Consider the following 54,188-nt stretch of genomic DNA (forward strand, 5'->3'; position numbering starts at 1 on the left):
GGCGGCACATCCTGCTGAACGGGCATTACACCTTCCAGACTGACGGCAAGTTCATCGACCTGGATGCGCTCGTGGCGGGACTGGAGCTGGGCTGACGGAAATTTCTGGGATTCCGGCGTACAACCCCATACAGCAATCGCCCCCAACCAGGTATGGTCCTGGGACTGCACCTGGCTTCCTGGGCCAGCCAAGGGTACCTACTACTATCTGGTGATGATCCTCGACATCTTCAGCCGTAAAGTCGTGGGCTGGGAAGCCTTTCTGGGGGAGTCTGCAGCTAACTCACGCCGTGTCATTGAACGAGCCGTGCTGGCCGAAAACATGGTAGGCCAGCCTCTGGTGCTGCACGCTGATAACGGCAGCCCCTTCAAAGGCGTCACCTTGCTTGAGAAGCTGAGAGATCTGCAGATCCAGCCTTCGTTCAGTCGACCGCGTGTGAGCAACGATAACGCCTTCTCCGAGGCTCTGTTCCGCACCTGCAAGTATGTGCCGAACTACCCCGTCAGTGGCTTCGCTGACCTATCAGCTGCCCAGCGTTGGGTGCACGGCTTCGTCCAGTGGTACAACTATGAGCACCGCCACAGTGCTATCCGCTTCGTGACGCCGATGCAGCGCCACACAGGAGAAGACAAAGCCATATTAGCCAAGAGACATGCGCTCAACCTTGCAGCCAGAGCTGCGCATCCTGAGCGCTGGAGTGGTGACACCCGCAACTGGCATCCTGTGACATTAGTATCGCTAAACCCAGAGCGCCGAGTAGTTAGGGAGGTAGAGAAAATAGCTGCATAAAAATCAAACAGGGCGACAGATACCTTGACAGTTACCGTAAGAGACATCTATTTTTACACCTGTCATTCATCCAACACAGTCATGGTAGCTAAGCTAGCACCCCACTAACAATATCGCTATCAGCACATACCGCACCCTGTTCGAACTAATGGATTGTGATGGACACACCAAATAACTCACTGCATGAGGCAACCCATGAAAAAGCAATTAAAAATAATTCTGCTCGCGTCCCACCTGGCTCTGTTTGGCGCGGGAGTTGGGCTAGGGATCTATATACTTCCGATTTTGACAGCACAAGAAAACGCCACCATCGCCGAAATTGAAGAAGTGCAAAAGGTGGCAAAGTATAGCGGAGAGTTCAAGAAAGATCAGAAAGGCAGCGACGCCCTTCACTGGGCGAATGGACAACTTTTTGTTACGGATAACGAAATTGTATTTAAAGGTGATGTAGCACCTGGTCCAGACTACAAAATTTACCTGACAAAGAAACAAGCCACCGACAAAGAATCGTTTTTGGACATAAAGAAAGAAGCAATTCTGATTGGCGAATTGAAAAACTTCGGGAATTTCAAGAAAACCATTCCTGCAAGCGTCAACGTCAACGAGTTTACAACGGTCCAAATATGGTGCGAGCATTTCTCTAAGTTCATCGGCTCCGCAAAATATCAGTAAACAAGCTTAAACTTGGATCTTGCCTGTTCACGAATAACATGCGCCTCATGCCAATGGAAATTAAAGTCTTGCCGGGCATGAGGCCTCCCCTCCACGTCTAGATTCTTGAAGTCAAAATTGACCTCAACCGACCCTCAGACACTGACTACGATGCCTGCATACCCTGAAGCGGTTCACCAGATGGGCTTGCGACAGAGATAAGTACGCGCCAACCTCAGATGCCGCTAAGGCTCTATACGCCGCCTTATCGGAATGGGTGGAATTTTGCGCGCGAGCGTCTAATGTTATCCAAGAGCGAGGGCTCTGATTAGTCCCGTCTCCCATGAAGATTCGCAGACTAAGACCCCTATTAAATCTGTAACATTTCGCTAGTTAAACGTTCATAGTGGAGATAAATAAAATGATTTCTTTACTGTGGGGTGAAATTAACCATATCGACAATGTTAGACCCATAGACGATGAGGACCTGCCATGTCTAAATGAAATATTTGAAATATTGAAAAAGCACAACTGCATAGACAGATTTGGCGTGGCACTACTGCACAAACACTTTGATCTACAAGAAGATGAGGTGGGGGTTTGGGGAGCAATGGAACCAAAAACCAACGTAAGCCTTACCACCTCCGCTCAGAGCCTTCTTCCTAGGCAATTCCCTCGATTGATCTTCCGTACTTTTCGAAAGTATTGCTTACGGCAATGTGCATCCGAGTTAATGTGGCCCAACACCACAATCTAGGAGCTGAACAATGAGCCAATCTGACCCGCAACACCCATCCCGCCGCATGCTGCTCAAGCGCGGAGCTGCCCTTTCCACATTGGCGATTACTGGAGTGGCCGGGTTAACTGTGCCTTCAGTGTCTTTTGCCGCAGCGCTTAGCAAAGAAGAGCGAGATAAAATGACGCCGGATGAGGTCATTGAAAGCCTGAAATCTGGCAATCTGCGTTTCCGTGAAGGCAAAATGCAGCAGCATGACTATTTGGCGCAAAAGCGCGCCAGTCAAAAGGGGCAGTATCCGTCAGCGGTAATTTTAAGCTGTATTGATTCGCGCGCTCCGGCGGAAATCCTGCTGGATGCCGGTATTGGTGAAACGTTTAACTGCCGTGTGGCTGGCAATGTGGAAAACGAAGACATTCTCGGCAGCATGGAATTTGCCTGTGCTCTGGCAGGGGCCAAGGTAATAGTGGTGATGGGGCATACCTCCTGTGGTGCGGTGAAGGGTGCCATTGCCAACGCCGAACTGGGAAACCTGACTGGATTGCTGAGCAAAATTAAACCGGCAATTACTGAAACGGCATACGCAGGTGAGCGTACGGCTGACAACTATGACTTTGTCGATTCCGTTGCCCGCACCAACATCAAGATGACGCTGGCCGATATCCGTCAACACAGCCCCACCCTGAATAAGCTCGAGCAGGATGGGAAAATAAAAATTGTAGGCGCTATCTATAAGCTTGTGGGTGGAGAGGTTGAGTTCTTTACCTGAGAATAAATAACCGTCAGCCTGGGCATGGCCGCTTTCGATCACAAACAGCTACAGGTCTTCCTCTGGATTACGCAGTGGCCGTAGCTCACCTCGGGCGACTTCTTCCGGTACCGCGAAGGAGTACCGTCCCAACATATTGATATGCTCGAAGATCAGCGGCGACAGCCGAACCAGATCCTCTTCCTGCACCGGGTAGCCGTGCTGCTTTAGCCGTTCCACAGCTGCCGTCATGTAGAGGGTGTTCCACAGCACGATGATGTTCACCACCAGGCCCAAAGCACCGAGTTGATCCTCTTGACCTTCGCGATAGCGCTGGCGAAGCTCGCCGCGTTTGCCATGGAACACGGCACGGGCCAGGCTGTGCCGACCTTCGCCTCGGTTCAGTTGGGTCAGGGTGGCGCGGCGCTTGGACTCATCATCGATGTAGGTCAGTGTGTGCAGGGTTTTCTCGATCCGCCCAAACTCTGCCAGCGCTTGGGCCAGGCGGGTCGGACGATCTCCCGTTTGCAGCGTGCGCATGATGCCGGTCGCCGGCACTCGACCGAGCTTGAGTGAACCAGCTAGGCGTAGTAGGTCATCCCAGTGTTCCGCGATCAGGTCGAGCTTGACCGACTGCCGGGCGAGTCCGTTGAGCTTGCCGTAATCCGCTTCTGGGCGTGTGCGCCAGAAGCGGGTGCCGCCGACATCGGCCAAGCGCGGGCAGAAGTGATAACCGAGCAAACGGAACAACCCGAACACCACATCGCTGTAGGCACCGGTATCGGTCATGATTTGTGTGGGCTGCAATTCGGTCTGTTGTTCCAGCACAACCGCAAGCAGTACCAGGCTGTCGCGCAAGGTGCCGGGTACTGTGATGGCGTTCAGGCCGGAGAACTGGTCGGAAATCAGGTTGTACCAGGTGACGCCCCGGCCGGTACCGAAGTATTTCGGGTTGGGCCCAGCATGCACGGTGCGCACTGGTACGACGAAACGCATGCCATCGGCGGAGGCCACTTCGCCGCCGCCCCAGATCTGAGCCAGCTCCAGTTGGCTTTGCGCCGACACCAGAATGGCGTTGGCTGCTGACAGGGTGTCGTCACGGAGATAGTTCTGGCTGACCCACGACAGCCGATCACGGCGCAGCGCTTGGTTATCGTTGCGGATCAATGGCTCCAGGCCGGTGTTACAGGCGCCTCCCAGCAGCACGGCGCACAGACTTGTCACCAGGTTGTCGGCCCGCGTATTGCGTTCGGATACATGGGTGAAGGCCTCAGCGAAGCCGGTACGGGCCGCGATTTCCAATAGGATTTCCGGCAGATCGACACGCGGCATCAAGTCGGCCACTGCTGCACGCAGTTGCAATAGCGAGTTTGGCTCCTCCAACTTGTCCAGCGCCCCGAGGGACAGCTCGGTTTTACCCTCTGCGCTCTCACTTAGCTGGATGGCCGGGTTGTCGGGAAGTCGGGCGGCAACCGCCTGCCACGTTGAATCCAGCTCAGCAGACAAAGCGTCCAAAGTGGTTTTGGCGTCGATGGTCAAGCCCAGTGAGCGGCAGATGATCGGTCGCGCCGACAGCCATTCTGCGCCATCGAGCAGACCGATACGCGGGTCGGCATAGCGCCAACTGGGTGCAACAAAGACATCGCGGCGGCGTAGGGCCGTGCGTAGTGCATCGAGCGTGCAGAAGACATAGGCGCCCATGTCGAGGGAGCCATCTTCGCGGGTGATGTGGTTCTGCCAGGCCTTGGCAACAATCTCCTGCGGCGCGTCATCCTCGGGCTTCCTGCGAGGTAGATTCAGTTGCAACCAGTCCAGACTAGCCGCCACCCTCTTGCCGGCGGGACTGAAGCCGAAGCGAATATGTTTCAGAAGATCGGGAAGGAAGCGGCGCACACTGCGGTAGCGCTCCTCCAGGGCGAGGTAAAATACATCGTTGGCCGGACGGATCAACGCAGTGACCTCTTCCAGGGCTTTCTCCAGCCTGACACGTGGCAGGTCGTTGAACAGCTGGGAACGGACGTTGTCATCGCTGATCGAGCTATCCAGCACGACCTTGCACGCAGCAGCGAGTGTTGCCGCCGAGCGATCCAGGTCTTTTAGGCTACGCAACCGGGCTTTCTTGTCAGCCTTCTCCGCATTGTTGAAAATATCACGTAGTAGCGCCTCCAGAACTTCCAGCGCATCGTCGTGCGCACTGGCTTCAAGGGAAACCGCGAACGCCACCAGCGTCGCCAACCGGCGCGACGCCGGCAGTCGATTGATGGCCGTGACCTTGGCCGTGTTGGAAAAGCGGGCCAGGGCTGCAATACGGCTGGGCGGGATATGTGCAGCCGGCGGCAAGGCGATACCCAACCCACGCACATCATCCAGCCGACGCAGCGCCCGAATCAGAGCAGGGCCACTGACCATCACCGGGCCGGAGCGTAGTTGATCCAGCCGGGAACTGCGGTTGCCTTCAGCCACCAGAAGCAAGTCTTGTAGGTGTTGTCTCTGTTCCTCGGTCACGCTGCGGCCTAAGGTGTACCAGAGGCGTTCTTCAACGCGGCTACGCAGTTGGGCAATGAAACGCTCTAACTGGGAAACCCCAGGCAATAGGACTTTCTGTGTGAACAGCCATGAGGCGGCTCGTTCAAACAGCACACCAGGCCGATCTGTGCCTGTCCAGCAGAGGGCATACAGCCATCGGCTCAAACGAAAGCCGATGCCAGGGTCTGTAAAGTGGCGATAGCCATAGCGCTCTTGAATATCGGCCGTATGTATCCAGCGACGATGATCGCTGTAACGCGCAAGACAGTCAGGGTCGGCGATTGCCAATTGCCGACAAAGTACATGCAGGACTTCCACCGGCACAGCAACGGGCTTGTCCGGCAAAACACCCACGAAGCGAACGGTAGTCAGCAGAACGGCATAGCCCAGGCGGTTATGGTTGCCGCGTAGTACCTGGACGGCTTCACGGTCTTCATCGCTCAGGTGGAAGTAGCGCTCCAGTTCATCACGGCTGGGTGCCTCGATGTAGCGACCAAAGCCGTCGCGCTGCTCCTGGGTCAGAAAGCCGACCGGCATGGATCACAGTACCTCGGCGCAGAACACCGCGGGGGTGACAATCCGCGTGCGTTCGATATGCCCGCGCTGCAAGAGGCCGGCGCGGCGATCACCGGTCACCAGATAGTCCGCATTGCCCGCCAAGGCCATGGCCAGCAGAAATGAATCATCCGGATCATCGGCTTCAACCTCGATGACCAAGCGCTCCAATACTACTGCGCGTTGCAGGTTGTTGATCATGGCTCCGACTTTGGCAGGCTGCAGGATGGCCTGAAGCTTGGGGTATCGACTAGCGCGCCGAATCTCATCGAGCTGTGCCCGTGAGGTTACTACCTCGAAGCGAGCCGAACGCCAGGCCCGATAGATCACATCAGGGGCCCCATGCGGTGAGATCAGCGCGCTGAATAGAATGTTGGTATCCAATACAACCCGCATCAGCGTTTACGTGCCCAGTCGAGCGCTTCATCAACCGCGTCGGTCAGCTCTGCCTCACTTAGATGGACGTTGAAAGCCTTGGCCTGTTCAGCGCTCAGTTCTAGGATGTGTGCCCGCACCGCCTCTTCGATGAAGCGCGACAGGTCGCCCTTACGGCCACCGCCTTGGCTGGCCAGAAACATGCGAAGCGATTGGTCGGTGTCGGTAGAGACGGCGACGTTCCAGCGAGTGGTGTTCATGACTTCTCCAATAACAGGTGTTTGTGTGTTTATACACCCGTTCCTTGCCGCTTCGCAATGGTTCGATAAAACCCTCGTTTTATAGAACTTTAACGGAAGACCAGCCCTGCTCTGAGTTAAGCCTCATTATGGTTTTAAATACTGGTATCGTTAATCAAGGTTCTATTTTCAATTTATCTGTTGAGTAAACGGTACTTCTGATGAAAATTGGCTATGCGCGGGTGAGTACTCGGGATCAGAACGCAGACCTCCAGATCGATGCTCTGAAAAAGGCAGGCTGCGAGCGGATCTATCAAGACGTTGCCAGCGGCTCAAAAAGCGCACGTCCGGAACTGGATAAATTATTGGTTCATGTGCGAGCCGGTGATGCCGTGGTGATTTGGAAGCTGGATCGTCTGGGACGCTCACTCAAGCACCTGGTCGAACTGGTCGGTGAATTGGCCGCTCGTAACGTTGGCCTGCAAAGTCTGAATGACCCCATCGATACCACTCACGCGCAAGGGCGCTTTGTGTTCAACCTGTTCGCTTCATTGGCAGAGTTCGAACGCGAGTTGATTCGTGAGCGCACACAGGCCGGCTTGTCCGCTGCACGGTCACGTGGTCGAGTCGGTGGCCGTCCGAAGGGGTTGCCAGCTCAAGCCGAAGCGACAGCTATGGCCGCAGAAACGCTGTACCGCGAGGGACGGTTAAGTGTGAGCGCCATTGGCAAGAAACTGCACATCTCCAAAAGTACGCTTTACCGCTACCTCCGGCATCGCGGCATAACGATCGGCGTACCCACAAAAATCTCCCTGCATCTCGACATTACAGTCCCACCGGCAGTGGACGATGCCGAACGGATCGCGACGGTCATATTGCGCCTGGCCGTCGAGAACAACAGCAAGTTCGTGCGTGGCAAAAAGCGGGCAAAAGAGAACATCGAGCGTTACTGCCTGGAACCCTATGGCATGAAGCCACTGGAGTCGGGCAACTACGCACTGAGCATTCCATATCGCAATGATGAGGCATTGGATAAGACGGTACATGATCTGCTGACCGAGATCAGCCAGGAAGCCGAGATGCGCAATTGTTTTATCGAGGCGGATGCCTGGGAAGAGGGCTCTGAGCGGAGGTGGTAAGGCTTACGTTGGTTTTTGGTTCCATTGCTCCCCAAACCCCGTGAGCGCGTGGGAACAGGAGCGTGACCGGCGGATCGCCAGAGTAATGGGGCATAGCAACCCATTCGTAACAGGTGAAAGATCCTGGAATCTCGGTATGCGAGTGAAGGGAGCGGGCACAATGGCACAGGCCATTCGGAGCGAACCAGTTCAGCACCAGGTATCTGGTGGATACGCCTCCAGCTCGCTTTCGCCGGTGATTGGCAACCGCAATAGCAATGTTTACCACCTGCCAGTGGGCTGTCCGAGCTATGAAAAAGTCGGAACGCGCAACCGGGTAGAGTTTGCGAGCGCTGCGGACGCCGAAGCTGCGGGTTTCAAACGGGCCGGAAACTGCCGATAAGGGCCGTTCGGAGGGGATATGCGGTTTTGTAGCCTTCAGGGCCAGGTTAACCCTTCCTGAGCCTCCAGGGCGCTGTGCGGTCGTTACAGCCCGTGCTGACGGGAAGCGTGAGGTGAGGGAGCGAGTTTTGCGTGCCTGGCCGGGTGTATCGTGAAGATCTCCCGGCCGGCCTCGATGATCAATCAACGGTCTGATGCTGTTTCGTTTTTGCAGTGTGCTGGGCCGGTACCGGACCAGAATGGGCTGGCGTAGTGGCCAAGGTGTGAGTAATCACCGAGCCGCTTTTGTTCGCCAGGTTCTTTGCCAGAGACTCGCGGACAACTTCCATCGTGAGTATTCGCGAGGTGGCAATCGCAGCTTTGAGGGGCTGGCCAGCTGCAACCAGTACCTCAACCATGTCCAGGGCCGTATTCACGCCGGCTTCAATTCGTTTCTCAACGCCATCAATCATCATCTTCTCGATCTCCATTTCAGGCAGCTGGCGGAATGCAAGCGGCCTCAGCAGAGCGTACGTGGTTCACCAGCTATTTGGGTAGAGCATCAAAGCGCGAGGCTAAAGGACGCATCCTAATTATTAGGCTGCTACCGAATTTAACATAACAAAGATTATAAGAAGTCTAAGCTGTTGTTTATAAAGGGTAAGTCTACTGATCAACGACGCCTTTTACTGACTCTCGGTACGTCGATAGCACCTCAGGTGTCTCTGGCGCGCCGGGCTCCTGAGCAACTGGGTCCGCAGTGGATGAGGCTACGAAAAAGCGCCCCCCAGGGAGTGCCGGCAACCGTTGCTTTACGTCTGGTCGTTTTGCTGATCGCGAGTCTCTATCGAAGTTCTTGAGGCCAACGATCCTTGCAGCGGGTTGCCCATCGAGTACGAAGAATGGAAGGTTGGCATGCAGCATTGCGTCATACCGGCTGCGCTCGGAAAACCACAGCATGGCCCGCGGATGCGGAGCGATGGGCTTTGGCACATCCAGCATATCGGTTTCAGCCATATTCGCAATGCTGCGCAGATCGATCCACTGGGGGCTATTCACCACCGGCTCGCCGGTGGCCATAGATTTTTCATGGGCCTCGGCGAGCAGCACCTCACGGACGTGGCCAACAGTGACACGCTCTTTTCCTGAGGTGTGACCGGCCCAGGTGAATGTGATCTGTCTTGGGGCAGCATCAAAAACCTGGATTGCGCGCTTCAGCTGGTTGAGGGAGAAATTTTTCCCCAGGGCCTGGCGCATGATGTGGGAACGGCGGCTGACGGCAACGTTGCGAAACACTCGCTCAGCCTCGATCGCATCCACCAGCTCGCTCTTGCAGCGGTTCACCGCCCTGCCCTCATCGAGTATCGATCCGGAGAGGATAAAGTACCCCGGCAAACGCAGCACGGTACCTGGAGCCTGGCCGAGATCGCGCTCAAACTCGCGTAACGCCTCTACAGCGGCCTTGATCGCGTCAGTTCCTGTCAGTACCTGGACGTTAATTCGAGATGGCGTCCTCTGTTCAGTGAGGAGCGGGATGCGCCATATCATCCCGCCGACAACCAATGCGGGCCACTTCTCATTGAAAGCCTCAACGGTTTCGACCAAGCGCTCGTAAGCGGAGACAATTGCGTCAGTCATCTAGGATTCCTCATAATACCACCCCTTCACTACGGCTATACCGTATGCCCTCCTCCCCCTCCGCTCCATGTTAACCAGGAGCGACGCCGAGGGTGCGAAAACGATCTCGCGATTGAAGGGGTGGTATTATCGAGTATCCCAAAATCCGCTCATAAAAAAACCCGTTCGAAACGGGCTTTTTTTGCTACGTGTCAGCTCAACGAATTTGGACTGCCTCAAGGGACAACAGATCCTCAATGTGATCCGCTGCATCGGCCCGCAAACGGCTCTCCAACCTTTCTCGATTGATGTGTTCAGTTTCGCTCGGCTCAACGAGCAAGACTACATAGCCTTGATTCCGCAGCTGCTGAAGCAAAGCTGCCTGGTCGCTGGAAATGGGCATGAAAATATCTCCTGTGATCAGTGGGTGATTTTCAAAAGTCGAAGCATGCTCGAGGAGCACTACGCGGCAGCCACCTGTTTCTTCCTGAAAACCATCGGGGTATTTGGCTTGCGGCCGTCACGCCGGTCGACGAATTCTTTCATGATCTCCAACATCGTCGAGTTGACCGCAAGAACTCGCATCGCGCGGGTACACGCGACGTAGAGGAGGTTCATCTCATCAATCCATGGTTCCTTTTCGTTCTCTGGATTGAATGGATCGAAGGTGAAATCCTCAGCCAGTTGCACCGCATCCCACTCCAAGCCCTTCGAACGATGCGCGGTGCTGAGGGTGATGGTGGCTTCAAGCTCATCAGTGACCGCATTGCGCCGCAGCTTGGCAAACAACTCCGGGAGATCCGCACTGTACTGCTCGATGATCTTGATCGAGCGGTTCATCTCAGGGTCTTGGCTTTCATCGGCAATCTGCTTGTAGAGATCGTAATCAGGATATTCCTGGAGGAGTTTTTTTCCCTTCACTCGGTCACGCCACCCCTTCGATAGCGCATGTAGGTCTTCAAGATCCTGGAGGTTGTAACCCTCGATCCCCCCAACCCAGTAGATCTTTGCACCAGTCTCTACATTGGCCAGCGCCGTCTCGATCACTCCAACCACCGTCCGGCAGAGTACGGTGCGATGTTCAAGGTCAGCAGGTAGTGCCTTGGAAACACGAGTCTCGCCGCCAAGCCCAGCCAGTTGGCGGGATTCACCCTTGAACGCGAGAACCATGTTGGCGACGTGCGCAACGGCAGACCCGAACCGAAACGACTGAGTGAGGTAGTGGACTTCCGCTTTGTCGAGCCAGGTTGCATTGAGAGCATCTACGGCCCCCCTGAAGCGGTACAGCATCTGATGGCCATCACCACAAACGACTACGCCCATTCCGTATGCCGCCTGCTGCGCAAGCACACCAGCAATCACTGGATTGATGTCCTGCGCCTCGTCTCCAAGCGCAATATCGTAACGATCCCGCAGATTTGGTTTCGAGAGTGCCCAAAGCTTGAGATAGCCGTCGTGAGTGATATTCGCAGCCTCGTTTTGGATGTCGCACATTTGCAACCAAAGCTGCCTGGCTCCCTCTACGATGCTTCCGGCGGCGCGCTTCATTCGCTCCGTTTTGAGCTTGTTGACGGGGCAGTGACATAGCTCGATGTCGTCATCCGCGCTGGCCAAATAATTGTTCAGCGTCTCTTGCACGCTGCGCACCAATTCCCAGTTCTGTGAGCCGATAATTCTTGCGATGTCGGTCAGGCGCAGGTTGCTCGTGAGCTTGTGTCTGTACTTCGATCCGATCGACGCATAAGCCAAGCCGTGGGCTGTTTTGCACGTCACGTTCGGCGGAAACTTTTGCTTGGCAGCAATCTCGACGCTTTTGTTGTAGCAGAGGTAGAGCAGACGGCATTGAGGCCGAGCCTTGGCATAGCCAACAAGCGTGGTGGTCTTCCCTGTTCCAGCAAAAGCCACCAGCTTGACGATACGGGCCAACGAGTTAATCGCTGGCCCCTGTTCGTGGGTGAAGTTCATCCCTTGGATCTCCGTTCTGATATGCCTCCATGGTTGCATAGCCACGCACAAACCCAAGCGGGGGCTGCTAGCTCTGCCCTCTAAAGGATTTGGGTATTCCTGGAGAGGTGGCAATGTCTTCTCACACCCGGAATCAGAGCAGCAACCATGACTTACAACGAGACCCTTGCTTCCTATCAGCGCCTTCTTGAAGCCAATCCAGGGAAAGCATTGCAAATCGGCGACGATTGCTACGCGGTGCTGATCAACGGAACCTTGAGTGGGGCATACGCCACCCTGGATGGGGCTGTTGATCTTGGGACAATCTTCCACTTTGATCGAGAAGCTTGGGATGCCGAATGCGAGTGTTGGGACGGCGATGTTTCTGGCATGCAAACAGCATTTTGCGTAGCCACTCCCTCCCTTGTTGAACTTCCGCCACCACCCGCGGGGAATGGCACGCCCAACCAAGGGAAAAAAGAATGCTAGGGTTCGCCGCCAATCCGATGCCGAACAAAGCCAGGGGAATTCCGTTTGGGATTTACGGGACTGCTGGCAGGATGAATGCAGATCAAGGGAGCCGTAGCTTATGACAGCCATCCAACTTTTCCAGCAGCGCCAATCGGAGCCGGTATGCACCGATCTGATTCAGATGATTCGTGACGGCATGATTCGCCGGCTCAAGCGATTTGTTGTAGAACCTTACGATGACGGCATCACCTGGGGGATTCAGACAGTCGCCATAGCAACACCTGATGCTGATGACGGCGACCAGTTTCCGGTTGTGATTGTCGACCTCCACGAAGACGACCAGGCTGCAATGTCGTTTGCCCTGAGCGTCTTCGACGCGCTCAAAAATGCAGGCCGAGCATCAGGCGAGGATGTATGCCAATGGCGGCGAAGCCTCTTCACGCTTGTACCTAATTACTGAGCGCTGCGCGCCCCAGACCGGGCCAAGAAAAACCCGCCATTAAGGCGGGTTTTTTGTGGAAGTGGCACCAAAAGGACGGCAAATGACGATTCGAATACCTAAGCGGAAAAAACCGGCACCGGCGACACTGCTCACAAAGGCACAAACGGTCGTCAGATGACGACGCAAGCTAATCTGGTTGCTCTCCTTCCTCTGCCGAAACAGCGAACAGCAGACCGGCTTCTTGTGCTTCAGCCAACTCACCCAAAGGCTTCGTGATCAGCCATTCGCTTTCTTCGGCAGGGTCATACTCAGGAAGCGGGGGAAGATCTTCAGGGTCAAGTTCCAGATTAAGCGGGAGCTGTGCGAGGTCACAGAAGGTGAACTTGATTGCGATCACCTTCCGCCCTTCCCTCCTCAACTCGTAGCTGACATCCAGATTGCTCTTAGTCTTCAGCTCCTCAACTGCCGGATCTATGACTCTCTGGCGAAGGTTGTTGAATCGTTGATAGGCATCCGACAAGCCAAGGGCGACCCGCAAGGCTTCAACCTCGATGTAGGCCCATCCAGTCTTCCGAAACTGCATCAGCATCTCGAATAGCCGGAACGAATGGCTTGAGTCCAGGCAGGCAACGCGCCGTAGATCATAGCTGGTCACTTTGCTGTACAGCATCGTGAGATAGGGCATGACATGGATGGTGAACGACAATTCAACGCGACCTTCACCATCCAGATATTTGGCCCGATCAACCCACCGCTTTCGCTCCATTCCAGACCCGTCAAAGGTCTTGATATCGCGCTCGTATAGCTCATCAGCTGCCACTTTCATCTGCTCATAGGCATGCCTGAGCTGGACGCCGTAGATATCCGAATAGTCCACGGCCGACACTGACACCTTTTTCGGCATGGGCCTTCTTGGATCGAGCTTGCTAATAGCCGCGAGGATCAATCGCTGCTCGTTGAGAGTCAGCCGGTACGATGCGGTAATCAGCGTATTGGATTTCGTGACCCGGAGCGGCTTAGGTTCCGGCTTGGTAGGTTTGGGTAAATTGGACATAACTGGCCCTACGATTAGTAACGAAACCCTACAGAGAGTTTCCCCTGTAGTCGATACCCAGGAATTTTTTAATCTCTCGACCCCAGTAACCACGGGCCCCGCAGATCACCGCCTGTTCACTTGGCTCGGCATCGCATGAATCTGTAGTCGATAGATAGCAGCCGTAATTTGTAGTCGATAGGCTTCCGTCCACCCCGTACAACAGCCGTAATCTGTAGTCGATGGTCCGCGGCACCTTCGATCCGCAGCCGTAATCTGTAGTCGATAGCAAAGAATTTGGTGGCACTGCTACGGGCAAAGGCCGTCCAGGCATAGCCGTAATCTGTAGTCGTATCGAGCAAATGGCTGCTATCGCAGCCGTAATCTGTAGTCGATAGGCTCAGGTGAGGACAGGAAAGACTATTTATTGGCGATTCCACGCAGGATTGGGGCAAAACATCGAGAAACGTCAAAGAAACGGCGAATAAACATAAATATCCTTTAAAAACAAGTAATTACAGAGTTTTTGCCGTAGGCAAAGGCCAGTCTGGCAAATTCAAAGCACAAAATGGCTTGAAATCGAGCCATAAAAACTCAAAATCGTGCTATGTGCACAACCCAACAGCCGGAATCTGTAGTCGTTAGACGCAGCCCAGGGCCTTCATCTGGCCTGTGGATAACGGCCGGAATCTGTAGTCGTCACAGCCGGAATCTGTAGTCGCATCAGCCGTAATCCATAGTCGCAAAGCCGGAATCTGTAGTCGCAATGCCGTAATTTGTAGTCGATAGTCCTCTGGAGGCCCCGTGGCACAAGGGCTCCAGCCTTCTAAAAACAAGAGAACAACAAGAGAAAAACAATTAAAAGGCTTTTAAAACTGAAAAGCTGATTTTCTGAAGGTTGAGAAGCAAAGGCCAAAACCAAAGCCAAAAGCAGACTCAGAATCCGAGGGCCGTTTTTCCGACGACAATTCGGTTCGAAAGCAGCACACCCACCAGGTCGGCGAGGAGAAAATGATCCCAACCGAACACGACCTGGAGGAACCCAATGAATACTGCCGCTTTCGCGGGCGTCGCAGCTTATCTGCTCAGCATGGCTGCTATAGCGCCGGAGCCGGTAAGCCTAGCTGTAGGCGTTACGACGATCGTAGACGTCCAGCAGCACTACACCATCATCGACAAGATTGGTACTTCCTACACCGGCGGGCCGGTACTTAACCTTTCAGAGTGGGAGGTCAACCTCGAGGGTGTCACTGACATTCAGCTGGCCTTCAACGCTGAAGGGGTCCTGGATGTCGCTACGGTAAAAGCTGACAAGCTCCACCTGGAGGAGGTGCTGAATGGCTTGAGGAGCCAGCTGCAAATCAGCACTGATGAATCCAGCCTTGGCTTTGAGAACGTGACTTTCTTGTCTGGCTCCACCGAGGTGGTTGTCGAATCGCATCCCCTGGACACCCAATTCACAGTCAATTACATCAGCGCCGACTTCAAACGCGCACGCACCCAAGCTCAAAAACAGTACGCCTAATTAATTCACAGAACAGCCCTCCTCTTTCCATACAAAAACCAGTTCGCTTCAAACCATAAAAAACAGCCATAAACCCGAACTGATCGGCAGGATACCTAGCCATCAGTTCGGGATAAGCAGCGGAAAAAAGGCCCGTACCATGATTTAGCCTTGAAAATATGGCGTTACGTATTATCATCCCCCTGTATTCAGCAAATGCAGGGATTGTCATGCAGCAGTCAAGCGAGCAGTTTGAAGAAGAAACGGTCAACTACACCGACTTCGACGCCCTCCTCTATCCTCCCCAGTTCGCGGCCGACTGCTTCGGCCTTACCACCCGTCGCCTCAAAGATATTGAAGACGAAAACGGCATCGAGATTCGCCGGGTTCCGCGAGGAACTGTCACCTCAAGGGCTTATACGCTTCGCGATATTTTTGACATCGCTGCGCTTCGCCGAGCGAAAGGCTACGCAAAGGGACTGCCTCGGCAGATTGTTATCTCAACGTTCGTGCAGAAAGGCGGTACCGGAAAGACGACAACCTCAGTCAACTTTGCTGTATTCCTTCAGCTTGCAGGTCTGCGGGTGCTTTGCGTTGATAACGATCCTCAGGGCGATTCGTCCAGCGTGTTTGGCTACGATCCAGATCTCGCACTATCAGATCTCGAGGCGATGGGAATACCAGCAGATCGCTATGTCGCCGGCCATTTTGGCAGCCTCCTGAGTCCCGATCTCCGGGTGAGATGCTTTGATCCGATGACTTTCGAGGAAGTCGTCAAGAAGCCATTCGGTGAGAACGGGCCACACCTGATTCCTGCCGATGCATATCTGGAAGACCTGGCCGTGGCACTCGATGCCGAAAACAATATGGACTTCTGGTATGCAGGGTGGCTTGAGCGGGCGCGTAGCGGAGAAATCCCAGGTGTCGATATCTCCTCCTATGATGTGATTCTGTTCGACAACGCGCCTACCGCCTCCAGGCTCACCAAGAACTCCATTGTTGCCAGCGACTTTGTGCTCTGCCCTGTACGGATGGATAAGTTTTCATTCAGGGCGCTGATGCGGCTAAACGACTGGATGGTTCGATTTGCGAAAGCATATCGCCGCTCTCCGGGAGTGCTCGCTATCCCTACGATGTTCATCCGCAACCGCAAACGCATCCTCAACAACCTGGTCGTCCTGAACGATCTTTTCCCTGGTCGGGTATCTGAAGAAAAACTCTATTACTCCGAGGATTACGGTAAAGCGCTTGATCAAGGCGTTCCCCTGCTGGTCTGGAAAGGTGCCTCTTCCAAGACTATTGACTCGATGCGCAGTGTTTTCGGTGAGGCGTTGAAACGAATACGCGATCTGGCCGCTCAGTGATTTGAGGTGGTGCTCGGAGCACCAGAGCCGTTAGATTTGAGTGGTGCTCGGAGCACCACTCAGCGAGTTCAGAAAATGGTGGTGCTCGGAGCACCACTTATAACTTGAGAATATGAGTGGTGCTCGGAGCACCACCACTAGGTTTCGGAGGAAGTATGGCCAAGTCGGAGGATTACCCAGGTCAAAAAAAGACCCCCCCTCTTTGGGTCACCGGGGTTCGCCCGCCAGCGGAAATTGCTGAGCCGAATCTCAGGGTTTCCGTTGCAGACATGCTCGCAGCGCAAAGGGCGGAACAGGAGGACAGCGCTCCAGTTCCAACCCCGGTTGCAGCTCCAACGCCAGGCCATAGCGATGAATCTCTTGCCGCAAGTGATAGCGGCGTCCTCGCTGAAGTAAGGGTCGAGTCGATTCGGGTATCTCCCTTTCAGCCTCGCCTGACCTTCAGCGAGGCTGCTATTGAGGATCTGGCGAACTCGATCGCCTCTGTTGGGCTGGTAAAGCCGTTGACGGTTCGTCCTATAGGGGAAGGAGCGTATGAGCTGATCGGCGGCGAGCGTCGTTGGCGTGCTCACAAGCTGCTGGGCAGAGAAACCGTCACCGCCTATGTTCGCTCCGTTACGGATGCAATGGCGAAAATCCTGGCCTTGACCGACAACGAGGGACAGGAAGCTCTAACCGAGTATGAGCGCGGTCGTTCCTATGCCGCGATTATGCGAGCTGGGGAAGAAAGTTCGATTCGTGCTCTGGCGCGCAGAGTAGGGGTCAACCATTCGATAGTTAGCAGATGCCTTCTCCTAATGGATCTGCCAGAGGAGGTTCGAGCGATACTCGACACGAATCCAGGGCTTATCGGTGGGAAATGGGCAAAAGACTTCATTGAATTCAGTCGTACCGAGCCGGCGCTGCTTCTGCAAGCAGTTACCTCTATGCGCGATCATCAATGGACGCAGGAACATGCTCTTCGGTGGTTAGCGAAGGAGGTTGCCTCGCGTGATCAGCAGAAAACGCCGAGCAAGTTCACCGACAAAGAGATCAGTGGGATAGGCAAGGTTCGTGTAGATGGGAAAAAGTTCGAGCTTCGATGCGAGAAAACTGTCGACGCGAAGCGGCTGGCTGAACAATTTGAGGCCTTTTTGAAGACCATAGATCGCTCCCTCATTGCAAGCGAATGATTATCAATTATATTGTAATGAATGATTTCAGACGCGAAACTGGTTAGAAAACGTGAACACGAAGGCGAAGTGCCATGACAGAATATGGTTTTTCAGACTTCGAGATAGGGATATATGGCAACCGCAGTCGCGCAACCAGAACTCAGAGTGGTGCAACCGCAGACACGATTCACCGCTCTCGCACAGCTGCCAAAGATTGAGCCTGAGCATTTGCTCGGCCTAAGCCGTATCGAGCTGTTTTCAGTGATTTCAGAGCACTGGCTGAAGTGTTCAGCCCCCGCGCGGATTCACATGTTGAGCAGCGAAGATCGGTTCATCCGCGGCGAGGCGCGGGCTCAAAACAAAGCATTAAGCGTCACGCAAATTTGCGCAGACCAAGCGCCAGGGGTTATCTATGAGCAATTCAACCAAACACCGTATCTCGCTGGCGTATGAGCACGAAGGTGAGGTGCGGCAGGCTTCAGCTGAGTTGAACCTAACGAAGGCGAGCATCATCTTCAGCGGGCTTCCGAGCATAAAATTCCAGGTTTCTCTAAGCGATCCTGAGCAAGTCATATTGCAGTTGCCCACAGACCGCAAAGGAAAAAAGCCAACGGTGTCTTGCGACATCTCCTCGATTCCTGAGCTGGAAGCGGCGATGGGGGAGGTGCGTAGGCAAGGCTGGCTAAGGCCGAAGGTGTCAGTGAGTGAGTGTGAGTGAACCGAGGCCGATGCCATGCTCTGAGGTCGAGGCGCTTGAAATCGATATCCAGGAAGCTCACAAGCGCACCCCTTTGCAGGAATCGCAATTGACCGCCCAGATCATTCGCTACTCTGGTTGCTTGAGTACGCACGGAGAGTAGGCCGAGAGCCGCAGGCCTAGCACAGAAGCTCCAAGGGAGGCTGTCCACGCGCTGTCCCAGGCTCCGGACAGGAAATGATCTACATAGATCTCCGCGATAACCTATGCTTCAACCACAGCCAGCTCACTTTCCTTCTGTAGGAAGGGATCGAGCTTACGGCGGTCAAAAAACTCAAAAAGCATCAAATTAATGAAACTTATCACGCCTTAAATGGTCAGTGATGGCCTAATGTTTGCTGTAGGCATGGCCCTAGCTTATGCTGTGCTATGAGACAACTTTTTTATAGGTGTTGCCGTTCTGCAACCAGTTTACGAGCTGAAAAGATGACGAACTTTTGACGCCGTTTTTTGTGTGGTGGTGCAGAACTGTATATTTATACACTGGTTAGCATGCAGCCTTTGCCTTGACAGAAAATACCGAGATTCAGCCATGATCACAAAGATGCCGCCTCATGTAGTCAGAAGCTTTCCCTACTGGGAGACGCCACCGGAGCCGGGCCAGGATTTACATGAATTGAAATGGGGTGTCATGGAAGTCCTTTCAGACAAGTCGCTTAGATTCGTTGACACAAAACCAGATCAAGAAGCTCTCGAGGAATTAATAAGCCAACTTCAAGAGAAGATTTAATATTGATTTAGATTTATTGTCCTGGGCTTCTGTAGATCACAACCCCTGCTTAAATGGCAGGGTTTTTTTTGCGTGAATATCGACGACAGGTCAACAAAATGATCGCAAATTCAGACGCAAAAACGACCTGAAAAAGCGTCATTTATGTATGTATTCGACTTATCGTTCCTAGATGAACATGGAACGAGAAGCTGCTTATGCAAAGCTATGATTTGGAGTTTCACGATTACGCTCAGCTATTTCCGCTAATCATTGGTGATGACTACGAAGCCCTGCTTGAAGATATCGATACCAACGGACAGCGTGCCCCGATCGTTCTCCATGAAGGAAAGATCCTTGATGGGCGAAACCGATACCGCGTTTGCAAGGATCTGCTGATCGAACCCCGAACAGAGGAATACACAGGAGATGATGCCCTGGGTTATGTCCTCTCTCTGAACCTCTATCGACGGCAGCTCACCGTGGCACAACGGGCTTTGATCGCTGCCGAGCTGTCCTCACTGCGCGGGAGTAGCGCTATCACTGTTGACCTGGATAAGGCCGCCGGGCAGGAGCTGGAAGCCGCCAAAATGGCTATTGAGGAGGCAGCCAAAGTCCTGGGTATCAGTCCGCGCTCTGTGTCTTCTGCGTGCAAGGTTGTGCGGGACGGTGCCCAAGAGCTGCTGGATGCTGTCAAGTCCGGCGAAGTGAGCGTATCCGCAGCTGAACAGGTGGCTAAGCTGGGTAAAGAAGCACAGCAAGAGTTGTGTAGCCGTGGGCCTAAGGCTATTCGTAAGGCCGCGAAGGACATGAGGGAGGAGGGCAGATCGAAACCTGAATTGACCAATAAGCCACTTCCGCCCTCAGAAAAAAACGGTTCCCTGCCTCCGCCGGTGCCGCTTGACGATGATGAAGATGTTGATTCAGCACAGGATGCGCCGGCTAACCAAATAGCCGCGATTGAGCAAGAGTCGGACGTTTTCTATACCTCGGAGAGAAAGCCAGCGGCTCAGCTACTGTTCGAAATGGCTGATGCCGGAATGCAATTTGGTCGAGAAGCTGAGGGCGTTGCCGACGACATCATGAATGAGGTTGAAGAAGGCCTCGATCTTCAGTTCCTTGCTTTTGTTGTGGATGTAGCAAAGAGGTTGGAGAATCGGGTGAAGGCAAAAATGCAGGCCCGATATGCTGAGGAGACGTGAGGGTTGGGATTTTCTGGAAGGGTGATTTCATAGGTTAAAGCCCGAACAGAAAAGGAGTACCCACATGCAAACACCTCAGGACGACACCGTAATGGATTTTGGCCCGAACCTCTTCGGTGGCGAGGGTGGCTCCGCGCCCATCCCTTCCGCTGATGATGCAGATGCTACGAACGAGGCCCTGGAGGGTGCGGCGAGTGTTTCTCATCAGATGACTGAAGGTTGTATCGAAGAGAAGACAGCCGAGGCCGGCGGCGGCCAGGCTGGAGGTAACAGCGCTCCCTCGAGCAGCAATGTTGCACCTGGCGTGAACACTCAACAGGCAGCCACTCAAACCAAGGCAGGGAAGTCCGAAGTAGGCACCAAAGCCTTGTCCAGTGTGAAAGCAGCCGTGAAGGTTTTCGAAAGCATCAATGGCTTCGACGAGCAAAGCGCGACTCAGCGTACCGTTGTTCGCGATCTGATGTTAAAGCAGTCCGAAGCCATGGAACTCAAGCTCCAGGGCAAGAAACCTTCCGAGGGTGAAGACTTTGATGCCATTGCTAAGCAGCTCCGGCGCGAGAACAACCGCCTCGACTCCCTGCTTGAAGGAAAGGAATCACTGTTCGGCAAGGCCCGGAAAGCCGCCGAAATTGCGATCGAAAACATGCAGGGCGTAATTGCCGAAATCAACCGTTTGGAGGAGGAGGCTTAGCCCTCCTGGACGCCATGAACAAGAAACTGTTCGCCAACATTCAGTTTTACGCCTTCTGGCCTTGCGCCGGATACCTTGCAGGCTATGCATTCCTTGCATCGGCAGGCATGATCTAACCAGCAGCCCTAGCAAGCCTGGCGCGCCCCGTCACGGCTCAGGGCCATGAAACCAAAACCAAGGAGACAAGATGTCCCTCATCACCGAGTACCGAGCCACAGAGGAAGCCATCAAGGAGCTTCAGGACCGCCTGGAGAAGCTGAGCGGAAATGAAGCCCTTTTGAAAGAGATGGAGTTCGAGGAAAAGCTGCGGGCCTTGATGTCTGAGTATGGCAAGAGCCTGCGTGACATCATCGCGATTCTTGACCCGGACTATCGAAAGCAGATTACCCATCAGCCTGGCAAACCTCGTGCGCAACGAGCAGTCAAGATCTACCGCAACCCCAACACGGGTGAGCTCGTTGAGACCAAGGGCGGCAACCACAAGACGCTCAAGGAGTGGAAGCAAGAGCATGGCGCTGATGTAGTCGAGACATGGCGAACCCAGTGAGTTTGCGCTTCCGCTGATCTTCCAGAATAAAAGGCCGGTGATCCCGGCCTTTTTTGTGAGCTCGGTTTGGCCACCGGGAGCTTGGGTTTTTTCAATTGAATGAGAACTTGAAATGGAGGTAAATAACTATCAACGGAGGATCAAATGGATAGCACTGAAAACGTCGATGAACGCCTGTTGGCCGCGGTTATGGATGAAGCGCAAACAGACTTCAGCATAGCCAGTATTGCAGTTGAGAAGATCCGTCAGGGAGCTGAAAGCATCGCCGCCGGCATGCACGGTCGCAACCATGTGAAGGCGTCTTTCGAGCATTATGACGGTACACCGATGTCGCCTGAAGAAGCCCTGGCTCACCAGTGTGTCCATGCGGCAAGTATCGGAAAATCCCTCGGCCAGGAATTTCTTCTGAAGGCACCTGCTCCCCTCCTGGAGCAATTTTCCGCCGTGGCAGGGAACCGTAACGTTGCGGACAGTGGGGCAATGCTCGCCGGTCTGCTGCATGGGTTCATGATTGCATTCGCCACGAGGGAGACGGAGGAGCGAGCGCTGAAAGCGATGCTGGAGGTGGCCCGGATCTGTGACGAGGCCAACAATATTCGAGGCACCTCTTTCGGCCAAGCCAGCGAATGAATTGTTGCTCGGCGAGTGACTGGTCGCCGTTTATGCCCATTGAGGCACTGGAAAGGAAATGAGTCATGTCTAACGACAAAAACGTTAAAACTGAACGGCCGCGGATGCTGGTCGTGGACGAGTACAGCAACTTTTTCGGGGGCCTGAATGACACGCTGAAGGAAGAATTGCGAAACGTGTCTGGCGTCCCGAATGCAACCTACCTGGTCAATGACGGGAAGGTATTCGTCTTCGACAAGCTGGTGCACCTGGTGAAAGAGCGCCAGAAGGAGCAGCCGCATGCACAGCTGCAAGAGATGGCCCGCAGCTTAACGGTCGAAGAACTGGCTCTCAGCTTGATTGCCGAAGCAACTGTTTCTGCCAAGGAAGCCGTCGAGGCCTGGGGAGTAGTGCCGGTTCCCTACCAAACGGAAACTCTTGCGGCGATGGACACAGCCACCCTTGAATCTCGGGCGACTGGCCGCTTAATCCTGCACCGCCCCTTCAATGCTCGACTGCCGGGGGATTTCCAGGAGGAGGGCGACGTGAAAGCCGCGTTCGCCAACCTCCTGGTGGGTGGTGTTCTCCCTGGTAGTGGTGACTTCACCTATCGCGGGCAGCCGATGACGCTGCGCGATCCCCTGGATCTGGCGCTGCTGCCGGCCCGGCCTGAAATCCCCGAAGGGCCGGCGGCTGAAGGCTGGGTCTACACGGCGCTGGGTAACGTCGAGTTCGAGGCGGGCTTTGAGCCAGTCTCGGAGGTGATGTTCAACGCCGTGAAGGAAGCTGAAGCGAAGTGGCGTGGTGATATCGCTCATGCCGCCAAGCATGCTCAAGAACGAGCTGCAGAGGTCTGGGCCCAGGCTGCCGGCCTGCGCCTGGAAACGCTGAACGACCCGACGGAGGAGGTGCCGGAGTACGGGGAGGAAGAATTCCCGCAGCTGCGAGCTCTCTACCCAGAACTGTCCATGCTGTCGGATGGCACCCTCTACTCGTTGTTCGACGTGTTCCAGATGGAGTGCCACTTCATCAACGGGTGGGCGGCGAACCGTGACGACGATTTTCTGTTCTATCTGCTCGGTAAGGTCGCAGACCGCAAGAACGATCACGACACGGCTAAAGAGGTCGGTGAGTGGGTGGCCGACGCCCTGTTGCATGGTGCAACCTTGGATGCTGCCCTGGAGATCGGTCGTAGTGCTGACCGATACAACCAGGCGATCGGCAAGCTCGCGCACCGGATTGCCGATGCCATGCGCTTCCTGGCTGAGGACAAGAAAGCGACCGATCTTCGTGGTCGTACTATCACGACTATGGGGGACACATTCCGGATCGGCAGGAAGTACAACGCCACAGCTATGGTGGTGGAGCAGAAACTTCCATTCTGATCTCACCTATGAAATATAGGAACTGCGAGGGAGGGGGGCACAGTTCAGGCAAAATTGGTTGTTATTCGGGCGCTTCTGGCTGAGCGCCCTCACCTCGGTGGTCAAGCGGCCGGCTGCACCTTGGCCAGGTCCGACCCAGCATCAGGGGCAAGCTCCGAAACCAGATCCGATACCTCACCTTTCACCTGGGGAGCGTTGGCGACAAGAAAGTCCCCCCAATCCTTCATCAGGGCGCGACGCTTATCTAGCAAGTCACCTCGGTTATATGCTGCTTCAACCTTACTGTTGAGGGTATGCGCGAGAGCCATTTCGCAAACCTCTCGCTGGTGATCGGTTTCTTCCGCGGCCCACGTCCGAAAAGTAGATCTGAACCCATGCGGTACGACGCCATCGACCTGGAGCTGATCGAGCACCCTTGCCATGGCATTGCCGGGAATAGGGCCTGTTCGCCAGGAGTTGAGAAATATCCATTTGTCATGCTTTCCGACCTGCTGCCGTAGCACCTCGAGCATTTGCTCGGTAAGGGGTACCCGGTGAGCCTTGCCCGCTTTCATGCGTTCTGCTGGGATGTACCAGATTTTCTCCTCCCAATCTATTTCCGGCCACTGGGCCCCGCTCACCTCTTGGTTACGGGTCGCAGTCAGAATTGCGAATTCAGCAGCACGAGCTGCTGCCCCATCCAGGGAATCGAGCCTGGCCAACAGCTCGGCAGTGCGTAAAGGTGTCGGAGACGGGAAGGGGACTACCGTATGCGATTGCTTGGGCAAGAGCTTGTCGAGATGACCACGCCACCGTGCGGGGTTTTCACCTTGCCGAAGCTTCAGTGCCTTCGCTGCATCGAGCACGAGCTCTATGCGATTCCGGACGCGGTTCGCCGTGACGGGGATCTTGCTCCAGATCGGCGTCAGCACATCCAGGATATCGTCCGTGTCGACCTCGGCTATCCGAAATCCGCCTATGACAGGGTAGACATGCTTCGTGAGTGAATTCTGCCATTGCTGGTGATGCTTCTTAGACCAACTCGACGAATGCGTGCGTATGTACCTTTCCGCCGAAGACCGAAACGTGTGGCTCGTTGTAGTTCGTGAGGCTTTGGCGGCTTTGGCCTTCGCACGCTCAGCGGCTGGATCGACGCCACGGGCGATATCGAGCCGGTACTTGTCAGCCTCCAGCCGTGCGTCTCTGAGGCTCAAGGCAGGGAATGTCCCCAGGGCCAGATCGTGCCGCTGCTTCGCCAGCATATAGCGAAAGACCCAACTTTTTCGCAGGGTAGCTGACACACGAAGAATCAACCCTCGGCCGTCCTGGTAGGAGCCGGGCTGGTCGACATCCTTGACGAACTTAGGGGTCAGTTTGCTCATGAGGTGCCCTCGGTCACCGGGCCATTCTTTTCATCCACCGGCACGTCATCCTGAAAAGCGAGAGAAATGTTCTCCGTTGGGACAAGGTGAAGGCAAGCAAGCTCGTACCCCGCATCTGAAACGAGGTGTAAACCGGAGCGATCAACGGCGAGAACGGAAATCGCTCCAGGCTCGTCATCAAGCGCTTCACCAAGCCAGTTACTGAGTGCGTCTTCTACTGCCAGCATCGACCCAAAGAAATAGACCATTTCCTTGGCTTCACCGAGTAGTTCGGAGCGAGGTCCAATCTGCGGCCGTAAACCGTCACGGAAGATGGACTCAAGATTACGGGTTGGCGTGACGTGGTAAATCTCACCAGAAATCGGCTCGCTTTGAGCGTGCTCATTCGAAGCATGGTTTTTCACTACGGATTCCTCGCGGCTCGTTTGTTCGCAGGCGCTGATACTGCAATCGCGCCAGATCTCGCCGGAATGTAGGAGGATAAGGTATCCCCATACAAAATGGCTACAGGCCACAGGATATAAGGGATTACAGGGAACCCAAATATTACGTCCCACATCATAGCCCACAGTTGCTATCGAGCAGAATGAACCCTTCAGGAAGGAGAGGAGGCAGGCTGTGAGAGCTTGAGTGTCTGGGCCTAGTGAAGGGGAGGGGCGTGTATGCCCCCCAAAGGTCTGATTACTCTGTTCGGACTGGTCTGAGCAATCGGTAAATAGTAAAGGCTGGGGTCTGAATCGAAGCAAGTTATCCAGTTAGTGAAACTGGCCGTCACCAGAGGAGCAGTAGACATTAACAAATGAAGTTGCTTTTTAAGGATTATAAGTTGTTTTTTTAAATAACCTGGTGCGTCTTGTCACGGTCGATTTGTAAGGCCTATTAAGTTTCTCTGAGATCTCTCTGAGCGTAAGATTTTGGTAATTGTCAAGAAGGAATTTATCTTCATCCTTGGTCCATCTAGTTCTTTTGAAAGTCAATTCAAATTCATTGGCTATCTCAAGGACATTTTGGATAGTGCAGGAGATTCGCTCTGCCACCCATGTGGCTCCGTACTTTTGATAGTTATCCCTTATAAACTCGATATCCATACTTAGGAGGATTCGAGAGACTGGCTTAAGCCCCAAGCGGTTAGCCTTTCCAACGACTTTATCAACGGAGGTATTCAGCTCATTTGATATCCAGACACATCCAAAACTAGAGTAGTTGTCGATGATAAAATCTATTTCTGCCTTACTAAATACTCGCCTTTCTCTTGTTGGTTTCAAAAAAGCTCGGCGAAATTTAACAGCTGCTAGCGTTCTTCCGAGTTCTAAAGCTACCTGTTCACAGCCAAGCATCTGAATGTTCTCGACGAGAAAACGATCGTCCTCTATAGTCCAGATTTTTTTATTTCCCATCTTGATTTTAAGCGATAGTGCTTTAGCTTCGACGCTCTTTTTTGTCCGGCCTATGTGTTCAGCACAGTGCCGTGCGCCACGATTTGCATAATTTTGAGCTATGTAACTAACTTCATCAACTGAAAAAGGTGACTTATGCTTCAGCTCGATATTTAGGGTATTTAAAGCTCCTTTCAAATGCGAAGTTGATATTCCAAGTAATTTTTTTATTTGCTTAAAACTAAGGCGGAGTCGATTTTTTTTAATGATTTCCTTCTGGTTTTCAGATAAGTAAGATTGTTTCTCGCTGGAGACTGCCTTGGCAGTCTTGCCCAGCCAATCCAATCTTATGTCTATTTGCGACTTGCTACGTTGGAGCATGCTGGCGAGTTCGCTGATAGTTTTGATCTCTGCGTTTTCGGCAAGGATGCGGTCATCCTCGCTCGCCCATTTGGGGAAGGCGGGCAAACCTAGGCGAACCCTCGCTCTATCTATAGCATCTGGCTTAACACCGAGGGTTATGGCTATTTTATCTTTGCTCAATTTATTGATGTTCTCTTTTAGAAAAGCATCAAATTCGCTATTCCACTTTTTCTTCATATGATTAGCTCGATTAAACATGCAGTTCTGCAATTCGCTAATTGTGAAATGGGCTAAACCCATTTAAATGTCCCGTTGAGTTGGCGCTCTCTCTTCTTCTTGGGTTTTTTCTGGTCGATGGCTGCGTATTTGGCTGCTCGGCATTCTTTTGTACAGTATAGGGTTTTGCCAAATCTAGTGCTCTGCCTAAAATCAATTCCGCAGTGCAAGCACGTTCTTACTGGGCCCTCAATCATGAGGCTTCTCGTTTTTAGTAAGTGCTCATTTGTCTCTTTGGATCGATATTTTTTCGGCTTGTTTTTGATGGCCAGTCTAGCGAGTTCAAGACCAATAGTATTCGGGTTTTTAGCTACGCCAACCAATTCTCTTTGGCGAAGAGACTCGGCTAATGGTTTAGCTACTATGCCACTTGATAAACTAAACCCAGCCGCACGTTTGACTTCTGAAGCCTGTATTCCATGGGCTAGATTTATATGTAGAGATAGATGCTTTCTGAATCGCCCCTGGTTTCCTAGACACTCTCCAAGCTCAGGAAATAGCGTTTCTCATACTCTATTGGAGACAGCTGCATAGCACTGCTGTGTCGGCGTTTAGGGTTATAGAACATTTCGATGTAATCGAAAATATCACTTCGGGCTTCTTCACGGGTTGTGTAGATCTTTCGTCGGATGCGCTCCCGCTTCAAAAGTTGGAAAAAGCTCTCGGCTACGGCATTGTCGTGGCAGTTTCCCCGCCGACTCATGCTGCTGATTACATTGTTAGCCTTCAAGAAGCTTTGCCAATCTGAGCTACTGAACTGACTACCTTGATCTGAGTGAATCATCACTTGCTGCTGTGGCTTGCGTCGCCACACAGCCATCAACATTGCGTCGATAGCCAGGTCGCTGCACATCCTTGGCTTCATTGACCAACCAATTACTTGGCGTGAGAACAGATCCAGCACTACCGCTAGATAGAGCCATCCTTCATAGGTGCGGATGTAAGTGATATCTGTCACCCAGACCTTGTTCGGCTCACTGACCTTGAACTGCCGCGCGAGGTGGTTGGGCGAGGCCACTGTTGGTTTTCCACCGTAAAACCCTGGACGCCGCCGATAGCCCGTTTGCGAACGCAGCCCCTCCGCCTGCATCAAGCGCCCGACTCGATTTCGTCCGCATTCCTCTCCCAGCTCACGTAGGTCATCGTGAATTTTGCGGTAGCCGTATACACCCCCGCTTTCTAGCCAAGCGTGCTTGATCAAGCCAAGCAGACGTTGATCTTCTTTTGCTCGGGCAGATTGAGGCTCGGCCAGCCAGGCGTAGTAGCCGCTGGGGTGCACCTTGAGGGTTTGGCAAAGGCGCCGCACCGGGTAATCAGTCGAGTGCTTCTTGATGAAGGCGTACTTCAGCCGCACTCCTTGGCAAAGTACGCGGCGGCCTTTTTTAAGATGTCTCGCTCTTCAGTCACGCGCTTGAGTTCAGCGCGTAGCTTGCGCAATTCGGCCTGCTGATCGTCGTCTTGCTGACGCTGCTCTTGGGGCTTGGTGTAGACCTTGATCCAGGCGTAAAGGCTATGTACGGACATGCCCAGGCGCTGGGCGACATCGGCGACGGGTTTGCCTTTCTCGGTCACTTGCTTGACCGCTTCGATCTTGAACTCTTCGGGGTAACGCTGACGACTCATGGCACCTCCTATTTGGGCCTCATTATGAGGCTTGGAGGTGTCTACGAAACCAGGGGCGATTCATTCCAACCCATGTGCAGCCTTCGATAATGCACTCAAGTTCATCCTGATCTAGGAATTCATCGTAGCCCTGGATAAGTGAAATTTCTTGTGGATTAGCGATATGGCGATCGAAACGTTTCGCCATGTAGGCGCGATAGCAAACCTGTGAGCAGTACGCCCTAGTTTTCGAGGTTTTCGGAGTCTCTTTGTTGCATTCGCGACAATGAATAGTTTCTTTGGGAATAGGTGGTCTACCTGATGATGATTTTGAATGGCTACGAACTGTTGGTCGCTCACGAATCCCAGCTAAATTTTCAGCCTGCATATCTTTAAATTGCTTCGAAGATGTGTAGCATTTAATGGAGCAGTAAGTCTTTGGGCGTTTTGAGGAAAACGCCTTCCCGCACGTCTTACATGGGCCTTGAGTCAGTTGTGGCTTGGTTAACCGTATAGATGTAGCAGTACTTCTACATATACTTGAGCAGTAGACCTTAGCCTTTTCATATTTGACTTTTCGAGCTTGTGAATCCGTTCCCTGAAAGCTCACCTGACAGTGTGTACAGATTAGGTTCAGGCGGATCGCCTCTAGTTCCGCATTCATGTAACCGGCCATGTGCCCCCCTCGAATTAGATTCGCAAAATATGCCACTGGCCATCCCAGTTGCGAATTTTACATCTAGCAGTCATCCCATGCCCTGTATGGATGCCTTGAACAACACCCACGCCAGGCCCTGTGCTGGCAAAGTTCACCCGGCCACAGTCCTTGAAGGCGATCTGATTCATGAATCCCCCCCTGCTTTGCACCGCGTCCTTCCCTGCTGCCGTGTCGATCGCTCGCTGACCGTTCGTGATGCGAATAGCTTGAATCACCGTCGATCCGTCATCTGCTTTGCTGTAGCGCAGGGTGCGCTCGTGCTCGACAGCACCAGTACCGGCTGCGGCCTCCGATTCTCGCGACGAATCGCAGCCTCCCAGCGAGAGGCCAACAAGGGCGTAGATGAACAATTTGCGCATAGATGAAGCTCCAGTGATTTGTCGCATAAGCATGCCAGCGCGGGAGAAAATGCCAACTCAAGTAGGTGCATTTACTGCACCGCGCTATAGCCGTCGCCCGTCTGGGTAAAGCGGGTGTGGTGATTACAGGGGCTTTCTAGTGGCCTTGAGCAGCAGAACGCTGATAGATGTACCGTCGAATGCGTTATCAATCGCCTCGGAGAATTCGAGCTTGAAGCCCGGTAGCAGATCGGCAGCGAGCCTCCGGGCGCTTGTCGGCAGCACTGCCCCAAGTCGTCCGCCGGTTTCAATAAGTGTGCCGGCGTGACGGAGGTGTTCCTGCCAGCGGCCTTCGCTGTATGGCGGATTCATGGCGATCACGCTGAAGGAGGTACCAGGTTTCCAGGCGAGGAAATCCCCCTCGATGACGTTGTGTCCTTTCTCTCTCAGTATTTGGCAATGCAGCGGACTGACCTCGACGCAACGGGTGCGATCCTTGGGCAGCAGATCAGCAATGCCGCCCTGGCCAGCCTGAGGTTCGCATACAGTGTCGAGCAGGCTGATATCCAGCCAGTCCACTAGGCGCTGTGCGAGATTCGGAGGGGTCGGGTAGAACTGATAGCTCTTCTGGTCGGGAATGCTGCCACGTGCAGCAACCTCTGCAACAGCGTCACGCGGGTCATAGTCGAACTGCCAGTAGGTTAGGCGGCCATGCTTGGGGCAGGTGGTCAGAACCCCGCCCAGAGCCGCCATGACGCTGCCCACCTCATCGAGCAGGTGTTTGCTGTCCGCACGCTCTCGCACGGAGATACACAGCGTATTGGGTACGTTAATACGGTCGTATTCGCGGCGGAAGTTGGTCGTCTTCTCCAGGTAGTAGTATGTCTCAGCGCTGCTGAGCAGCGATGTCACTGCGTTCGATAGGGGGCGCTCGTAAAGCGTCTTGCTGTTGAAGCCAGATGCCTTCGGCTTTGCTGGGCGCTTGCGGAAGCTCTCCGGGATGGCCATCGGGTGCAGGAACGCCAACACGCTATTGAGCCTGTATGCCATGTCCGGATGGACTTCGAGGTGAGCGGTACCCACCTTGTATGCCCTAACGCGAACGCTGCCGCCATCTATCTCTACCCACTCGCCCCGGCTTGCCCGTGCCAGGTGCAGGATGCGAGTGGTAGAAGCACGGCACGGATCATCGCGGCCCATGAACTTGGCTACCACCATGCGTAGATCGTGGATATAGCCCTCACGGTCATGATCGGTCGATCCCCAGTCGTTATAGACGTGGCTCATGATTGCGCGCTTGTAAAAGCCTTCTGGCTGATTGGTCACATGGGTGCGCGACAGGGCTCGGAAGATGCCATCAACACGCTCGGCCAAGAATTCAACACGGCGGGAGAGGAGGCTTTGAATCGTTGCACGCAGGTTGTCGAGATTGAACTCTGGCATATCCAGCTCAGGGTTCTCGCCACGTTTGTATTTGTGGTCGCGCCAGGCGTTCAGGGTTTTGTGCCATTGGCTACGGCGGGCCTGCGGCATGTGCTCCATAAGGTCGGTTTGATTGAGCGCACGCTGCCAATAGGCTGCGGTCAACTCGTTCAGCGCGCCCTCAAGCTGGAATATTTCGCCGAAGGCGCTGGTATGGCGAATGCTTGCGCTACGACCGTACTGGTCATTGCCATTACCATCGAAGAAATAACCCAGCACACCAGAAACCTTTTCCTGGGTGATGATCCCATGTACCTCAATGACACGGGCTTTCTCGCGCTCGTAATCGCCGGCTAGCAACGTCAGCGCGTCAAACTGAACGGGGGCAAAAAATTGGTCGATGACATCGCCATGAATGACTGCACTGGAATGACGGTCGTTCTCGAAAAGCTGCATAAGTGAAAACCTCCTTGGTTTCCACCAACTTCTCATTGTCCCGAAGAATCCCAAGCTGTCAGTCGATCACGACTTCTCTCGCTGAATCCCAGTCGCTGGGGGCAGCATCTCCAGTGGCAAAGGCAAATCTCATACCCACGGTCGGCCTGCCTTTCTTCATGAGGTATGCCGCAGCGCCTGCGCACATCGACTCGTGCCCCGAGGGTTCATAGTTCCCCTCATCGTCCCAGTTGCCACCCCGTTTTGAATGCACGGTCTTGTGACACTGGAAAGTCGAGTGATCATCCTCGATCAGGGTAGAAATAATCCCCTCCAAGCGCCCGCGGCTTAGCGGAATGGCTCCCTCCTTCAGGAACGGGCAATTCGCACATGGTTTTTTCAGTCGGTAGTGCTGCTTGATCGGATTCACTGAACCGTTTCCTTAGCGCGAAACATCAATGGCGAAAACCTCGACTGGATCTGCCCCAAAGTGCGGATGAACGATCGTCGTCAAGCGATAGCCCTTCCAGGGCAACACAAGTCTTCGTGCGTCATCTCCGCGCTTCGGATAGCCACGTGTCAGCTCTATCTGGTCGAAGCTCTGCCCCTCCAAACGCCGACGCCAATAGGGTGTGGCAGCCCGAAATTCTTCCGGCTTGACGCCAGCCTTGATCGCGTCGAAATACTCGCCTTTGAGTGGCAGCGTCAGGGTTCGCATGGAGCGGGTTCCTTTCAGTTCGTTACGGTCACGGGGTCAGGCGCTGGGTAGGTCACGTTAGTAACCGGCGCAGCGCTGTCGCGCAGCTTCCGCACCGGGCGGCCGTGCGCGGCGTCGGCATAACCCAGGCGGGCGATACGCTGCGCGCGGTAGACCAGGCCGAGCGGGTTGGGCCAGGGCCTGCCGGCTTCGTAGCGCTTGCGGCCGGCCATATAGGGCACGTCAATATGCAGCGAATCGAGGCCCGCCGACTCAGCGCACAGGCGGGCAATGTAGCGGTCTAGCAGGTCGGCACGCATGGGGCGAGTTCCCTCAGTAGCGGGCTGGATTGCCTTTGTACTGCCAGCGCTCGATCAGCGCCGCAGTCCATTCAGGCCCCAGGCGGGCCAGTGCTTCGGCGATAGTGTCATTGCTCTGGTTCAGCAGCTCGGCGCTGTTCGCGGCCAGTGCGACATAGAGGTATTCGCCACGACTCAGGGCACCAACACAGTCAAGGTCGCCCTTGGCCACGCGCAGCGCCAATGCGTCGAGGTAATCCAGTTGATCGGCCATTTGGTCATTCTCCTTCTGTGGTTGGGTGTCGCTATCGGTTGGGTTTGGGGTGTCTATTCAGAGCGTTCGCGTTCAATCCAAAGCTGATCCTGACTGAACACGATGTAACTGTCCCGAGCCTCGGGCACTACCTTTCTAAACTGCGCATCTGTCATGTCGTCGAGCCGACTGAGGTCGCCACTAGCGCTTAGCCGCTCAATCACCTCAGTGGTGAGCCCTTCGTAGCGATTGAGATAGACGATTGCATCCATCCCCGCACGTTTGGCGCTCGCGATAATGGATTTCCAGTTACCGCCGCGATCTTTGCTTCGGCGAATATTCTTCGCCTTCAGATAGGCTCGGATGACACGGGAACCCTTGCCTGCACGCATAGAGGCCTGTGCTGAGGTACCAAAATGAAGCCCACCGTCGACCGTTTTGCACGGATCAAGGGTGTCGAACTCCTCATTGGTTCGATGTTCCAGCAGCAAAGGAGAACCCGAGGAGTCAACCACCACGGAAGGGCTGAGCCATTTTTTGAAGTCATCCTCAGCCGAATCTAGCCCGCTGCGCATAGGTTTTCCTGTTGGAGAGCTACTAAGATGTATGGATTATCCCACTTGCCAGGCACAACCCAAGCACCTGGCCTGAAGCAGGATTGAACGCACTGGCTGCCCGGACAAGCGAAGAGTGAAAATGGGAAAAGATAAAATTCACTGGAGAATCAGCGCGGAGGATGTCCTGGCCGTTCTGGAGTATTACAACGCCGCTAGCCTGAAAGCCCAACAAACGGCGCTTTCTGGCACGGCGACCCAGCTTGAGAAATTGTTGGGAGGCCCACTGCATAAACTCCTCGAGCCGGAAGAGGCTGACGCGATCCGAAAGGCCGGAGAGATCGTCCGCTCGCTCAATATTCGAGTTGAGCACGCCAAAGAGATCAAACGCCGGGAGGAGAAGCAGAGGGAGGCTCGGCTTAAAGCTCGCAAGGCCCTGATTGACGCCGAGGTTAGAGCTGCATTCCGGAGGCCCCAGGCAACGGCGGAGGACGCAATACGGATTACAACGCTGGCGATGGCGCTTCACCAGGAGAAATTCATCCTGGATTTCTATGATGTCCCAACCATGACAAGTCAGTATCAGGAGCGACTACAGCGAGCGCTCAAGGAAAAGGCACTGGGTGGCTACGTCGATTACGCTCATACAGACATCGTGCGCGGATTATCTGAAACCCTCGACTATCGGCAGAGTGGGAGTCCAAAGGCGGACATCGCGGCCGCACTTAGCTTGTGTGAAAGCTGGAAGCCAAAACACCGGACGGCGCAAGAATTCCTGGAGTTTGTCCATCGTCAAATAGCGATTGAGCACTCGGCCAACGTAGAGAGATTGCCGGTCAAGAAGAAGCCGGCCGGCAGGTAGCCACAGCAAACCTTCTCACAGCAATTCAGGCTGAGCCTGAAGGCGGGCCATGATTCGGCTGTTCAAGGCCCGCCGGTCTGCGGCCATTCTGGCCTCTCTGGCAGCACCTACGCCGTTGAACTGGTTTACGACATAGATCAGGTACAGCGGGTCGCTCGGGCCTACCCAGGCGTTCCAGGCTGCACGGCATTTGGCTCGGGTCTCTGCATTCAAGGCGAAATACGCAGCTCGTGCTTTACGCCACACGGCGGCATGGTTCTGACGCATACGGTCGGTGACCTTGCCCTCGTGAAGGTCACGCAGACGCTTTTCTTCTTCCCAGCTGTGCTGGATCTCGCGAATCTGATCGCCGAAGAGTGGCAGTGATTCAGCTTCCCGCGCCTGTTTGCGCTCAAAGGCCTTCTTCATCATTTTGCGGCGAGAAACCTTGCCTGAACGGCGAGGATAGCGCGGCGCGCTCAGCGCGCCCCTGCTCTCGCTGCCTCCTTCTGGGGTTGGGCGCTATCGGTCGGGGTGTCGGAATAGGCGTAGCCATCGGCTCGCTGGATCAGGGTGCAGTGGCGGTGGTGGATGCCCTGCACTACGCCATCAGGCGTCTGGATGTTGAAGCTGCCGGTCTTGCGCACGGCGACGCGACCCTGGTGGGTGCCAGCCTTTTTGCCGGTCGGCACCTCGGCGCGCACCTGATCGCCGGTCTGGAAACCGAAATGGCGTTTCTGTCGGGTCAAATAGCCGCGTGGAAAACCGTGGGCGGTAAGGCGGGTGCGCTGGTACTCGCCGCGTCCGGTGGCCTTGATCGCCAGCGTGGGGCGTTGCCAGTGCTCGATGGCCCTGATCTCACCGACACTGGCTGCATCGAGCGCGTGGGTCTTCGGAAGGCCGAGGCATCGTCGGTTAAATTTGGTTTGCGCCCCGGTGCCCGTGGTGACCGACAGGCCGGTATCCAGCAGGGCACGGAACAGGGCATTGCGGGTGGCGTTGACGGCGGCGGCATCCCGAAGTGGGACTTTGGCTTTCGCCTTGATTCGGGCCAGCAGCTCTGGCCTGGCCTTCAGGAACACCTCGACTGGCTGGTTGCCCTTGCGCTGATTACAGGGCCGGCAGGCCAGGGTCAGGTTGGGCACCCGGTCGCTGCCGCCGGCACTGCGCGGAACGATGTGCTCGATCTCCAGCGGCGTATTTTCAGCGTCGCAGTAGGCGCAGCAGCGGCCCCACTTCTCCAGCAGGTATTCACGCACCTCGTAGCCGGCCAACTCGCCCTGCTGGTATTGGACGCCGCTGATCTCCGGGTTCTGTATGGCCTGCATGTCGAACTTGACCCGCTCGACTGCCAGATCGCTGATCGGAGCCCAGTTACGCATCCGCCCGACCCAGCCCAGCGTGGTGTCCAGCCGGTGGCGCAAGCTTGGCGGCAGCCAGCCTTCCGGCCGGGTGCGGTTGTCGAAGCGCGGTGTGCGGTGGCGCAGGTTCTGACCACGGCGGCGACGGCGAAACGCCGCCCGCTGCTGCATGGCCTGGCGAATCGCTGCGCCCCGATGGGCCAATTCCATCAGTGAGAGAACAGACACCCGCTGGCCCTTCTGGCGTACCAAGGCAATGCCAGTGAATTTGCTGCCCGGATCGAACTTGAGCGTCAGCGATTGCAGCGCGCTATCGGCCTGCCGCCGATCCACTAGACGGATCACGAGCGGCACCTGCCGGTGTATGCGGGCGCGACCGCGCTCCAGCAACAATCGCGCTCGCTTCTCGCTGCATGGCATCAACGGCGTGCCTGTCTTATCCAACACATAGACCGCCACGGCGATCCTCCTTTGAACTATGCCCTTACGGGCCTGGTGACGGAGCCTTGCGGCTCGCTCCCCTCGGGAATGTCTGCACCCGGCTCCCGCTGTCGCGGCGGTCGGAATCTTCGGCGTTTTACCTTTCGCCAGCATGATCCCGACCTTCCAGTGCCCGGAACTGAGGAAGCATTCCGGGGTGGGTCGGTTCGACCTGGTGCAAACGGAGCGGGTTAATACCGCTTTCCCTGGTCAACCCAGCCTGCTTTCACAAGCTCCGACCTTCAGGCCGGGGTAGTTGACTCGCTCTGTGACAGTGCGTTTTTCCTGACGTAGCAGGTACTTCTTGAATCTCATGACCGACACTCCAGCGCCCGGCGGGTAAGAGCGGCCAGCAGCAACCCCAGGGCGCACCAGGTGGCCAACATGAGTAAGCCGAGGAGTGCGATGCCAGCGGTGCCGAAAAGCCCGCCAAAAAGCAGCAGGAAGGCCTGAGGCGCGGCTGCGAACACCCCAGACCAGATCAGCGTGGCATTGGCCACCCCGGCTAGGAACATGAGCCATGCAAGGTATTGGGGTTTGGGGAGCAATGGAACCAAAAACCAACGTAAGCTCTGAATCCCACCGTAAAGGGGCTTTCCGATCTCCAGCTCACCCGCCAGGCATTACTCTCTGATCAGTGCCTCGATGATCGGGCAGATCGTTCCGCCGTCTCCCGCATAACATTGCTGCACCAGTTCGCCTAACAGTTGCTGCATGACGACCAAGTCGGCCATCTTCTGCTCGATCAACGCGAGCTTGCGTGCAGCCCGTGCTCGCGTTTCGGCACAGGCGCACGACTCATCCAGCGTCAGCAGTCCACCGACTTCCGAGAGCGTGAAACCCAGCGCCTGAGCCCGCTTGATGAAACGCAGTCGCTTCACCATGTCCACCGGATAGCGCCGATGGCCACCCAAGGGTTTGGCTGGTTCATCCAGCAGCCCGCGTCGCTGGTAGTAGCGGATCGTCTCGACGTTCACCCCGGCGGCGTCTGCCAGCTTGCCAATGGTCAGCTCTGTGGCCATCACTTTCTCCTTGATTCCGTACTTTGGTACGGAGTTTAGAATAGCACCTAGGCAATCAGGCTCAGGAGATGGGAATGGGGATGCAACTCACCGGGAAAGGCTCGCTGGTCGCGAGTTCGCTGACCGCCATCGGTGCGTCGGTGTGCTGTGTCGGGCTGTTGCCGCTGACCGAAAACTGACCCAGTAGAGGCTGTTCTGCCGACTGAAAACTGACCCAGGTGTTCAACTGCTTCTGCTCAATTTTTGAGCAGGAGAACACAGGGTGATCAGTATGGAAATGATGGGCAAAATTCGCCGGATGTATTTCCGCGACAAGCTGTCGCTGCATGAGATAGCCAAGCGCACCGGGTTGGCGCGCAACACGATTCGCAAGTGGGTCAGAGCACCTGAGGCCAAGCCGCCGGTCTACCAACGCCGCGCGATCTTCAACAAACTCAGCCCTTTTCACGCCACGCTGGAGCAGGCGCTAAAAGCCGATTCGCTGCGGCCCAAGCAACAGCGGCGCAGTGCCAAGGCGCTGTTGGCGCAAATCAAAGCCGAAGGTTATGACGGTGGCTACAGCCAGCTCACCGCGTTTATCCGTGCCTGGCGAGGGGGACAGGGCAAGGCGTCGCAGGCCTTTGTGCCGCTGACCTTTGCTCTTGGCGAGGCGTTTCAGTTTGACTGGAGCGAGGAAGGCTTGCTGGTCGGCGGCATTTACCGGCGTATGCAGGTGGCACATCTGAAGCTGTGTGCCAGCCGTGCGTTCTGGCTTGTGGCGTATCCGAGCCAGGGCCATGAGATGTTATTTGACGCCCATACACGCTCGTTCGGCTCCTTGGGCGGCGTGCCGCGCCGGGGCATCTACGACAACATGAAGACCGCCGTCGACAAGGTCAATAAGGGCAAAGGCCGGGCGGTGAATGCGCGCTTTGCGGTGATGTGCGCGCATTACCTGTTCGATCCGGACTTCTGCAACGTCGCCGCTGGTTGGGAAAAGGGCATCGTTGAAAAGAACGTGCAAGACAGCCGCAGGCGTATCTGGCTAGACGCCCAGGACTGCCAGTTTCACTCCTTCGAGGAACTCAATGCCTGGCTGGGCCAGCGCTGCCGCGCGCTTTGGAACGAGCTGACGCACCCTCAATACAGCGGGCTGAGTGTGGCCGAAGTGCTGGAGTTGGAGCGCGCTGAACTGATGCCTGTGCCAGCGCCATTCGACGGTTACGTCGAGCGGCCTGCGCGGGTCTCCAGCACCTGCCTGGTCAGCGTCGGGCGCAACCGCTACTCGGTGCCGTGTGAGTATGCGGGTAAGTGGGTCAGCAGCCGTTTGTATCCGACGCGAATCGAGGTGGTGGCTGACGACGCGCTGATCGCCAGCCATGTCCGCTTGCTGGATCGCGACCAGGTCAGCTATGACTGGCAGCACTACCTCCCGCTGATCGAACGCAAGCCCGGTGCGCTGCGCAACGGCGCGCCCTTTGCTGATCTGCCGGCGCCGCTGCGTCAGCTTAAGCACGGTCTGGGGCGTCATGCCGGCGGTGACCGGATCATGGCGCAAGTTCTGGCTGCCGTACCGGTCGCCGGGCTCGATGCGGTGCTGGTGGCTGTTGAGCTGGTACTGGAAAGCGGCAGCCTGAGCGCCGAACACATCCTCAATGTCGTGGCGCGCCTGGCCGCGACCGAACCACCACCCAGCGTCGAAACCCACTTGTCGCTCAAGGAAGCCCCCGTCGCTAACACGGCGCGCTACGACCGCCTGCGTGGCCAGACCGAGGAGATCGGTCATGCGTGATTTGATGGCGGAACTCAAGGAGCTGCGCCTGCACGGCATGGCCACGGCCTGGGCGGAGTTGACTGCGCAGGGTGAGTCGAACACAGCCTCGTCCAAGTGGCTGCTCGAACACCTGCTGGAACAAGAGCACACAGATCGCGCCATGCGCTCGGTGAGCCACCAGATGAACATGGCCAAGCTGCCGATGCACCGCGACCTGGCCGGCTTCGACTTCAGCGCCTCCAGCGCAGACGCTCGTTTGATCAGCGAACTGGCCAGTCTGGCCTTTACCGACACCGCGCAGAACGTGGTGCTGATCGGTGGGCCTGGCACCGGTAAAACCCACCTGGCCACTGCGCTGGCCGTGTCCGGCATCACCCGGCACGGCAAGCGCGTGCGCTTCTACTCCACGGTCGATCTGGTCAATCTGCTGGAGCGCGAAAAGCACGACGGCAAAGCCGGGCGGATCGCCCAAGCTCTGCTGCGCATGGATCTGGTCATCCTCGACGAACTGGGTTATCTGCCCTTCAGCCAGGCCGGCGGTGCGTTGCTGTTTCACCTGCTATCCAAGCTGTACGAACACACCAGCGTGGTGATCACCACCAACCTGAGCTTCGCCGAATGGTCGAGCGTGTTCGGCGACGCCAAGATGACCACCGCCCTGCTGGATCGGCTGACCCACCACTGCCACATCGTCGAAACCGGTAACGAGTCCTATCGCCTGCAACACAGTAGCTTGGCGGCCCAGGCCAAGATCAAATCACGGGAGCGAAAGCGTAAGGGCGGCCAGGAACCGGAGGACGATGAGCCGTTCTGATTTCATGGCGACGACGGCCTGCTACATGGCTGCGTGTGGCAGGTCTTAAACAACTGAACTGGGCTAGCGAAGGAGTGGGGGCAACAGCAGCTGCGCTGGTAGACTTATCCACAGTTGCTGGTAACAAAATCAGCAATCCGCCCTGGGTCAAATTTCAATCGGCAGGGTGGGTCAATTTTCCATCAGCGCCAACACACTAAGCAACCATCAGAAAATTTTGACTGTACGCCAAAAAATTCGCATCTACCAGCATCTAAACAGGCGTTGCAGGGCAATCGCATGAACGCCTGCCGATTTGAATGAGTCCTTTCCCAGCGGGCATCCTGAGCGCCTCTCTACTCAGGATGCCCTGCAATGTCGCATCACATACCAATCTCCGATGTTCTGGTCGCCATCAATGATCCCCGTCAGCAGGGCAAGATTCGTCACGACCTGGTCGAAACACTGGTCGTGGCTATCTGCGGCGTGCTTGCCGGCGCTGACACCTTCATCGAAATCGAACTCTGGGCTGAGCAGCGGCTGGACTGGTTCCGCCGTATTCTGAAACTACCCCACGGCATTCCCTCACACGACACCTTTGGACGGCTATTCAGCCTGATCGATCCAGAGGAGTTCGAGCAGGCCTTCCGCTGTTGGGTTGCGGCGATCCTACCGGCCCTTTCTCCGCAAGTGGTTGCCCTAGACGGCAAGACCAGTCGCCGCTCCGGCAAGAAAAACACGGCCCCGTTGCACCTGGTCAGCGCTTTTGCGGCTGATTCAGGGCTGATTCTCGGGCAGAGGGCGACCTCCCAGAAGTCCAACGAGAAGACCGCCATTCCTGAGCTGCTGGCCACACTGGCGCTTGAGGGCTGCACCGTGACGATCGATGCCATGGGTACCCAGCCGGACATTGCACAGGCCATTCTCGATCGCGGGGCGCACTATCTGCTGGCCATCAAGGGAAACCAGCCGAAGCTGGCCGAAGCGATCGATGACTTCGCTGACACCTTTTTGGACGGCGATCCTGCCCGGGTACCCCATGCGCACTTCGAGCATGTCGAGAAGGACCATGGCCGGCTGGAGGTTCGTCGCTGCCATGTTTTCGACCAACTCCAGTGCCTGCCACAGCCAGAACGCTGGCCAGGACTGCGCACTTTCGTGATGCTGGAGTCCGAGCGGACTGTGGGCAACCAGACCAGCCTGGAGCGCCGTTACTACATCAGCAGTCTTGCTCCGGATGCAGAGCGCATCGCACATGCCATCAGGGCGCACTGGGGCGTGGAGAACCGCGTCCACTGGTGCATGGATGTCATTTTTGGTGACGATCAGATGCGGATCCGAACCGGGCATGCTGCCCACAACATGGCCGTTCTCAAGCAACTTACATTGAATTTGATCCGGTTGGATCCGGTCAAGCGCAAGGGTGGCATCAAGGCACGAAGGCTGATTGCTGCAACCTCTGATGATTATCGGGCTGAACTATTAGGTCTCAGGTGAGCTTCATGCGATTGCCTTGACAGGCGTTGTTGATTATCATAAAACACTGACACTGTATTATATAATCGTGCTTTTGTGTTATTTTTTTAATATTTACTGATTACGTACTTGCTTAACCACTCAGTTGCGCTAGAACTAATAGACGCGAAATTTAAATCTCTAATTTTCCAACACTTAGTAAAACCTCGTTTGCCATCCCACTACCATTGTAGGAGCAAATCAGGAGACATAAAAAATTAGCGGTAGCGTGCCTGGCCCTCTAGATAAGTATTGGAGACTGTAATGAAGTTTGAAAAGTCACAGACAGCAATCGACCACCTGACTCCCGAGCAACACCGAATTACCCAGGAGGCGGGCACCGAAAGGCCCTTCACGGGCGAGTACAACGACAACAAGGAGCCTGGCATCTACGTCGACATAGTGTCGGGAGAGCCACTGTTCGCTTCGACGGACAAGTTCGATTCGGGTACTGGCTGGCCCAGCTTCACCAAGCCGATCGTTTCGGCAAACGTGAACGAGGTGCGGGACAGCGCACACGGCATGGTCCGGACGGAGGTCAGGTCAGTACACGCAGACAGTCATCTCGGCCATGTGTTCCCCGATGGTCCTTCCGACCGCGGCGGTCTGCGGTACTGCATCAACTCAGCGTCCCTTCGCTTCATCCCGCGCGACGAGATGGAGTCCGAGGGATACGGTGAATATCTCGATCAAGTAGAGGAGGCTTAACATGCATCAGCGCGCTGTTCTCGCAGGAGGATGTTTCTGGGGCATGCAGGATCTGATCCGCAAGCGGCCCGGCATCATCTCGACCCGTGTGGGTTACACGGGCGGCGATATTCCGAACGCCACGTATCGTAATCACGGCACGCATGCCGAGGGGATCGAGATTGTCTTCGACCCGACAGTGACGAGCTACCGGAACATCCTGGAATTCTTCTTCCAGATCCACGATCCGACGACGCTGAACCGCCAGGGCAATGATCGTGGGCTCTCCTACCGGTCGGGCATCTATTATGTCGACGAGGAGCAGAAGCGCGTCGCCGAGGATACGATCGCCGATGTGGATGCCTCGGGGCTGTGGGATGGCAAAGTGGTGACCGAGGTCCAGCCGGTCGGCGAGTTCTGGGAGGCCGAGCCCGATCACCAGGATTATCTGGAGAAGCGCCCGGGCGGCTACACCTGCCACTTCGTCCGTCCCGGCTGGGTGCTTCCGAAGCGCCAAAAGGTTGACGACGTACAGCCAGCGGCCGGGACCGCGGCGGAATAGGCTTCACTGCCGTTGCCACTGCGCCGATCCGGTCCGCAATCTTCGTGACCGCGTCGTTCAGCGACGCGGTCATCGAACCCTACTTCAGAGTGACGGCTCGTTCCAGTCAGTCGCCATCGCAACACCAGGATCGCAGATTTATGCCAGACCTCTCGTCCTTTCCGATCACGCAGCGCTGGCCGGCATCTCATCCCGATCGCCTGCAACTCTACGCAGCCCCTACGCCCAATGGCGTCAAGGTCTCGATCATGCTTGAGGAGACTGGCCTGGCGTACGAGCCCCACCTGATCGACATCTCGAACAACGAGTCGAAGGATCCGGCGTTCGTGTCGCTGAACCCGAACGGACGCATACCGGCGATCATCGATCCGGCTGGCCCTGACGGTAGACCCATCGCCTTATGGGAATCCGGTGCGATCCTCCTCTATCTGGCCGACAAGACGGGTCAGTTCATCTCCACCGAACCAGGCCAGCGTTACGAGACCCTAGCGTGGGTGTTCTTTCAGATGTCGGCCATCGGGCCGATGTTCGGTCAGCTCGGCTTCTTCCTGCGATTTGGCGGCAAGGACTATGAGGACAAGCGGCCGCAACAGCGCTTTATCGACGAATCCACGCGTCTGCTGGGGATTCTGGATCGCCGGCTGGAAGGCCGCGACTGGATCGTCGACGACTATTCGATCGCGGACATCGCGACGCTCGGCTGGGTGAATGCGCTGGTGGAATTCTACGCTGCGGGTGACATCCTTGGCCTCAGCAGCTTTTCGAACGTCCGCGCATGGCTTGGACGCGGGCTGGCTCGACCGGCCGTCCAGCGTGGCCTCCACATTCCCGCGAGGCCAGCATGAGCATCATCGCCGCCTATTATTACAACGAAGGCAAGCGAGTTCGCGAAATCGCGCTCGATGAGCACGTCAAGTTGGGCGAGAGTCGCTCGGGCTTCTGCTGGATCGCGCTTAGCGAACCCACCCCCGAGGAACTACTCGCGATCCAAAGGACATATAATCTTCATCCGTTGGCGATCGACAACGCGATGCACCCGCTGTGCCCGCCCAAGCTCGAGGTCTACAACGATGAGTTGTACGTCGTCGCGCAGACCGCCGAGCTGGTCGGCGACCGGATCAGCTACGGCAAGATGGCGATCTTCACCGGTCACAATCACCTTATCACCGTGCGGCACGGCAATGCCGGAGCGCTGGGCAAACTTCGGGAGCAACTCGAGGCATCGCCGACGCAGTTCGGCAAGGGTGTCGACTATGTGCTGCACGCGATCTTGCATCGCGTGGTCGACCAGTATCTGCCCATCTTCGAAATGATCGAGGACGACGTCCTGGCGATGGAGCGACGGTCGCTGCACGATTTCCTCGGGCCAGAAGAGGTGGCGCGAATCTTCGAACTAAGGTCCGAACTCACGCGGTTCCAGCGCACGCTCGGGGCTATGGCCGAGCTGGTGCGAAAGCTCGTTCGCGGCCACTTTCCCTGCATCAGCGCCGAAATGACACCATATTTCCACGACGTCGCGGACCATGTCCACCGCGTGCAGTCCATGGTCGACGGCCTCCTGCTTGTCCTGTCCACGGTCTTTGAGGCCAGCAGCCTTCTTGAAGCGCAAAGGACGGGGGTGATCACCCGCCAGCTGGCGGCTTGGGCGGCAATACTGGCAGTCCCGACGGCGATCGCTGGAATATACGGCATGAACTTTAAGCACATGCCGGAGCTGGACACGGCCTACGGATACTTTGTCGTGCTCGGAGTGATAGCGATATCGTGCGTTTTCCTATTTGTGCGCTTCAAGAAGGCTAAGTGGCTGTGAATACTGCCCATCGTTTTCTTCGCCGTCATCTGACGGTTACAGCGGGCCTTATACGGAAGCTTGTCCAATCCAACTCAAGATGAAGGTGCGTCCATGACATAGCAGCTGACCGACGCTCTACAAGCAGTTCAGTCCTTCATCGCCAAGGGCTAAGACCGCGAATAGCGCGTCAAGGACAGCAATCTCGTCGATCTCGAGCCAGGATCAACCATCGGTCCGTGCGGCATCTGCGTCGACGCGGCGTTTCGCCTCGGAAGCGGTGATGATGGCGATAACGCCTCCACCCTCTACGCGATCACCGATCCGGCGACCGAGCATAAGGGCCTGTTGATCGACGTGTTCGATGAAATCTGCTACCGCGACCCAGTTCAAGAGTCGGGACCTCAATGTAGAAGAAGTTGACTAACGAGCATTCGCGTCATCCGATCAAGCAAGCTGGAGACATTTATGAAAGCCATTGGTTACAAGGTTCCGGGACCCATCGCCGCGGATGCCGCGCTGGTCGACATCAATCTGCCTCGGCCTGTCGCTGCAGGATACGATATCCTGGTTGAGGTGAAGGCCGTCTCGGTCAACCCGGTCGACTACAAGGTCCGCAACAGCACGCCGCCGGCAGATGGCGATTGGAAGGTGCTGGGATGGGATGCCGCCGGGATTGTGCGCGAGGTCGGCCCCGACGTCACGCAGTTCGAGTTAGGCGACGAGGTCTATTATGCCGGATCGATCACACGGCCCGGTACCAATGCGGAGTTCCATCTCGTCGACGCCCGGATTGTCGGTCACAAACCTGCGTCGCTCTCCTGGGCGGAAGCGGCGGCGCTGCCGCTGACGACGTTGACGGCCTGGGAGGCGATGTTCGACCGCCTGGACGTGGCGAAGCCCGTACCCGGTGCGGCGGAGGCGATCCTCATCATCGGTGGCGCGGGCGGGGTTGGGTCGATCGCCGTCCAGATCGCGCGACAGCGCACGGACCTCACCGTCATCGCCACAGCCTCTCGACCGGAAACCCAAGAGTGGGTAAGAGGGCTTGGAGCTCACCACGTCATCGACCATTCTCGTCCGCTCGCGCCACAGATCGCCGAACTCGGCATCGGTGCTCCCGCTTTCGTCTTTTCGACCACACATACCGAGCAACATGTCGCCGACATCGCCGAACTGATCGCCCCACAAGGACGGTTCGGACTGATCGACGATCCCAAGGCATTCGATATCATGGTTTTCAAGCGCAAGGCGGTGTCGATCCACCACGAGCTGATGTTCACGCGGTCGATCTACGGCACGCCCGACATGAATGAGCAGGGCGAGATTCTGGATGCGATGGCAGCGCTGGTTGACGACGGCAAAATCCGCACGACGCTGACCCGGCGACTGTCGCCGATCAATGCCGCCAATCTGAAGACGGTGCATGCACTGATCGAAAGTGGCGCGGCTAAAGGCAAGATCGTCCTCGAAGGCTTCTAACGACCGCGATCGCCAAACATCTTGTCCAACCTCAAAAAGCCGAACGGGTTATGCCCCAGCGATGAGAATCCCATGACCAAATCTATTGCCACCGCCTCGATCAACCGCGAAACCGCAGTCGCCCTCATCGACGCGGCGCTCGCTGCGGCCCGTGCCATCGGCATCCCGGCTGCCGTCGCCGTCGTCGACGCCACCGGTAACCTGCGCGCGTTCGAGCGCACCGACGATGCGCCGTTCCTTACCGTCGATGTTGCCATCGACAAGGCCTGGAGTTCCGCCTCGTTTGGGTTCCCGACCCATGTCTGGAACGACTATGTGACCAACGATCCAAAAGTGGCGCCGCTAGCCTATCGCCCTCGGATGGTCGCTGTCGGCGGCGGTTATCCGATTCTGGAGGATGGGAAGTTGATCGGCGGCATAGGCATCTCCGGAGGCAACTATCAGCAGGATCAGGATGCGTGCGTCGAGGCACTCATGAAAATCGGGTTCCAGTTGCCAGCCTGACGACTGTGAGGCCATCACCGGTGGTAATGGCCAACAGATCCAACCTTTGAGAGGCCTAATGATGGAAGCGTTCGTCGTCTTTACGCGGGAAGAAACCAGCGACCCACATGCACTCGCAACCTATTCTGCAGGCGTCGGACCATCGTTCGATGGTCACGACGTTACCTTTCTCGCCGCTTATGGCGCGATCCAGCATTTGGAGGGGCCGCCCATCGAAGGGGCCGTAATCTTGCGTTTCCCGACGATGCAGGCCGCTCGCGACTGGTATGACAGTCCCGCCTACCAAACCATCGCTGCTCAACGCTTTGCCGGTTCCCGTTACCGCGCCTTTATCATTGAAGGGCGGCGGTGACATACCGACAGAAGCACTTCGGCGCTGACCACGAGGTATCGGCGTGTGAACTCGCATCTTGGGAATCTGTGGGGGGGACCAAGACAGCGGCGCTAGGGGCTCATATCGTCGATCGGATCAGAGAGTTGCTCGGCGAGAATGGGTTATCTATTGCCGAGCTGACGGAGCGGAGCCGCCCTCTCCCAACGGATTGATTCAATCGTTGACGCTCCTCCTATCCGGATCCGGGTTTTCGCACGCTGATCAACAGAGTTACAGCGCGCAACGCCTGTAGTGGGCATCAGGGGATGGGTGGCAATCAGGATGATTGCCCACCTTCCAACGATTAACCTTGCTCAAGTTGCTTCACTAGTCGCTCCGCGTCGAGATGGAAGTCCGAGAAAACAATGCTACCGCCAGCGTCGATAACCGTAAACCACGGAGTTCCTCGTGTGCGGTAGTCTTCCATGAAGGTTGGAAACGGCGAGCCGGTCGGTTGCTCGTCGTGACCGAAAACGATAGGAAGCTCATACTTGAGCTGGTTCACGCGCAACTTCTCGAAGGTATTCTCATGCGTTCCTTCGAAGACGGTCTGGATCACTGCGAACCCCACGTCTTTTGAGCTCAACGCTGCATGCAACTTTTGTAGCGTCGGAAACCCATGCAAATGGCAACCTTGGCACCAATGCTGGAAGGCAAACAAGATTTTCGGGCCGGGCCCGATATCTGACAGTTTGAACGGCGCGATACTTTCCCCATCTTTGCCAATCCATTTTTGCACCCGCAGCTCAGGCGCTTGTCGTTCGATCTCGTTCATCTGATCCTCCAACCCCGATACAGAAGCTTAGTGGATGATCGCGCGTCGCGACGGTGCGCGAACGTCCGACCTTATTTTCCCTATTTCCTGAAGCCAGAATAGATCAGATCGACATTTCGTCCTTAATATACTCAAGCTGCCGGCGAGCGCGAACTGGGCAACCATGCGCTGGTGAGCCTTGAGCTTTGCACGCTGCCCATCCGTTTGAGAGCGAACCTGCAACTTCCGCTCCGCATACCGCAGATCAGCGTACGCAGCCTTGGGGTTATCTACCCTATAGCCATTGGGTATTGGGAATCATGCTGGCCTGACGCTATGTTCGATACGCGATTTTTTACGATGATAGAGCATCTGTATCTGATTTTTAGTCGATTGGCTTATTCGGCGGATGTGCGGGCAAATGCTTTACGCAGAGTACTGAAATGAAGGCCGGCTTCGGTCTGCCGTATCGAGCAAGAGGGGTCACTATGGTCACCAGAGGTTTCACCGGTCGCGGTTCAGGCGACCAGTCCGATCGGATTCCGCCAGGTCAGCATCTGGTGGAGGATTTCCCTGTTCTGTCGGCCGGCCCTACGCCGAGGGTAGAGCCCTCCGACTGGAAATTCACAGTCAAAATTGGTCCGAAGCCCGTCAAAACGTGGAATTGGGGCGAATTCAACACTCTACCAAAGACCCAGGTGACAAAGGATATTCACTGCGTCACCTCTTGGTCCAAACTGGATACCGTTTGGGAGGGTGTACTCATTGAAGACATCCTTGCAGATGCAGAGCTTGATCGGCCTACCGATTTCGTCTTGGCGCACTGCTACGATAATTATTCGACAAACGTCCCTCTGACGGATCTGCTTTCCGGGAAAGCGATGGTCGCCCTCAGTTATGCGGGCAAGCCACTTTCCCGCGATCATGGGGGGCCGGCGCGTCTTCTAGTGCCGCACCTTTACTTCTGGAAATCCGCCAAATGGGTGAATGCGCTGCAATTCACGACGCGTGACGAGGCCGGCTTTTGGGAGCTGCACGGCTATCACATCTACGGCGATCCGTGGCGCGAACAACGATACACCCATGACTGAAAACGAAGCGCAAGTCCGTTCGTGGCAATCATGCGTGATCGACGACATCATCCAGCAAACACCGAGTATCAAGAGCTTCTTCCTTCGGTTGAGCAAGCCGTTCGCGCACACCGCAGGTCAGCACGTCGATATCCGGCTGACCGCGCCCGACGGCTACAGTGCAATGCGCAGCTACTCGATCGCGTCATCGGCAGTTTCGACCCCGATCGTCGAGATAGCTATCGAGCGCATGCCGGATGCCGAAGTTTCGCCGTTTTTTCACGACATCGCGGCGATTGGTGACGAAATCGAAGTTCGCGGTCCGCTCGGTGGCCATTTCCTTTGGCCTGAGCCTGCCATAGATCCGGTTCTGTTGATCGGGGGAGGCTCCGGCCTCGTGCCGTTGATGGCAATGATCCGGCAGCGCCGCGCATTGGCCCAAGCCGTTCCGACAGCGTTGCTCCTGTCCGCACGAACCGCCGAGGACGTTCTCTTCTCAGAAGAACTTCATTGCATCGAAATCAGCGATCCGGCGTTCGTCCTGGCGCTCGCGATTACGCGCGAGAAACCGGTTCGCGCATCGGACTTTGCGCGACGGATCGACGGCATGATGGTCCAAGAAATTCTAACCAGGCTTCAGGGAAAGCCGACGCAAGTGTTCGTCTGCGGGTCTAACGGATTCGTCAACATCGCAACCGATAGCGCGCTGCTGGCGGGCTTGGACGCCTCCATCATCAAGACGGAGCGCTACGGGGGCTAGCGGCGCGAGCTATCTCACGTCGCGCCGATCGTAGACGTGCGCCCTGGGAAGCTTTGGCGATCAACGTGAACCGTTTTGCCGAACACAGTCTTCGTACCCCCCGGCCTCTAGAACGCCTTCGCTCGCGATACCTGGCTCGACATCAAGCTCAATTTGAAAGTTCCTGCACTATCCGTCGTCCTGATATGCTCGACCAGCATGATGGGCGATTCGAGCGGGACCGCTTCCGTCCCAATCGAGGCTCGGTTACCTTAGAGCATCGGCTCGGCGCTACAGGAGGCGCGTGCGGCCTCTGCCTGGCGGTGAAAGCACTTTGGGCCATGTCGCCTGGATAGCGGCCAATCGTCAGCATCTGCTCCGATGTCGGCCAAGGTGCAGTCGCCATCTTTGAACGCCGCGAATTGGAGATCAACGCCATGACAGCGATCCGCGTGCAACTGCCGGAGATGCAATATGACAACTGATGTATTGCTGTACACCACGAATTGGTGCCCGTTCTGCCGCCGAGCGAAGGCGCTCCTCAAGGAAAAGGGCGTGCGATGGAAGGAGCTCGATATTGAGGCGGATCCGGCTCACCGGCAGGCCATGGCGGAAGCGTCGGGGCGAAGCTCCGTGCCGCAGATCTTCATCAATGGCACCCTTATCGGTGGCTCCGATGAGCTATTCGCGCTCGATGTCAGAGGCGAGCTCGACAAACTTCTCGGGCGCAACCCGCCTGCCACCTGAGGAGGTGCGGCTTGGGGCAGCCAGCCCGCGAGCCTTCGCCGGTTGATGAATACAAAAGGAGAGTCCGTTGGTCTCAGCCATCTGGAAAGACACTACTATCGCCACAAGCGACGAAACAGTCATCGTCGAGGGAAATCACTACTTCCCACCGTCAGGAGTCGACCTGAGCCTGCTTGAGATGAGCCCGCACACATCTGTCTGTCCGATCAAAGGCGCCGCGCGCTTCTTTCATGTTCGCGCGGGTGACGCGCTCAACGTGAACGCCGCTTGGACCTATCCCGCCCCCACTCCGGATGCCGAGGGTATCCGGGATTACATCGCTTTCTGGAAAGGCGTGGACGTTGCCTAGCAGACTGGACGGACGACTTCGCTGATAGCCATGCGGGCGCCGACATCTCAATTATCCTGCCCACCCCGGGCCTCGTCGGCTGCAGGAATCTGCCCGGCACCTTAGCGCGACCCGGCACTGGCGGTCTCGCACCCGCCGCGCCTCTGTTCTATCAATAAGGATGGATGACATGGAGCATTCCGAGTTCGATGCCGCTTTCGCGAAGCTTGCGGAGGGATACAGAGAAGGGACTTATGAAGGCCGGCGTTTCAGCTTGATCGTCCGGCGATCTGGGGACGGACGTCGCAACAGTCTGTTCGCCAGGGAGTTGGACGGGACTGACATTGTCAGCTTCAACCTCTTCCGCGTTACATCAGATAGGACATTGTTGAAGCCGTGCGAAATGTCCGCCGAAAAGGTCGTAGCGTTCGTGCTGGAGTTCCGACCGGACACCTGACGGGCAGAAGAAGATCCCGGCCAACCGGCGCGCCTGCGACGGCCGGCTATCTAAGGCTGCGCAAGCCTATAGCCGCAGCTCATTGCACTTCGTCTGGCGAGGAATTCAACATCGATACGTCGCCATCCGCGGGGATATCGGTACAGGCGCCCGTGTAAGCCAGATTGAGAAATCCTAAGCGATGACTAACACCAATGACGCCACCCTTCCGACACATTCTATTCTTGAGGAATGCACAGCGATGGCTGTCGTCAACGCTCTGAAGATTATTCTGAAGAACAGCTACGCGATCTACCTTAAGACAAAAAATGCCACTCGGGCGCATCCCGCCCCTACTTCAGGGACTTTCACTTGCTTCTCGCTCTGTCACTCACAGCATCGGCACGCCCATGACGCATGGTATCCAGGCCTCATAATTTTCCCATATAACCTTCTTGTCTTTTGCGCACCCAGAAAGACTCGAGGCTTTAACTGGACAGATGAGCCCTCGAGGGTAGTGTTCACCTGATTGGCTTTCTCATATCTGATGTTGATTCGCACAGTGTGCCAACCAGGTGATAGTTTCAAAAAACCTGCGCTTCAGAGCGAATTAGACGATCTTCGATAAGAGCGATCCGCCTCAAAATCCAAAACATCTAACATTGTCCTAGAGCCATATTTGTACCTAGTACTATGGCGCTCCCATTAACACATTTGATGACGCACAGAAAACTTAGCTCATGATAGCTTTCAGCTAACAGCTATTCGGAAGCCCGAAAGGATTCAACCGTTTAAGCGTGAACCGTCGATTATAAATACTTTCGTAAGTTAGCTTTAAAGGACGCTTTTAGTCCTTGTAAATACGCATTACGACTCCACAGCTACCAAATCCATACGGCGCCAGCAACCATTAAAACACCCGACACTACTAAAACAATAGTAGAGGCGCGATTGCTGCCTTTCAAAGTATGACCAACACCCACATCCATAACTAGGTGTCGAATTCCGGCTACGAGATGATAAATAAATGAAGAGTATACCAACCAGAAACTAACTTTGCCGAAAGGTGAAGAAAAAATCTCCTTGACTTCATTAAAACCCTTTTCTGACTCCAACGATTTGCTCAGCATATACAGTATCAGTCCCAGAAAAATAAAGAGCATAATTCCTGAAATCCGGTGCAGAATCGATGTAAGCGCCGTGAGAGGAAGCTGAATGGTTCGAATATCAAGATTAACCGGCCGCTTTTTATTCATTTTGACTCCAGTCAACAATTCTAGTGGGGGATTTCAGTTTTCGATCTCATTCATCATAGCAGCTGTAACTAAGGCTGGCGGCGACAATAATGGAGATATTCGGGGCTTACGTTGCATTTTGAGGTCGCAAGTGCATGTGCGTAAATTGAAGCAAATTGCAAGGTTATGCCCAATAGGTAGCTAGCTTATTAATTTAACAAAAGTGACGTGTGTCGTTCTGCAGGGCATGCTGTTCCCCAACCCTGGAAAACCTATCCTCTTTAACACGTCAAAGTCGATTGATAGGCTTGCTGCAACAGCTATCTGCCCGGTTGAAGTCGAAGATCGATGTATCTGTAGGGTTTGGAAATAAATGCGGGCGCCCACCGCACTCACGGCTCAGTTACCATTCTTTGTGCATCGCGGCCGCGCGGCTAGTTGGTAGCTGTTCTAAGCCTAGTCAGTGCCGCCCTTCGCCCCAAGCCCCATAGTCAGATTTGAGAAATGACAGTAGGCGATGCCGCAACGCGCTTCATCGACCTATGTAAAACGACTCCTTTATCGAAATAGTGCACTCATCGCTCTCCACGGCGATCCCTTCATCGCGAATTGCACCGCCCAAGACGATCTGCACTGAAATCAATACTTTCTGATGCCTCTTGATTAGAGATGCCAGCCATAATAATCTCATCGCCAACGCATACGGCGTTCGGCAGCCAACACACTCTCACTCACTACTGGAAGCTCAGACATGAAAACCATAGGCATTGAAAACTCGAAGTCCAGCGTACAGGCCCACTTAACGCTTGGAACCAAAACTATGGGGCTAGGTATCTATGGCGCGTACTTGGCTCTCGCTATTATTTACTTCTGGTTCGGCGGCATGAAATTTACCCACTACGAGGCCGAGGGCCTGGTTCCACTGGTGAGCAACAGCCCGCTTTTGGGATGGGTGTATAGCATTTTTTCGGTCGACATGTTCTCCAGCCTGCTCGGCATACTAGAGATTTCGATCGGCACTCTGATCGCAGGCCGCATGCTGTCGCCCAAACTATCCGTGGTAGGAGGCGCTCTGTCTGCAGGCCTGTTCTTCACAACCCTTAGCTTTATGTTTTCCACTCCGGGCGTCATTGAGCCTAGTTTAGGGTTTCCGGCGATTTCCGTTGCGCCAGGTCAGTTTCTGCTTAAAGACTTAGGGTTGCTTGCTGTTTCGATATTTGTGGCAGGCCATTCGCTGGTTGAACTGGAAAAACGTAAAATTAATGCATAATTTTTTCAATGGCTTAAGGCAGTAATGCCTTAGGCCTTTTTGCCATCATTTTCCCCCGCCAGATCTTTCAACCAGTCACGAGGGCTCAACCCCGTCTTGCGTCTAAATGCGCGAGACAGCGCCGAAGGACTTTCGTAGCCGACTTGAGCTGCAATCAGCGTAATCGAGCGCCCTTCTCGCATCAGCTTCTGAGCCAGGCTAACTCGCCAACTCAACAAATAATCAGCAGGCGTCTGTCCGATGACACTCTTGAAATGCACGGCATACGCAGCGCGTGACATATTTGACTCACTGGCCAGCTCTGCTATTGACCAGGCATGTTCCGGGGAGTTGTGCATCTGTAAAAGCGATCGGGCAAGCCGCATGTCGGCCAGTCCAGCCATCATTCCGGTGCGCAACTGGTGATGATCGAGCAGGTAACGGAGCAACAGAATGATTAGGAGCTCAAATAAGCGCTCAAGCGCGGCTTCCCTTCCACAATGCACATTTGCCGCCTCGGCAAACATCCACTCCAACGTGTCTGCCAGCATGGGCAGATCATCGAGTGCGAGCACCAAACAGTCCGGTAATGAAGCCGACAAAGGATTATCAATTCCGCCCTCAAACTCCATGGAAGCACACAACAACTTTGCGCCATCGGACTCACCCGCAAACAATTGATGCTTGGCGGGGCGTGGCATAAAAATCAAGCTAGGGCGAGTGAGCTGCAAATCCTTGCGATCGGGACCAAGCAACGTCACGCTGCCGGCCTGAAGCAGATGGATATAACCTCGCCGCTCGGCGCCATCGTAAGATGCAGAGCCGCATAGGTCGCCGTCATAGAACAGATTGGCCCGCACGCCGAACCGCGAGAGCAAATTAGACAAACGATCCATTGGCCGATCCTTGACGAGTCAGAACGCACAGACCATACCATCTGCGTTGTCGTTCAGTGCCTGTAGCGAACATGCCGGCGTAAATCAGCCAACGGATAAAGTGATCACTGAGCAGCTCAGCCTCCCTTTCCAGTTCGGCTGTTAAAAAAACAACACCGTTGTTTGAAAGCACCAGCAAATCAAGTGCTCACTCTTCTATTTTACGGGGTTGTACGCCGGAATCCCAGAAATTTCCGTCAGCCCAGCTCCAGTCCCGCCACGAGCGCATCCAGGTCGATGAACTTGCCGTCAGTCTGGAAGGTGTAATGCCCGTTCAGCAGGATGTGCCGCC

Annotated in this window: 57 protein-coding genes and 3 pseudogenes; 34 read left to right on the forward strand and 26 right to left on the reverse strand. The window is 55.5% G+C overall.

Going from position 1 to position 54,188, the window contains the following annotated elements; translation table 11 throughout:
- Positions 1–126 precede the first annotated feature (126 nt).
- The 3 genes and pseudogenes from JFT63_RS26790 to JFT63_RS26800 all read left to right on the forward strand — a co-directional run.
- Positions 127–789 (forward strand): annotated as a pseudogene (locus tag JFT63_RS26790) (transposase); the annotation flags it as partial.
- A gap of 195 nt (positions 790–984) precedes the next feature.
- Entirely contained in the window at positions 985–1,461 is a 477-nt protein-coding gene (locus JFT63_RS26795; protein ID WP_011711661.1) for a DM13 domain-containing protein, read from the forward strand.
- Positions 1,462–2,207: 746 nt separating this feature from the next.
- Positions 2,208–2,945, forward strand: a complete 738-nt coding sequence (locus JFT63_RS26800) for a carbonic anhydrase (RefSeq protein ID WP_034011920.1) — start codon at positions 2,208–2,210, stop codon at positions 2,943–2,945.
- A gap of 48 nt (positions 2,946–2,993) precedes the next feature.
- Here JFT63_RS26800 and JFT63_RS26805 read toward each other — a convergent pair whose 3' ends face one another.
- Genes JFT63_RS26805 through JFT63_RS26815 form a run of 3 tightly spaced genes read right to left on the reverse strand, consistent with a single transcriptional unit; the run spans position 2,994 to position 6,640 of the window.
- Positions 2,994–5,987, reverse strand: a complete 2,994-nt coding sequence (locus tag JFT63_RS26805; protein WP_198845129.1) for a Tn3 family transposase — start codon at positions 5,985–5,987, stop codon at positions 2,994–2,996.
- A 3-nt stretch (positions 5,988–5,990) separates the two neighbouring features.
- The gene (locus tag JFT63_RS26810; RefSeq protein WP_034011919.1) at positions 5,991–6,401 is read right to left on the reverse strand and encodes a putative toxin-antitoxin system toxin component, PIN family; all 411 of its coding nucleotides are present in this window, start codon (positions 6,399–6,401) and stop codon (positions 5,991–5,993) included.
- Positions 6,401–6,640 (reverse strand): ribbon-helix-helix domain-containing protein, encoded by a 240-nt coding sequence (locus JFT63_RS26815; RefSeq protein ID WP_034011918.1) that lies wholly within the window; start codon positions 6,638–6,640, stop codon positions 6,401–6,403. Before JFT63_RS26815 ends, JFT63_RS26810 begins: the two co-directional genes overlap by 1 nt.
- A 200-nt stretch (positions 6,641–6,840) precedes the next feature.
- On the opposite strand from JFT63_RS26815, the gene JFT63_RS26820 reads away from it, so the two are divergent.
- Together JFT63_RS26820 and JFT63_RS26825 are read left to right on the forward strand one after the other, a co-directional pair.
- Positions 6,841–7,758 (forward strand): recombinase family protein, encoded by a 918-nt coding sequence (locus tag JFT63_RS26820; RefSeq protein ID WP_047306926.1) that lies wholly within the window; start codon positions 6,841–6,843, stop codon positions 7,756–7,758.
- 37 nt (positions 7,759–7,795) lie between these two features.
- Positions 7,796–8,140, forward strand: a pseudogene (locus JFT63_RS26825) (sunset domain-containing protein); the annotation flags it as partial.
- Positions 8,141–8,318: 178 nt separating this feature from the next.
- Here JFT63_RS26825 and JFT63_RS26830 read toward each other — a convergent pair.
- The 4 genes from JFT63_RS26830 to JFT63_RS26845 form a co-directional block, all read right to left on the reverse strand.
- Positions 8,319–8,609, reverse strand: a complete 291-nt coding sequence (locus tag JFT63_RS26830; RefSeq protein WP_011077912.1) for a hypothetical protein — start codon at positions 8,607–8,609, stop codon at positions 8,319–8,321.
- Between the two features lie 175 nt (positions 8,610–8,784).
- Positions 8,785–9,756, reverse strand: coding sequence for a DNA replication terminus site-binding protein (locus JFT63_RS26835; RefSeq protein WP_011077913.1), 972 nt, complete (start codon positions 9,754–9,756; stop codon positions 8,785–8,787).
- A gap of 196 nt (positions 9,757–9,952) precedes the next feature.
- Entirely contained in the window at positions 9,953–10,138 is a 186-nt protein-coding gene (locus JFT63_RS26840; protein ID WP_016502325.1) for a hypothetical protein, read from the reverse strand.
- 59 nt (positions 10,139–10,197) lie between these two features.
- Positions 10,198–11,700, reverse strand: coding sequence for a 3'-5' exonuclease (locus JFT63_RS26845; RefSeq protein WP_033050535.1), 1,503 nt, complete (start codon positions 11,698–11,700; stop codon positions 10,198–10,200).
- Between the two features lie 147 nt (positions 11,701–11,847).
- Between JFT63_RS26845 and JFT63_RS26850 the strand changes: the two genes are divergently transcribed.
- Positions 11,848–12,168 carry a hypothetical protein gene (locus JFT63_RS26850; protein ID WP_028622368.1) on the forward strand — a complete coding sequence of 107 codons (321 nt, stop codon included), beginning with the start codon at positions 11,848–11,850 and terminating at the stop codon, positions 12,166–12,168.
- Positions 12,169–12,268: 100 nt separating this feature from the next.
- Positions 12,269–12,610 (forward strand): hypothetical protein, encoded by a 342-nt coding sequence (locus JFT63_RS26855; RefSeq protein WP_016502326.1) that lies wholly within the window; start codon positions 12,269–12,271, stop codon positions 12,608–12,610.
- A 169-nt stretch (positions 12,611–12,779) separates the two neighbouring features.
- Here the strand turns inward: JFT63_RS26855 and JFT63_RS26860 are convergent, their stop codons facing one another.
- A complete protein-coding gene (locus tag JFT63_RS26860; protein ID WP_011154372.1) occupies positions 12,780–13,646 on the reverse strand; it encodes a replication initiation protein in 867 nt (288 codons plus the stop codon).
- Between the two features lie 1,024 nt (positions 13,647–14,670).
- Between JFT63_RS26860 and JFT63_RS26865 the strand changes: the two genes are divergently transcribed.
- The 9 genes from JFT63_RS26865 to JFT63_RS26905 all read left to right on the forward strand — a co-directional run bounded on the left by JFT63_RS26865 (position 14,671) and on the right by JFT63_RS26905 (position 23,547).
- Positions 14,671–15,150 carry a hypothetical protein gene (locus JFT63_RS26865; RefSeq protein WP_011154371.1) on the forward strand — a complete coding sequence of 160 codons (480 nt, stop codon included), beginning with the start codon at positions 14,671–14,673 and terminating at the stop codon, positions 15,148–15,150.
- Between the two features lie 209 nt (positions 15,151–15,359).
- Entirely contained in the window at positions 15,360–16,493 is a 1,134-nt protein-coding gene (locus JFT63_RS26870) for a ParA family protein (RefSeq protein ID WP_011600725.1), read from the forward strand.
- A gap of 155 nt (positions 16,494–16,648) precedes the next feature.
- Positions 16,649–17,665 (forward strand): ParB/RepB/Spo0J family partition protein, encoded by a 1,017-nt coding sequence (locus JFT63_RS26875; RefSeq protein ID WP_011600726.1) that lies wholly within the window; start codon positions 16,649–16,651, stop codon positions 17,663–17,665.
- A gap of 394 nt (positions 17,666–18,059) precedes the next feature.
- On the forward strand, positions 18,060–18,365 hold the full coding sequence (locus tag JFT63_RS26880) for a hypothetical protein (protein ID WP_011600727.1): 306 nt from the start codon (positions 18,060–18,062) through the stop codon (positions 18,363–18,365).
- Between the two features lie 966 nt (positions 18,366–19,331).
- Positions 19,332–20,315, forward strand: coding sequence for a ParB/RepB/Spo0J family partition protein (locus tag JFT63_RS26885; RefSeq protein ID WP_198845130.1), 984 nt, complete (start codon positions 19,332–19,334; stop codon positions 20,313–20,315).
- A 64-nt stretch (positions 20,316–20,379) separates the two neighbouring features.
- Positions 20,380–21,006 (forward strand): hypothetical protein, encoded by a 627-nt coding sequence (locus JFT63_RS26890; RefSeq protein WP_047229586.1) that lies wholly within the window; start codon positions 20,380–20,382, stop codon positions 21,004–21,006.
- A 187-nt stretch (positions 21,007–21,193) separates the two neighbouring features.
- Positions 21,194–21,553, forward strand: coding sequence for a histone-like nucleoid-structuring protein, MvaT/MvaU family (locus JFT63_RS26895; RefSeq protein WP_011600730.1), 360 nt, complete (start codon positions 21,194–21,196; stop codon positions 21,551–21,553).
- A 144-nt stretch (positions 21,554–21,697) separates the two neighbouring features.
- Positions 21,698–22,183: a hypothetical protein gene (locus tag JFT63_RS26900; protein WP_011600731.1), complete on the forward strand. Its 486-nt coding sequence runs from the start codon at positions 21,698–21,700 to the stop codon at positions 22,181–22,183.
- A gap of 65 nt (positions 22,184–22,248) precedes the next feature.
- Positions 22,249–23,547 carry a hypothetical protein gene (locus JFT63_RS26905; RefSeq protein WP_011600732.1) on the forward strand — a complete coding sequence of 433 codons (1,299 nt, stop codon included), beginning with the start codon at positions 22,249–22,251 and terminating at the stop codon, positions 23,545–23,547.
- 101 nt (positions 23,548–23,648) lie between these two features.
- Here the strand turns inward: JFT63_RS26905 and JFT63_RS26910 are convergent, their stop codons facing one another.
- The 11 genes from JFT63_RS26910 to JFT63_RS26960 form a co-directional block, all read right to left on the reverse strand.
- Complete coding sequence (locus tag JFT63_RS26910) at positions 23,649–24,908, reverse strand: tyrosine-type recombinase/integrase (RefSeq protein ID WP_084342292.1); 1,260 nt, start codon at positions 24,906–24,908, stop codon at positions 23,649–23,651.
- Positions 24,905–25,312: a hypothetical protein gene (locus JFT63_RS26915; RefSeq protein ID WP_084342291.1), complete on the reverse strand. Its 408-nt coding sequence runs from the start codon at positions 25,310–25,312 to the stop codon at positions 24,905–24,907. Before JFT63_RS26915 ends, JFT63_RS26910 begins: the two co-directional genes overlap by 4 nt.
- 408 nt (positions 25,313–25,720) lie before the next feature.
- Positions 25,721–26,884, reverse strand: coding sequence for a hypothetical protein (locus tag JFT63_RS26920; RefSeq protein WP_198845131.1), 1,164 nt, complete (start codon positions 26,882–26,884; stop codon positions 25,721–25,723).
- A 511-nt stretch (positions 26,885–27,395) separates the two neighbouring features.
- Positions 27,396–28,546, reverse strand: a protein-coding gene (locus JFT63_RS26925) for an IS3 family transposase (protein WP_087785413.1) whose coding sequence is annotated in 2 segments (ribosomal slippage) — positions 27,396–28,312 and positions 28,312–28,546 — 1,152 coding nt in all. Because the reading frame shifts where the segments join, the coding sequence is not laid out codon by codon here.
- Positions 28,547–29,215: 669 nt separating this feature from the next.
- Positions 29,216–29,602 (reverse strand): hypothetical protein, encoded by a 387-nt coding sequence (locus tag JFT63_RS26930; protein ID WP_169838417.1) that lies wholly within the window; start codon positions 29,600–29,602, stop codon positions 29,216–29,218.
- A gap of 123 nt (positions 29,603–29,725) precedes the next feature.
- The gene (locus tag JFT63_RS26935; protein WP_169838418.1) at positions 29,726–31,459 is read right to left on the reverse strand and encodes a DUF4942 domain-containing protein; all 1,734 of its coding nucleotides are present in this window, start codon (positions 31,457–31,459) and stop codon (positions 29,726–29,728) included.
- A 58-nt stretch (positions 31,460–31,517) separates the two neighbouring features.
- Positions 31,518–31,868 (reverse strand): hypothetical protein, encoded by a 351-nt coding sequence (locus tag JFT63_RS26940; protein ID WP_169838419.1) that lies wholly within the window; start codon positions 31,866–31,868, stop codon positions 31,518–31,520.
- Positions 31,869–31,880: 12 nt separating this feature from the next.
- Complete coding sequence (locus tag JFT63_RS26945) at positions 31,881–32,156, reverse strand: hypothetical protein (RefSeq protein WP_033045049.1); 276 nt, start codon at positions 32,154–32,156, stop codon at positions 31,881–31,883.
- A gap of 14 nt (positions 32,157–32,170) precedes the next feature.
- A complete protein-coding gene (locus JFT63_RS26950; protein WP_102685589.1) occupies positions 32,171–32,455 on the reverse strand; it encodes a hypothetical protein in 285 nt (94 codons plus the stop codon).
- Positions 32,456–32,468: 13 nt separating this feature from the next.
- A complete protein-coding gene (locus JFT63_RS26955; protein WP_033045051.1) occupies positions 32,469–32,708 on the reverse strand; it encodes a hypothetical protein in 240 nt (79 codons plus the stop codon).
- Positions 32,709–32,761: 53 nt separating this feature from the next.
- Positions 32,762–33,262 carry a hypothetical protein gene (locus JFT63_RS26960; RefSeq protein WP_169838420.1) on the reverse strand — a complete coding sequence of 167 codons (501 nt, stop codon included), beginning with the start codon at positions 33,260–33,262 and terminating at the stop codon, positions 32,762–32,764.
- A 121-nt stretch (positions 33,263–33,383) separates the two neighbouring features.
- Between JFT63_RS26960 and JFT63_RS26965 the strand changes: the two genes are divergently transcribed.
- Positions 33,384–34,103, forward strand: a complete 720-nt coding sequence (locus JFT63_RS26965) for a hypothetical protein (RefSeq protein WP_198845132.1) — start codon at positions 33,384–33,386, stop codon at positions 34,101–34,103.
- A 15-nt stretch (positions 34,104–34,118) separates the two neighbouring features.
- Here the strand turns inward: JFT63_RS26965 and JFT63_RS26970 are convergent, their stop codons facing one another.
- The 3 genes from JFT63_RS26970 to merR form a co-directional block, all read right to left on the reverse strand.
- Positions 34,119–34,514, reverse strand: coding sequence for a hypothetical protein (locus JFT63_RS26970; RefSeq protein WP_047296792.1), 396 nt, complete (start codon positions 34,512–34,514; stop codon positions 34,119–34,121).
- Positions 34,515–34,561: 47 nt separating this feature from the next.
- Positions 34,562–35,863: an RNA-guided endonuclease IscB gene (gene iscB / locus JFT63_RS26975; protein WP_233102426.1), complete on the reverse strand. Its 1,302-nt coding sequence runs from the start codon at positions 35,861–35,863 to the stop codon at positions 34,562–34,564.
- Between the two features lie 683 nt (positions 35,864–36,546).
- The gene (gene merR / locus JFT63_RS26980) at positions 36,547–36,945 is read right to left on the reverse strand and encodes an Hg(II)-responsive transcriptional regulator (protein ID WP_010466370.1); all 399 of its coding nucleotides are present in this window, start codon (positions 36,943–36,945) and stop codon (positions 36,547–36,549) included.
- 74 nt (positions 36,946–37,019) lie between these two features.
- Between merR and JFT63_RS29990 the strand changes: the two are divergent.
- The 8 genes and pseudogenes from JFT63_RS29990 to JFT63_RS27020 form a co-directional block, all read left to right on the forward strand.
- Positions 37,020–37,112: pseudogene (locus JFT63_RS29990) on the forward strand (mercuric transporter MerT family protein); the annotation flags it as partial.
- A gap of 104 nt (positions 37,113–37,216) precedes the next feature.
- Positions 37,217–38,716 carry an IS21-like element ISPst3 family transposase gene (gene istA / locus JFT63_RS26990; RefSeq protein ID WP_024012635.1) on the forward strand — a complete coding sequence of 500 codons (1,500 nt, stop codon included), beginning with the start codon at positions 37,217–37,219 and terminating at the stop codon, positions 38,714–38,716.
- Positions 38,709–39,512, forward strand: a complete 804-nt coding sequence (istB, locus tag JFT63_RS26995) for an IS21-like element ISPst3 family helper ATPase IstB (RefSeq protein ID WP_010454871.1) — start codon at positions 38,709–38,711, stop codon at positions 39,510–39,512. The genes istA and istB overlap by 8 nt, the downstream gene beginning before the upstream one ends.
- Positions 39,513–39,866: 354 nt before the next feature.
- Positions 39,867–40,988: an ISAs1-like element ISPa60 family transposase gene (locus JFT63_RS27000; protein ID WP_010455375.1), complete on the forward strand. Its 1,122-nt coding sequence runs from the start codon at positions 39,867–39,869 to the stop codon at positions 40,986–40,988.
- 282 nt (positions 40,989–41,270) lie between these two features.
- Positions 41,271–41,714, forward strand: a complete 444-nt coding sequence (gene msrB / locus JFT63_RS27005; protein WP_003464965.1) for a peptide-methionine (R)-S-oxide reductase MsrB — start codon at positions 41,271–41,273, stop codon at positions 41,712–41,714.
- A 1-nt stretch (position 41,715) separates the two neighbouring features.
- Positions 41,716–42,255 (forward strand): peptide-methionine (S)-S-oxide reductase MsrA, encoded by a 540-nt coding sequence (gene msrA / locus JFT63_RS27010; protein WP_003464967.1) that lies wholly within the window; start codon positions 41,716–41,718, stop codon positions 42,253–42,255.
- A 140-nt stretch (positions 42,256–42,395) separates the two neighbouring features.
- The gene (locus tag JFT63_RS27015) at positions 42,396–43,100 is read left to right on the forward strand and encodes a glutathione S-transferase N-terminal domain-containing protein (RefSeq protein ID WP_003464969.1); all 705 of its coding nucleotides are present in this window, start codon (positions 42,396–42,398) and stop codon (positions 43,098–43,100) included.
- On the forward strand, positions 43,097–44,065 hold the full coding sequence (locus JFT63_RS27020; RefSeq protein ID WP_003464971.1) for a magnesium and cobalt transport protein CorA: 969 nt from the start codon (positions 43,097–43,099) through the stop codon (positions 44,063–44,065). The genes JFT63_RS27015 and JFT63_RS27020 overlap by 4 nt, the downstream gene beginning before the upstream one ends.
- 204 nt (positions 44,066–44,269) lie before the next feature.
- On the opposite strand, the gene JFT63_RS27025 is transcribed toward JFT63_RS27020, so the two are convergent.
- Positions 44,270–44,437, reverse strand: a complete 168-nt coding sequence (locus tag JFT63_RS27025) for a hypothetical protein (RefSeq protein ID WP_016487060.1) — start codon at positions 44,435–44,437, stop codon at positions 44,270–44,272.
- Between the two features lie 75 nt (positions 44,438–44,512).
- Between JFT63_RS27025 and JFT63_RS27030 the strand changes: the two genes are divergently transcribed.
- From JFT63_RS27030 to JFT63_RS27040, 3 genes are all read left to right on the forward strand, one after another.
- Entirely contained in the window at positions 44,513–45,526 is a 1,014-nt protein-coding gene (locus tag JFT63_RS27030; RefSeq protein WP_002118279.1) for a zinc-binding alcohol dehydrogenase family protein, read from the forward strand.
- 72 nt (positions 45,527–45,598) lie between these two features.
- The gene (locus tag JFT63_RS27035) at positions 45,599–46,030 is read left to right on the forward strand and encodes a GlcG/HbpS family heme-binding protein (protein ID WP_005006001.1); all 432 of its coding nucleotides are present in this window, start codon (positions 45,599–45,601) and stop codon (positions 46,028–46,030) included.
- Between the two features lie 61 nt (positions 46,031–46,091).
- Entirely contained in the window at positions 46,092–46,382 is a 291-nt protein-coding gene (locus JFT63_RS27040; protein WP_005005999.1) for a DUF1330 domain-containing protein, read from the forward strand.
- A gap of 325 nt (positions 46,383–46,707) precedes the next feature.
- Here JFT63_RS27040 and JFT63_RS27045 read toward each other — a convergent pair whose 3' ends face one another.
- Complete coding sequence (locus JFT63_RS27045; protein WP_003464979.1) at positions 46,708–47,178, reverse strand: TlpA family protein disulfide reductase; 471 nt, start codon at positions 47,176–47,178, stop codon at positions 46,708–46,710.
- Between the two features lie 422 nt (positions 47,179–47,600).
- Here JFT63_RS27045 and JFT63_RS27050 point away from each other — a divergent pair, with 422 nt between their 5' ends.
- The 5 genes from JFT63_RS27050 (at position 47,601) to JFT63_RS27070 (ending at position 50,498) form a co-directional block, all read left to right on the forward strand.
- Entirely contained in the window at positions 47,601–48,248 is a 648-nt protein-coding gene (locus JFT63_RS27050; RefSeq protein WP_002118288.1) for a sulfite oxidase-like oxidoreductase, read from the forward strand.
- Complete coding sequence (locus JFT63_RS27055) at positions 48,241–48,987, forward strand: ferredoxin reductase (protein WP_002118292.1); 747 nt, start codon at positions 48,241–48,243, stop codon at positions 48,985–48,987. Before JFT63_RS27050 ends, JFT63_RS27055 begins: the two co-directional genes overlap by 8 nt.
- A 453-nt stretch (positions 48,988–49,440) precedes the next feature.
- Complete coding sequence (gene grxC / locus JFT63_RS27060) at positions 49,441–49,713, forward strand: glutaredoxin 3 (protein WP_005005995.1); 273 nt, start codon at positions 49,441–49,443, stop codon at positions 49,711–49,713.
- Between the two features lie 67 nt (positions 49,714–49,780).
- Positions 49,781–50,062: a DUF427 domain-containing protein gene (locus JFT63_RS27065; RefSeq protein ID WP_003464986.1), complete on the forward strand. Its 282-nt coding sequence runs from the start codon at positions 49,781–49,783 to the stop codon at positions 50,060–50,062.
- A gap of 169 nt (positions 50,063–50,231) precedes the next feature.
- Complete coding sequence (locus tag JFT63_RS27070) at positions 50,232–50,498, forward strand: hypothetical protein (protein ID WP_003464988.1); 267 nt, start codon at positions 50,232–50,234, stop codon at positions 50,496–50,498.
- An 860-nt stretch (positions 50,499–51,358) separates the two neighbouring features.
- Here JFT63_RS27070 and sdhC read toward each other — a convergent pair.
- On the reverse strand, positions 51,359–51,733 hold the full coding sequence (gene sdhC / locus JFT63_RS27075) for a succinate dehydrogenase, cytochrome b556 subunit (RefSeq protein WP_005005993.1): 375 nt from the start codon (positions 51,731–51,733) through the stop codon (positions 51,359–51,361).
- Positions 51,734–52,463: 730 nt separating this feature from the next.
- Between sdhC and JFT63_RS27080 the strand changes: the two genes are divergently transcribed.
- Complete coding sequence (locus JFT63_RS27080; RefSeq protein WP_003464991.1) at positions 52,464–52,982, forward strand: YkgB family protein; 519 nt, start codon at positions 52,464–52,466, stop codon at positions 52,980–52,982.
- A gap of 29 nt (positions 52,983–53,011) precedes the next feature.
- Here JFT63_RS27080 and JFT63_RS27085 read toward each other — a convergent pair whose 3' ends face one another.
- Positions 53,012–53,857, reverse strand: coding sequence for an AraC family transcriptional regulator (locus tag JFT63_RS27085; RefSeq protein WP_003464995.1), 846 nt, complete (start codon positions 53,855–53,857; stop codon positions 53,012–53,014).
- Positions 53,858–54,188 lie beyond the last annotated feature (331 nt).

It is taken from the genome of Pseudomonas sp. MF7453 (assembly GCF_016405455.1).
GTDB lineage: Bacteria > Pseudomonadota > Gammaproteobacteria > Pseudomonadales > Pseudomonadaceae > Aquipseudomonas > Aquipseudomonas paralactis.

Bases quoted from the DNA above. Each gene is read 5' to 3' on its own strand.
- JFT63_RS26795 (WP_011711661.1), top strand. From the start codon at position 985: ATGAAAAAGCAATTAAAAATAATTCTGCTCGCGTCCCACCTGGCTCTG.
- JFT63_RS26800 (WP_034011920.1), top strand. From the start codon at position 2,208: ATGAGCCAATCTGACCCGCAACACCCATCCCGCCGCATGCTGCTCAAG.
- JFT63_RS26805 (WP_198845129.1), bottom strand. From the start codon at position 5,987: ATGCCGGTCGGCTTTCTGACCCAGGAGCAGCGCGACGGCTTTGGTCGC.
- JFT63_RS26810 (WP_034011919.1), bottom strand. From the start codon at position 6,401: ATGCGGGTTGTATTGGATACCAACATTCTATTCAGCGCGCTGATCTCA.
- JFT63_RS26815 (WP_034011918.1), bottom strand. From the start codon at position 6,640: ATGAACACCACTCGCTGGAACGTCGCCGTCTCTACCGACACCGACCAA.
- JFT63_RS26820 (WP_047306926.1), top strand. From the start codon at position 6,841: ATGAAAATTGGCTATGCGCGGGTGAGTACTCGGGATCAGAACGCAGAC.
- JFT63_RS26830 (WP_011077912.1), bottom strand. From the start codon at position 8,609: ATGGAGATCGAGAAGATGATGATTGATGGCGTTGAGAAACGAATTGAA.
- JFT63_RS26835 (WP_011077913.1), bottom strand. From the start codon at position 9,756: ATGACTGACGCAATTGTCTCCGCTTACGAGCGCTTGGTCGAAACCGTT.
- JFT63_RS26840 (WP_016502325.1), bottom strand. From the start codon at position 10,138: ATGCCCATTTCCAGCGACCAGGCAGCTTTGCTTCAGCAGCTGCGGAAT.
- JFT63_RS26845 (WP_033050535.1), bottom strand. From the start codon at position 11,700: ATGAACTTCACCCACGAACAGGGGCCAGCGATTAACTCGTTGGCCCGT.
- JFT63_RS26850 (WP_028622368.1), top strand. From the start codon at position 11,848: ATGACTTACAACGAGACCCTTGCTTCCTATCAGCGCCTTCTTGAAGCC.
- JFT63_RS26855 (WP_016502326.1), top strand. From the start codon at position 12,269: ATGACAGCCATCCAACTTTTCCAGCAGCGCCAATCGGAGCCGGTATGC.
- JFT63_RS26860 (WP_011154372.1), bottom strand. From the start codon at position 13,646: ATGTCCAATTTACCCAAACCTACCAAGCCGGAACCTAAGCCGCTCCGG.
- JFT63_RS26865 (WP_011154371.1), top strand. From the start codon at position 14,671: ATGAATACTGCCGCTTTCGCGGGCGTCGCAGCTTATCTGCTCAGCATG.
- JFT63_RS26870 (WP_011600725.1), top strand. From the start codon at position 15,360: ATGCAGCAGTCAAGCGAGCAGTTTGAAGAAGAAACGGTCAACTACACC.
- JFT63_RS26875 (WP_011600726.1), top strand. From the start codon at position 16,649: ATGGCCAAGTCGGAGGATTACCCAGGTCAAAAAAAGACCCCCCCTCTT.
- JFT63_RS26880 (WP_011600727.1), top strand. From the start codon at position 18,060: ATGAGCAATTCAACCAAACACCGTATCTCGCTGGCGTATGAGCACGAA.
- JFT63_RS26885 (WP_198845130.1), top strand. From the start codon at position 19,332: ATGCAAAGCTATGATTTGGAGTTTCACGATTACGCTCAGCTATTTCCG.
- JFT63_RS26890 (WP_047229586.1), top strand. From the start codon at position 20,380: ATGCAAACACCTCAGGACGACACCGTAATGGATTTTGGCCCGAACCTC.
- JFT63_RS26895 (WP_011600730.1), top strand. From the start codon at position 21,194: ATGTCCCTCATCACCGAGTACCGAGCCACAGAGGAAGCCATCAAGGAG.
- JFT63_RS26900 (WP_011600731.1), top strand. From the start codon at position 21,698: ATGGATAGCACTGAAAACGTCGATGAACGCCTGTTGGCCGCGGTTATG.
- JFT63_RS26905 (WP_011600732.1), top strand. From the start codon at position 22,249: ATGTCTAACGACAAAAACGTTAAAACTGAACGGCCGCGGATGCTGGTC.
- JFT63_RS26910 (WP_084342292.1), bottom strand. From the start codon at position 24,908: ATGAGCAAACTGACCCCTAAGTTCGTCAAGGATGTCGACCAGCCCGGC.
- JFT63_RS26920 (WP_198845131.1), bottom strand. From the start codon at position 26,884: ATGAAGAAAAAGTGGAATAGCGAATTTGATGCTTTTCTAAAAGAGAAC.
- JFT63_RS26930 (WP_169838417.1), bottom strand. From the start codon at position 29,602: ATGCGCAAATTGTTCATCTACGCCCTTGTTGGCCTCTCGCTGGGAGGC.
- JFT63_RS26935 (WP_169838418.1), bottom strand. From the start codon at position 31,459: ATGCAGCTTTTCGAGAACGACCGTCATTCCAGTGCAGTCATTCATGGC.
- JFT63_RS26945 (WP_033045049.1), bottom strand. From the start codon at position 32,156: ATGCGAACCCTGACGCTGCCACTCAAAGGCGAGTATTTCGACGCGATC.
- JFT63_RS26950 (WP_102685589.1), bottom strand. From the start codon at position 32,455: ATGCGTGCCGACCTGCTAGACCGCTACATTGCCCGCCTGTGCGCTGAG.
- JFT63_RS26955 (WP_033045051.1), bottom strand. From the start codon at position 32,708: ATGGCCGATCAACTGGATTACCTCGACGCATTGGCGCTGCGCGTGGCC.
- JFT63_RS26960 (WP_169838420.1), bottom strand. From the start codon at position 33,262: ATGCGCAGCGGGCTAGATTCGGCTGAGGATGACTTCAAAAAATGGCTC.
- JFT63_RS26965 (WP_198845132.1), top strand. From the start codon at position 33,384: ATGGGAAAAGATAAAATTCACTGGAGAATCAGCGCGGAGGATGTCCTG.
- JFT63_RS26970 (WP_047296792.1), bottom strand. From the start codon at position 34,514: ATGATGAAGAAGGCCTTTGAGCGCAAACAGGCGCGGGAAGCTGAATCA.
- iscB (WP_233102426.1), bottom strand. From the start codon at position 35,863: ATGCCATGCAGCGAGAAGCGAGCGCGATTGTTGCTGGAGCGCGGTCGC.
- merR (WP_010466370.1), bottom strand. From the start codon at position 36,945: ATGGCCACAGAGCTGACCATTGGCAAGCTGGCAGACGCCGCCGGGGTG.
- istA (WP_024012635.1), top strand. From the start codon at position 37,217: ATGGAAATGATGGGCAAAATTCGCCGGATGTATTTCCGCGACAAGCTG.
- istB (WP_010454871.1), top strand. From the start codon at position 38,709: ATGCGTGATTTGATGGCGGAACTCAAGGAGCTGCGCCTGCACGGCATG.
- JFT63_RS27000 (WP_010455375.1), top strand. From the start codon at position 39,867: ATGTCGCATCACATACCAATCTCCGATGTTCTGGTCGCCATCAATGAT.
- msrB (WP_003464965.1), top strand. From the start codon at position 41,271: ATGAAGTTTGAAAAGTCACAGACAGCAATCGACCACCTGACTCCCGAG.
- msrA (WP_003464967.1), top strand. From the start codon at position 41,716: ATGCATCAGCGCGCTGTTCTCGCAGGAGGATGTTTCTGGGGCATGCAG.
- JFT63_RS27015 (WP_003464969.1), top strand. From the start codon at position 42,396: ATGCCAGACCTCTCGTCCTTTCCGATCACGCAGCGCTGGCCGGCATCT.
- JFT63_RS27020 (WP_003464971.1), top strand. From the start codon at position 43,097: ATGAGCATCATCGCCGCCTATTATTACAACGAAGGCAAGCGAGTTCGC.
- JFT63_RS27030 (WP_002118279.1), top strand. From the start codon at position 44,513: ATGAAAGCCATTGGTTACAAGGTTCCGGGACCCATCGCCGCGGATGCC.
- JFT63_RS27035 (WP_005006001.1), top strand. From the start codon at position 45,599: ATGACCAAATCTATTGCCACCGCCTCGATCAACCGCGAAACCGCAGTC.
- JFT63_RS27040 (WP_005005999.1), top strand. From the start codon at position 46,092: ATGGAAGCGTTCGTCGTCTTTACGCGGGAAGAAACCAGCGACCCACAT.
- JFT63_RS27045 (WP_003464979.1), bottom strand. From the start codon at position 47,178: ATGAACGAGATCGAACGACAAGCGCCTGAGCTGCGGGTGCAAAAATGG.
- JFT63_RS27050 (WP_002118288.1), top strand. From the start codon at position 47,601: ATGAAGGCCGGCTTCGGTCTGCCGTATCGAGCAAGAGGGGTCACTATG.
- JFT63_RS27055 (WP_002118292.1), top strand. From the start codon at position 48,241: ATGACTGAAAACGAAGCGCAAGTCCGTTCGTGGCAATCATGCGTGATC.
- grxC (WP_005005995.1), top strand. From the start codon at position 49,441: ATGACAACTGATGTATTGCTGTACACCACGAATTGGTGCCCGTTCTGC.
- JFT63_RS27070 (WP_003464988.1), top strand. From the start codon at position 50,232: ATGGAGCATTCCGAGTTCGATGCCGCTTTCGCGAAGCTTGCGGAGGGA.
- sdhC (WP_005005993.1), bottom strand. From the start codon at position 51,733: ATGAATAAAAAGCGGCCGGTTAATCTTGATATTCGAACCATTCAGCTT.
- JFT63_RS27080 (WP_003464991.1), top strand. From the start codon at position 52,464: ATGAAAACCATAGGCATTGAAAACTCGAAGTCCAGCGTACAGGCCCAC.
- JFT63_RS27085 (WP_003464995.1), bottom strand. From the start codon at position 53,857: ATGGATCGTTTGTCTAATTTGCTCTCGCGGTTCGGCGTGCGGGCCAAT.